This is a genomic window from Negadavirga shengliensis, assembly GCF_042652345.1.
Lineage (GTDB): Bacteria > Bacteroidota > Bacteroidia > Cytophagales > Cyclobacteriaceae > Negadavirga > Negadavirga shengliensis.
The window spans coordinates 1-57671 of the sequence record NZ_JBHSJJ010000011.1 but is presented as its reverse complement, the minus strand read 5'-3'; the positions used below and the strand labels follow the sequence as shown (position 1 = coordinate 57671).

52 protein-coding genes and 1 pseudogene (1 of these 53 running past the window's edge) are annotated in these 57671 nt (G+C 45.1%); 21 read left to right on the top strand and 32 right to left on the bottom strand.

Going from position 1 to position 57671, the window contains the following annotated elements; genetic code table 11:
- Positions 1-655, top strand: the 3' portion of a protein-coding gene (locus ACFPFU_RS17670; protein WP_377066492.1) for a hypothetical protein. Its footprint begins 203 nt before the window's first position; only the last 655 of its 858 coding nucleotides appear in the window; its start codon lies off the left edge, out of view; its stop codon occupies positions 653-655.
- Positions 649-1863, top strand: a complete 1215-nt coding sequence (locus ACFPFU_RS17665; RefSeq protein ID WP_377066490.1) for a T9SS type A sorting domain-containing protein — start codon at positions 649-651, stop codon at positions 1861-1863. Before ACFPFU_RS17670 ends, ACFPFU_RS17665 begins: the two co-directional genes overlap by 7 nt.
- Positions 1864-2305: 442 nt before the next feature.
- On the opposite strand, the gene glgP is transcribed toward ACFPFU_RS17665, so the two are convergent.
- Entirely contained in the window at positions 2306-4849 is a 2544-nt protein-coding gene (gene glgP, locus ACFPFU_RS17660) for an alpha-glucan family phosphorylase (protein ID WP_377066488.1), read from the bottom strand.
- A gap of 821 nt (positions 4850-5670) precedes the next feature.
- Here glgP and ACFPFU_RS17655 point away from each other — a divergent pair.
- Together ACFPFU_RS17655 and ACFPFU_RS17650 are read left to right on the top strand one after the other, a co-directional pair.
- Complete coding sequence (locus tag ACFPFU_RS17655) at positions 5671-5859, top strand: hypothetical protein (RefSeq protein ID WP_377066486.1); 189 nt, start codon at positions 5671-5673, stop codon at positions 5857-5859.
- 432 nt (positions 5860-6291) lie between these two features.
- On the top strand, positions 6292-7026 hold the full coding sequence (locus ACFPFU_RS17650; RefSeq protein WP_377066484.1) for a VIT1/CCC1 transporter family protein: 735 nt from the start codon (positions 6292-6294) through the stop codon (positions 7024-7026).
- Between the two features lie 1121 nt (positions 7027-8147).
- On the opposite strand, the gene ACFPFU_RS17645 is transcribed toward ACFPFU_RS17650, so the two are convergent.
- Positions 8148-8549 (bottom strand): hypothetical protein, encoded by a 402-nt coding sequence (locus tag ACFPFU_RS17645; RefSeq protein WP_377066482.1) that lies wholly within the window; start codon positions 8547-8549, stop codon positions 8148-8150.
- A 77-nt stretch (positions 8550-8626) separates the two neighbouring features.
- Here ACFPFU_RS17645 and ACFPFU_RS17640 point away from each other — a divergent pair, with 77 nt between their 5' ends.
- Positions 8627-9469, top strand: coding sequence for a ZIP family metal transporter (locus ACFPFU_RS17640; RefSeq protein WP_377066480.1), 843 nt, complete (start codon positions 8627-8629; stop codon positions 9467-9469).
- Here the strand turns inward: ACFPFU_RS17640 and ACFPFU_RS17635 are convergent.
- Positions 9436-10983, bottom strand: coding sequence for a glycoside hydrolase family 28 protein (locus ACFPFU_RS17635; protein ID WP_377066478.1), 1548 nt, complete (start codon positions 10981-10983; stop codon positions 9436-9438). The genes ACFPFU_RS17640 and ACFPFU_RS17635 overlap by 34 nt on opposite strands.
- Positions 10984-12025: 1042 nt before the next feature.
- On the opposite strand from ACFPFU_RS17635, the gene ACFPFU_RS17630 reads away from it, so the two are divergent.
- From ACFPFU_RS17630 to ACFPFU_RS17605, 6 genes are all read left to right on the top strand, one after another.
- Positions 12026-12400 carry a BlaI/MecI/CopY family transcriptional regulator gene (locus ACFPFU_RS17630; RefSeq protein WP_377066476.1) on the top strand — a complete coding sequence of 125 codons (375 nt, stop codon included), beginning with the start codon at positions 12026-12028 and terminating at the stop codon, positions 12398-12400.
- Positions 12397-13620, top strand: coding sequence for a M56 family metallopeptidase (locus ACFPFU_RS17625; RefSeq protein ID WP_377066474.1), 1224 nt, complete (start codon positions 12397-12399; stop codon positions 13618-13620). The genes ACFPFU_RS17630 and ACFPFU_RS17625 overlap by 4 nt, the downstream gene beginning before the upstream one ends.
- Before the next feature lie 419 nt (positions 13621-14039).
- Entirely contained in the window at positions 14040-14510 is a 471-nt protein-coding gene (locus tag ACFPFU_RS17620; RefSeq protein ID WP_377066472.1) for a (2Fe-2S)-binding protein, read from the top strand.
- Positions 14511-14530: 20 nt separating this feature from the next.
- Complete coding sequence (locus ACFPFU_RS17615) at positions 14531-16792, top strand: xanthine dehydrogenase family protein molybdopterin-binding subunit (protein ID WP_377066470.1); 2262 nt, start codon at positions 14531-14533, stop codon at positions 16790-16792.
- 279 nt (positions 16793-17071) lie between these two features.
- Positions 17072-17440 carry a hypothetical protein gene (locus tag ACFPFU_RS17610; protein WP_377066468.1) on the top strand — a complete coding sequence of 123 codons (369 nt, stop codon included), beginning with the start codon at positions 17072-17074 and terminating at the stop codon, positions 17438-17440.
- 84 nt (positions 17441-17524) lie between these two features.
- Positions 17525-17683, top strand: a complete 159-nt coding sequence (locus ACFPFU_RS17605) for a hypothetical protein (RefSeq protein ID WP_377066466.1) — start codon at positions 17525-17527, stop codon at positions 17681-17683.
- 177 nt (positions 17684-17860) lie between these two features.
- Here ACFPFU_RS17605 and ACFPFU_RS17600 read toward each other — a convergent pair whose 3' ends face one another.
- The 12 genes and pseudogenes from ACFPFU_RS17600 to ACFPFU_RS17545 all read right to left on the bottom strand — a co-directional run bounded on the left by ACFPFU_RS17600 (position 17861) and on the right by ACFPFU_RS17545 (position 30278).
- Positions 17861-18361, bottom strand: coding sequence for a hypothetical protein (locus ACFPFU_RS17600; RefSeq protein WP_377066464.1), 501 nt, complete (start codon positions 18359-18361; stop codon positions 17861-17863).
- A gap of 46 nt (positions 18362-18407) precedes the next feature.
- Positions 18408-20285, bottom strand: coding sequence for a hypothetical protein (locus ACFPFU_RS17595; RefSeq protein ID WP_377066462.1), 1878 nt, complete (start codon positions 20283-20285; stop codon positions 18408-18410).
- Between the two features lie 122 nt (positions 20286-20407).
- A complete protein-coding gene (locus ACFPFU_RS17590; protein WP_377066460.1) occupies positions 20408-21256 on the bottom strand; it encodes a S1 family peptidase in 849 nt (282 codons plus the stop codon).
- Between the two features lie 167 nt (positions 21257-21423).
- Complete coding sequence (locus ACFPFU_RS17585) at positions 21424-22095, bottom strand: hypothetical protein (protein ID WP_377066458.1); 672 nt, start codon at positions 22093-22095, stop codon at positions 21424-21426.
- A gap of 360 nt (positions 22096-22455) precedes the next feature.
- A complete protein-coding gene (locus tag ACFPFU_RS17580; protein WP_377066456.1) occupies positions 22456-24294 on the bottom strand; it encodes a DEAD/DEAH box helicase in 1839 nt (612 codons plus the stop codon).
- Positions 24295-24296: 2 nt separating this feature from the next.
- Entirely contained in the window at positions 24297-26147 is a 1851-nt protein-coding gene (locus tag ACFPFU_RS17575) for a hypothetical protein (RefSeq protein ID WP_377066454.1), read from the bottom strand.
- Entirely contained in the window at positions 26144-26419 is a 276-nt protein-coding gene (locus ACFPFU_RS17570) for a hypothetical protein (protein ID WP_377066452.1), read from the bottom strand. Before ACFPFU_RS17570 ends, ACFPFU_RS17575 begins: the two co-directional genes overlap by 4 nt.
- A gap of 171 nt (positions 26420-26590) precedes the next feature.
- Positions 26591-27199 (bottom strand): annotated as a pseudogene (locus tag ACFPFU_RS17565) (immunity 53 family protein).
- Positions 27200-27318: 119 nt separating this feature from the next.
- A complete protein-coding gene (locus ACFPFU_RS17560; protein WP_377066450.1) occupies positions 27319-27558 on the bottom strand; it encodes a hypothetical protein in 240 nt (79 codons plus the stop codon).
- Between the two features lie 2 nt (positions 27559-27560).
- Entirely contained in the window at positions 27561-27872 is a 312-nt protein-coding gene (locus tag ACFPFU_RS17555; protein WP_377066448.1) for a hypothetical protein, read from the bottom strand.
- A 42-nt stretch (positions 27873-27914) separates the two neighbouring features.
- Entirely contained in the window at positions 27915-29045 is a 1131-nt protein-coding gene (locus tag ACFPFU_RS17550) for a tyrosine-type recombinase/integrase (protein WP_377066446.1), read from the bottom strand.
- 858 nt (positions 29046-29903) lie between these two features.
- On the bottom strand, positions 29904-30278 hold the full coding sequence (locus ACFPFU_RS17545) for a hypothetical protein (RefSeq protein ID WP_377066444.1): 375 nt from the start codon (positions 30276-30278) through the stop codon (positions 29904-29906).
- A 138-nt stretch (positions 30279-30416) separates the two neighbouring features.
- Between ACFPFU_RS17545 and ACFPFU_RS17540 the strand changes: the two genes are divergently transcribed.
- Positions 30417-30743: a winged helix-turn-helix transcriptional regulator gene (locus ACFPFU_RS17540; RefSeq protein WP_377066442.1), complete on the top strand. Its 327-nt coding sequence runs from the start codon at positions 30417-30419 to the stop codon at positions 30741-30743.
- A gap of 148 nt (positions 30744-30891) precedes the next feature.
- Here the strand turns inward: ACFPFU_RS17540 and ACFPFU_RS17535 are convergent, their stop codons facing one another.
- Positions 30892-31326, bottom strand: coding sequence for a DUF1801 domain-containing protein (locus ACFPFU_RS17535; RefSeq protein ID WP_377066440.1), 435 nt, complete (start codon positions 31324-31326; stop codon positions 30892-30894).
- 14 nt (positions 31327-31340) lie between these two features.
- The gene (locus ACFPFU_RS17530) at positions 31341-31973 is read right to left on the bottom strand and encodes a dihydrofolate reductase family protein (RefSeq protein WP_377066438.1); all 633 of its coding nucleotides are present in this window, start codon (positions 31971-31973) and stop codon (positions 31341-31343) included.
- 589 nt (positions 31974-32562) lie between these two features.
- Between ACFPFU_RS17530 and ACFPFU_RS17525 the strand changes: the two genes are divergently transcribed.
- The 3 genes from ACFPFU_RS17525 (at position 32563) to ACFPFU_RS17515 (ending at position 34242) form a co-directional block, all read left to right on the top strand.
- Positions 32563-33153 (top strand): dihydrofolate reductase family protein, encoded by a 591-nt coding sequence (locus tag ACFPFU_RS17525; protein ID WP_377066436.1) that lies wholly within the window; start codon positions 32563-32565, stop codon positions 33151-33153.
- Between the two features lie 61 nt (positions 33154-33214).
- Positions 33215-33640 (top strand): SRPBCC family protein, encoded by a 426-nt coding sequence (locus ACFPFU_RS17520; RefSeq protein WP_377066434.1) that lies wholly within the window; start codon positions 33215-33217, stop codon positions 33638-33640.
- Between the two features lie 407 nt (positions 33641-34047).
- Positions 34048-34242: a hypothetical protein gene (locus ACFPFU_RS17515; RefSeq protein ID WP_377066432.1), complete on the top strand. Its 195-nt coding sequence runs from the start codon at positions 34048-34050 to the stop codon at positions 34240-34242.
- Positions 34243-34691: 449 nt separating this feature from the next.
- On the opposite strand, the gene ACFPFU_RS17510 is transcribed toward ACFPFU_RS17515, so the two are convergent.
- Positions 34692-35132 (bottom strand): nucleoside deaminase, encoded by a 441-nt coding sequence (locus ACFPFU_RS17510; protein ID WP_377066430.1) that lies wholly within the window; start codon positions 35130-35132, stop codon positions 34692-34694.
- Between the two features lie 344 nt (positions 35133-35476).
- Between ACFPFU_RS17510 and ACFPFU_RS17505 the strand changes: the two genes are divergently transcribed.
- Positions 35477-35887, top strand: a complete 411-nt coding sequence (locus tag ACFPFU_RS17505) for a hypothetical protein (RefSeq protein WP_377066428.1) — start codon at positions 35477-35479, stop codon at positions 35885-35887.
- A gap of 352 nt (positions 35888-36239) precedes the next feature.
- Here the strand turns inward: ACFPFU_RS17505 and ACFPFU_RS17500 are convergent, their stop codons facing one another.
- The 4 genes from ACFPFU_RS17500 to ACFPFU_RS17485 form a co-directional block, all read right to left on the bottom strand.
- Positions 36240-37055 (bottom strand): alpha/beta fold hydrolase, encoded by an 816-nt coding sequence (locus tag ACFPFU_RS17500; RefSeq protein ID WP_377066426.1) that lies wholly within the window; start codon positions 37053-37055, stop codon positions 36240-36242.
- A 795-nt stretch (positions 37056-37850) separates the two neighbouring features.
- On the bottom strand, positions 37851-38042 hold the full coding sequence (locus ACFPFU_RS17495) for a hypothetical protein (protein WP_377066424.1): 192 nt from the start codon (positions 38040-38042) through the stop codon (positions 37851-37853).
- Positions 38043-38092: 50 nt separating this feature from the next.
- Positions 38093-38344, bottom strand: a complete 252-nt coding sequence (locus ACFPFU_RS17490; RefSeq protein ID WP_377066689.1) for a hypothetical protein — start codon at positions 38342-38344, stop codon at positions 38093-38095.
- A 266-nt stretch (positions 38345-38610) separates the two neighbouring features.
- Positions 38611-38772 (bottom strand): hypothetical protein, encoded by a 162-nt coding sequence (locus tag ACFPFU_RS17485; protein WP_377066422.1) that lies wholly within the window; start codon positions 38770-38772, stop codon positions 38611-38613.
- Between the two features lie 29 nt (positions 38773-38801).
- On the opposite strand from ACFPFU_RS17485, the gene ACFPFU_RS17480 reads away from it, so the two are divergent.
- Positions 38802-39368 carry a DJ-1/PfpI family protein gene (locus ACFPFU_RS17480; protein ID WP_377066420.1) on the top strand — a complete coding sequence of 189 codons (567 nt, stop codon included), beginning with the start codon at positions 38802-38804 and terminating at the stop codon, positions 39366-39368.
- Between the two features lie 1070 nt (positions 39369-40438).
- Here the strand turns inward: ACFPFU_RS17480 and ACFPFU_RS17475 are convergent.
- From ACFPFU_RS17475 to ACFPFU_RS17440, 8 genes are all read right to left on the bottom strand, one after another.
- Positions 40439-42202, bottom strand: coding sequence for a D-apionate lactonase family protein (locus tag ACFPFU_RS17475; RefSeq protein ID WP_377066418.1), 1764 nt, complete (start codon positions 42200-42202; stop codon positions 40439-40441).
- Complete coding sequence (locus ACFPFU_RS17470; RefSeq protein WP_377066416.1) at positions 42202-43866, bottom strand: glycoside hydrolase family 140 protein; 1665 nt, start codon at positions 43864-43866, stop codon at positions 42202-42204. Before ACFPFU_RS17470 ends, ACFPFU_RS17475 begins: the two co-directional genes overlap by 1 nt.
- Positions 43863-44705, bottom strand: coding sequence for a phosphogluconate dehydrogenase C-terminal domain-containing protein (locus ACFPFU_RS17465; protein ID WP_377066414.1), 843 nt, complete (start codon positions 44703-44705; stop codon positions 43863-43865). The genes ACFPFU_RS17470 and ACFPFU_RS17465 overlap by 4 nt, the downstream gene beginning before the upstream one ends.
- Positions 44706-44776: 71 nt before the next feature.
- Complete coding sequence (locus ACFPFU_RS17460; protein ID WP_377066412.1) at positions 44777-46156, bottom strand: four-carbon acid sugar kinase family protein; 1380 nt, start codon at positions 46154-46156, stop codon at positions 44777-44779.
- Positions 46153-47394 carry a ribulose-bisphosphate carboxylase large subunit family protein gene (locus ACFPFU_RS17455; protein ID WP_377066410.1) on the bottom strand — a complete coding sequence of 414 codons (1242 nt, stop codon included), beginning with the start codon at positions 47392-47394 and terminating at the stop codon, positions 46153-46155. The genes ACFPFU_RS17460 and ACFPFU_RS17455 overlap by 4 nt, the downstream gene beginning before the upstream one ends.
- Positions 47391-48422 carry a Gfo/Idh/MocA family protein gene (locus ACFPFU_RS17450; RefSeq protein ID WP_377066408.1) on the bottom strand — a complete coding sequence of 344 codons (1032 nt, stop codon included), beginning with the start codon at positions 48420-48422 and terminating at the stop codon, positions 47391-47393. Before ACFPFU_RS17450 ends, ACFPFU_RS17455 begins: the two co-directional genes overlap by 4 nt.
- A 40-nt stretch (positions 48423-48462) precedes the next feature.
- On the bottom strand, positions 48463-49281 hold the full coding sequence (locus ACFPFU_RS17445; RefSeq protein ID WP_377066406.1) for a sugar phosphate isomerase/epimerase family protein: 819 nt from the start codon (positions 49279-49281) through the stop codon (positions 48463-48465).
- Positions 49282-49283: 2 nt separating this feature from the next.
- Entirely contained in the window at positions 49284-50300 is a 1017-nt protein-coding gene (locus ACFPFU_RS17440) for a GRP family sugar transporter (RefSeq protein WP_377066404.1), read from the bottom strand.
- Positions 50301-50648: 348 nt separating this feature from the next.
- Between ACFPFU_RS17440 and ACFPFU_RS17435 the strand changes: the two genes are divergently transcribed.
- Positions 50649-51647, top strand: a complete 999-nt coding sequence (locus ACFPFU_RS17435; protein ID WP_377066402.1) for a DUF4097 family beta strand repeat-containing protein — start codon at positions 50649-50651, stop codon at positions 51645-51647.
- A 111-nt stretch (positions 51648-51758) separates the two neighbouring features.
- Here ACFPFU_RS17435 and ACFPFU_RS17430 read toward each other — a convergent pair whose 3' ends face one another.
- Positions 51759-53087: a S41 family peptidase gene (locus tag ACFPFU_RS17430; RefSeq protein ID WP_377066400.1), complete on the bottom strand. Its 1329-nt coding sequence runs from the start codon at positions 53085-53087 to the stop codon at positions 51759-51761.
- Positions 53088-53277: 190 nt separating this feature from the next.
- Between ACFPFU_RS17430 and ACFPFU_RS17425 the strand changes: the two genes are divergently transcribed.
- The 3 genes from ACFPFU_RS17425 to ACFPFU_RS17415 all read left to right on the top strand — a co-directional run bounded on the left by ACFPFU_RS17425 (position 53278) and on the right by ACFPFU_RS17415 (position 55776).
- The gene (locus ACFPFU_RS17425) at positions 53278-53943 is read left to right on the top strand and encodes a TetR/AcrR family transcriptional regulator (RefSeq protein WP_377066398.1); all 666 of its coding nucleotides are present in this window, start codon (positions 53278-53280) and stop codon (positions 53941-53943) included.
- Positions 53944-53946: 3 nt separating this feature from the next.
- Positions 53947-55272 carry an ABC1 kinase family protein gene (locus ACFPFU_RS17420; RefSeq protein WP_377066396.1) on the top strand — a complete coding sequence of 442 codons (1326 nt, stop codon included), beginning with the start codon at positions 53947-53949 and terminating at the stop codon, positions 55270-55272.
- A 180-nt stretch (positions 55273-55452) separates the two neighbouring features.
- On the top strand, positions 55453-55776 hold the full coding sequence (locus tag ACFPFU_RS17415) for a rhodanese-like domain-containing protein (RefSeq protein WP_377066394.1): 324 nt from the start codon (positions 55453-55455) through the stop codon (positions 55774-55776).
- A gap of 73 nt (positions 55777-55849) precedes the next feature.
- Here ACFPFU_RS17415 and ACFPFU_RS17410 read toward each other — a convergent pair whose 3' ends face one another.
- Positions 55850-57217 (bottom strand): amidohydrolase family protein, encoded by a 1368-nt coding sequence (locus ACFPFU_RS17410; protein WP_377066392.1) that lies wholly within the window; start codon positions 57215-57217, stop codon positions 55850-55852.
- Between the last annotated feature and the right edge of the window lie 454 nt (positions 57218-57671).

Sequence of the window (57671 nt, the reverse complement as noted above, 5' to 3'; positions counted from 1 at the left end):
CTGTTACAAAGAACTGATAATCCAATCGGAAAACAGTAAATCGATGGGGATTGTGTTTGACAGTTTTTACCTTTCTGAAAATGCGGAATTTTATATAGTCAATGAAGAAGCACATTATCTCCAGGGTCCTATAAGGGCAGAATACGTATCCTCTCCCGATAAATTTATATCTGCTCTAATGCCGGGTGATAAGCTGAAGCTATTGCTTGTAGAACCTGTTGATGAGCGTGGAAAAAGTAGTATAAAGGGGTCCAAAGTTTCCCATGGTATTGTGGATTTTCATGGTGCGGGAATTGCCAGGGAAGATTGTAATTTTGGATTCAATTGTTCGGCTGAATGTAACAACAATGTAAACTGTTTTTCTGATTATCAAACCGAAGCCAATGCTGTATGTTTAATTGTGGACATGGAAAGTGGTCCTAACATTATGTATTACGGTTCAGGAAGTTTGATTAACAATGGGAAACAGGATTTTGAACCAATAATTTTAACTTCAGGTCATACGGCTCCTAATCTTTATTTAGATCATCTACAGTTTGTATTCCATTATCGAAGTCCGCAATGTAGTCCAAATACCGAAGGACCTTTATCGATTTGGGTACAGGGAGCGCAGACTTTGGGAAACACGGTCGCTGAAACAGATTTGAATTGTTAAAATTAACCACAAACCCTCATAATAACCCAGTATTTTCAAACAACCCCGTCTCTTTTTTGGGATGGAGTATCAAAGAAGAACTTGTAGAGGATGTAGCCGCAATTCACCATCCTTTAGGGGACGTACAAAAGATTTCTTTCGGAGAAGATTTGGGGACCTATATTGATATTGATGATAGGGAATATTGGTCTTATCATTGGCATAACGGCATTACCCAACCAAACAGTTCTGGAAGTCCATTTTTTAATGAAAATAAAAAAGTCATAGGTGCAGTTACTGGGCGGGAACCTCCCCACTCCAATATTATGGATTGTAATTATGGAACTAATACCAGACCATTAAGCGGGAAACTACATCTAACATGGGAGGAGTTCGGACAATTTTTGGACCCCGATGATGAGAATATAGTAGAAACAAGTACCATTGTAAACCAGTCCGGTGCAATTATAAAGTCTCAAATTACAGGTCCTGATGTTTTATGTACGACGGAAACCTATACCTTACAGAACCCTGCCATAGGAGGTGTTTCTTGGGAAGCCAGCCCAACCCATTTTTTCACCAATAGCTCAGGTACAGGAACAACAGCAAATCTAAGTCTTTCAAGTTCAACGGCTGCGGGAACGGCAACCTTGACTTATACGTTTCCGGGTCTGGGAACTTCCAACAATCAAATTACTAAACAGATTCAGGTTGGTCCAGAGTATCCCGATTTTGATTTTTATTATTTCCCAACCTGTACAAGCCCTAACCAAGTCATTACTGTTGTAGCAAATATAACTCAAGTGGACTATGATTGGACTGTAAACGGTGGGAGCATAATGAGCGGACAAGGTACACAATCCATAGATATCATGGTTGGCGGCAGTGGTTTTATATCTGTCCATTGTTTTGTGTCAAACGGGCCGCTGGCATGTGGAGGCCCAAGAGGCACAGTATCTCTTTATCCTATGTCCTGCTTTAACTTGGGAGAAAGCAATGTGACAATCTATCCTAACCCCGTAAAGGACATCCTCCATCTTAAGAGCGAGACAGAAGAAAATTTCACGGGTGAAATTCTGCTGATCGATGCCCAAAATAATTTGAGGAAAAGTGTTGCGGCGGATGGTTGTGAAGTTGCCATAGATGTTGTCGGTCTGCAGCCGGGGGTTTATCATGTCACTTATACTGTAGGTGGAAAATACCAAGTGAAAAGAATCCGTATCGAATGAATTATTATCCTCGTACCGGTGGATAGGAATATCTATGGTTAGATCCTGTAAAAGAAAGTCGAAAATCTGCTTCGACTTTCTTTTCATTTGCTTGTAAATATAAGGGTTCGTCTACTTTTTGCTCGGAAAAATTATAAAAGTAGTCTGTTTTGATATTTGTATAAAAAGTTATAGTTCTTGTATAACCCATTGGATTGTGTTGCGCATTATTTACAGGGATTATGTATTGATCAAACAATAAAGTAGGTAGTATAGATTCCAAGCTGAACAAATATGTGACTGCTCAGAGAAACATTGCGAGTAGTTGAAATTGGCCTAGGGATTTGGCCGATGCCTCCTACATCTATTAATCCACGGCCTGATAGGTTTGTCGCTTAATAAATCACGCAGGAAAAATTGGACAATTGGCCTAAGTTTTTATATTGGAGCATAATGAGGGAATTCACCTTGCCCAAATAATCCATTCATGCTCAAGGGGCAGCACATCCGGAAAGTTACCCCTTACCCTTGGGGTAAAATCCCCTTCCTGCCGGCCGGTTTTTATTTCGGCGGTGAAAACCGTGCTTCCGTTGCCGTTTTCCGATACCGCTTTCATCGCATGTTGTTCAGGCAGACTGCCGTTCAGCCCTTCTGCAAAGACTTCAACAGAAAGATCCTTAGCTGGTATGCCCCGGTGGGTGACATAAGCGGTAAACAGCAGTTTATGATCTGACCTTTCCACATGGACCTCATTAAAATGAATGCCTTGTCCATAAGTATTGAGCGCGGAAATCTTTTTTAAAATCTCCCTTCCCGACTCACCATCTTTCCCGGTTCTTTTCAGAAACTGTTCGGCTGCGGGAAGGTAGTATTGCTCGGTATACTCCCGTACTGTCCTGTTGGCAGAAAACCGGGGCGTCAGTTCGGATATGCTCGATCTTATCTTCTCCAGCCATTTTTCGGGCAAATTGTCCTGGTTACGGTCGTAGAACTCCGGTATCACCTGGAATTCCAGCAGGTCGTACAATGCCTCCGCATCCCTGGCATCCCAGGCCGGATCCTCCCCATGCTCCTGCCCATCTCCCAGTGCCCAGCCCACCTCGGGGGAATACGCCTCCGCCCACCAGCCATCCAGGACCGATAGATTCAATCCACCGTTCACCAAAACCTTCATGCCGCTGGTCCCGCTGGCTTCCCAAGGTCTTCTGGGCGTATTCAGCCAAACATCCACTCCCTGCACCATTTTTTCGGCTACAGACATGTCGTAATCACTCAGGAAAACCAACTGTCGCTGCAAGTTGTAATCCTCGATGAATTGTAACCATTGCCTTATCAGTTTGTTGCCGGTATCATCATAGGGATGGGCTTTTCCCGAGATGACCAACTGTAAAGGTTTGTCCGCATCAGTAAGCAGTTTAGCCAGTCTTTGGGGCTGATGCAAAAGGAGATTTGTCCTTTTATAGGGAACAAAGCGTCTGGCAAATCCCAAAGTCAGCGTATCCGGATTAAAGATTTCTGCTGCCGTTTCCGGATAATGAGGAAAAGGGTTGCCCAGTCGTTTTTCCCTTTCAAGCCGGCTTCTTATAAAAGTTACCAGCTGGCTTCTCGCTTTCCTCCGCATGTTCCATAGCGTTTCGTGGGGTACGCCTTTCATGAAAGCATGCAGGTTTTCCTGCTGCCCTCTCCAGCGGTCCTTTCCACAGGCCTGGGTCCAGACCTTGTCCGCCCGTTTGGAATCCCAACTGGGCATATGCACCCCATTGGTCACATGGCCTATCGGGATCTCGTGAAAGGGAAACCTCGGGAACAGTTTGCTGAACAGCCGCCTGCTTACCTCACCGTGAAGCCTGCTCACGCCGTTAACCGCTCCGCTGCCCCGGATGGCGAGATAAGCCATGTTGAAATGACCGGAAGCGTTTTCGGTATTCAGTTTTCCCAATGCCAAAAAGCGGCTAAAGTCTATCTGGAGGTGGTTGCTGACATACTCACCCAAATATTGACGCAACAATTCAGGGCTGAAGTGATCGAAGCCCGCCGGAACGGCTGTATGGGTCGTGAACAGGTTTCCCGCCCGGCCGGTGGCAAGGGCCTCCTCAAAAGTCAATTGGTAGGCATTCATCAAGTCGCGGGCTCTCTCCAAAACCAGAAAGGCAGCATGGCCTTCATTCAGATGACATACTTCAGGATGATGGCCAATGGCCCTAAGCAGCCTCCATCCGCCGATACCCAATATGATTTCCTGCCGGATACGGTTTTCCGGCCCCCCGCCATACAGTTCGTTGGTAATGCAGCGGTGCATGGGGAAATTCGCCGGATCATTGCTGTCCATGAGGTAAAGCCTCACCCTTCCCACCTGCACCTGCCAGGTCCTGAGCCAGATGGTATTTCCGTCCATTTCGATCTTCAACCTTAACCATTCGCCGTTTTCCTTTCGGAGAGGGATGATGGGAACCTGTCCGGGGTCAGTGTGGGGAAAATATGCCTGTTGTTTTCCATTTTCGTCAATGGATTGCCTGAAGTAGCCCTGCTGGTAAAAAAGGCCAACTGCTACCAAAGGAATTCCCAGATCGCTGGCTGCCTTGAGCTGGTCTCCTGCTACATTACCCAGACCTCCCGCATAAATGGGCAAAGCCTCATCCAGCATATATTCCATACTGAAATAAGCCACACAGGACAGGGGGGAGTCGCTATGGTATTTTTGAAACCATGCTTCTTCCTTGTGAAAGCGGACTTTTGACTCCCACAGCGTTTGCACTTCCTCCAAAAAGCCAGGCTCCTTCAGGGTTTTTTCCAGCTTTTCCTTGGAGACGGACTGCAGGACAATCCAGGGATTGTGCGTGAGTTCCCATATTTCGGGATCTATCTGCTGCCAAATGCTGTCTGCCGCATGGTTCCATGACCATCTCATGTCCAAAGCAAGCTGGGCTAAAAGATCCACACCTTTGGTGTCCGAAGGCAGGAATCCGTACATTTGTCGGGAATCGTATCCGGATAGGGTTGTTTCCATGGGGAAAAATGGATTTTTCTTAAATATAATCAACAAACCCCGTAAAATGAGCGGGTTTTACGATTTGGAGGATTTCTTCTTCAGAGAATAGGGCAGAATGGGAATAATTTGATAATTTAAGTGAGTTTCTCAGTGAAGTTTTTGTAAAATAAAATTTGGGTTCAAAAGTTGACATTTAACACAATTCATCCCGAGAAGCGGCAACCCGTCGGTGTAATTGACAGCCACGCTGCCCGCGCCGAAGCGATCCCTTGACGAGTGCATAAATTATGAGACTGCTTCGTCGCGAACTCCTACCGGTGACGTGTTGTACAATACACTGGTATTCAACTGGTTGAACAACACTGATTTTGGCGGTTTTGAACAGCCATATCAGCTACGCACACGGAGGAAACGTCATCCCGATTTGTGCATTTTCTAAATGTTAAGCCTCACAGTGACGGTACGGTTATTCCCGGCTGGAAAAAACGCTCTTTCCGCCTTGCAGATTTAGCGCGTTAAGAAATTTAAGAAGCGGGGGCAAGGGCACAGGCATCCCCGATAGTTATCGGGAGACGAGGTTTTTTGGTAGAAAGGTGCCAAACTGAAGCGTGTTCCTTATCCAAAAAACCGAGGAGTTTGCCTGTGTGTGGGTGGCCTTAAATTTTAGCGCAAAAGATGCACACGTGTGCGCCGCGGCGTAGCGGCGGGGTTTTTTGGTTACTTTTTTGACCTGCAGCAAAAAAGTAACAAACGTAATAACAGGATCCTAGAAGTCAATCCCTTGACGGGCGTACAAGAAGAGACTGCTTTCCCGATTTGGCCGGGATAAACTCCTACCGATGACGAAAGCCGTCCAGTTATTCGATAACACAGAAGGTTTTAACCAATTCAACTCGGTTCATGCGGGTACAGCTGACGGGAGCGAGGGTGTGCGGGCCTTGCGGGGAGAAGCTTATTTTTGCCTTGTTCCGATAGCTATCGGAATGGGTACTCGTTTGGATCAAGCCAAAAGTACAGAAGAGGAGTAGGATAATAGAAAACAACCACCTGCCCTTATGCCACAGACATTCCTGACCCAGCTTTGACGATCATTTCCAGAAAAAGACTGCTTGCCGGTTGGCAGGGACAGGCTGTATCTCCTACCGATGACGTGTTGTACAATACACTGTTATTCAACTGGTTGAAAAACACTGATTTTGACAGTTTTGGACAGCCATATCGGCTGCGCATGGAAGAAACCGTCATCCCGATTTGTGCGTTTTCTAAATGTTAAGTCTCGCAGTGACGATTGAAGGCTTTTTAAACGTTCTTACTCCGAGAAACTCACGTTAATTTAAGGTGAATCTTTTTTATTCACAGGGAAATCGGTAAATAGTCTTCATATTGAAGAAACGGTAGAGAGATTTGTGAGGTGACGGGCTGTATATACATTGATCTTTTTGACAAGGCAGTAAAATACCATGGAAGAAAAAGTAATTCATCAGGAAATAAGGTTTCTGAGAAACATCCAGGATTATCTAAGGGAATTTGTGTACGGAGGTATCGATGGGGCGGTTACCACCTTTGCCGTGGTGGCGGGGGCCGTGGGGGCCAACCTGGACCCGGTGATTATTATCATATTGGGTTTTGCCAATTTGTTTGCAGATGGTTTTTCCATGTCGGTAGGCGCCTACCTTTCTTCCAAATCCGAAAGGGAGAATTATCTCAAGCACCGCAACATCGAAGCCTGGGAGGTCGATAATCTCCCTGAACAGGAAAGGGAGGAAATAGAGGACATTTACCGGGCAAAAGGTTTCCAGGGCCCCCTGTTACAGCAGGTGGTCGAGGTGATTGTGTCTGACCGGGACCGCTGGATAGACGAGATGATGAAGGACGAACTCAATATGATGGAAGAAGCCAAAAGCCCATTTAAGGTCGGGGCGGCCACTTTGGTGTCTTTTATCCTGGTGGGCTTTATCCCGCTGACGGTATATGTCTGGGATTATTTTTATGAAGCGCCTTTCGATACCTTTTTATGGACCAGCATCCTGACCGGCATGGCATTTATCGTCATTGGGGTTCTGAAAAGCTGGGTGAACAGGACAGGACTGTGGAGAAGCGTAGCCGAAACCCTGGCTTTGGGCTTTATCGCGGCACTGGTGGCCTATTATATCGGCGATTTACTGGAAACGCTGTTGTTAAGCAACTACGGCTAAATGTTTTCTCCTGGTTTCGCGTCACGTCTCCTTTGACCCATGCCCAGAGCATTCCTATTACGCCGCGATGGAGCAATCCTGTGCGCTGTCTTCCCCGCCGCGGATAAGATTGCGCGAAGGGAGATACCATTATTGGTTCACTTCCGATTTTAACTATCGAAGATTGTAAACAGCAACAAAATCCGCTTAGGGGGTGGAATTATTTTTATTCCATACATCATTTTCAGTACCCAACCCCTCCTCACCCTCTGTGCCCTCTGTGGTATATACCCGAGGATGGCAGTCCCCGGACCCTACGGAAGGGATTTTACAGGATTTTGGCGTGTGTTTTTGCGGGGAAGAGGTGGCCTGATCAGACCGGCATCCCAACCCCCTGCGTTCAATATTTGTCCACTAATTTCACCAATTTTCACGGATTTTTTCTGGTCCGGATTCTCTACCAGCTATCGGGTATTTTAAACGATAATACAACCCGCCTAGCGGGTGAAGATATTGTACCCGGGGATTTCAATCCCCGGACCCTATGGAAGGGACCTCCCAGGATTTTGGCGTGCGTTTTTGCGGGGAACCAAGCAAAAACCATGACAAAATCCCATTGGAATCGAAAACAGGTCTTCACGAATTACTGCATTACAAACTTCCATTGAAATCCGTGTCCATTCGTGTAATCCGTGGACAAACCTCTCGGGATATCACGGAAACCTGTGGGAGAATGGCTGTTTCGGTCCACTGATTCCACTGATCCCGAAGCAAGTACCCCGAAGCAAGTTCGGGGCAGGCTGGGACAGGTCTTCACGGATTATGGCATTAAAAACTTCCTTTCAAATCCGTGCCCATTCCTGTAATCCGTGGACAAACACCTCATAAACAAAAAAAGGAGCCCTCAAAATGAGACTCCATAAATGGGTTTATTTTAACTGACTTCAGCTATATAATTTGGCGTTTCCGCCGACTGAGTAAGTGTTTTAATTGTTAAAATTTTTTAAACTTAATAAAAACAAATTAAAGCGCAACATAGAAGTAACAAAAACTTTTCACAAATTTTAACATCAATAAAATATTTTAAAAATTTTAATTTATCAAAATTATAATCCGGTAAATTGGAAGATGCTATCCTGCATTTATTCCTTCAGAAGATGGTCTGTTTTTTTTCTTAAAGACCTTATTTCCTCAAGCAGGTGTTTTTGAAGATCGCGGTGTTCCGCATCGGTCAAATCCGGCGCCGGTAGGTGATGATGGTCGTGATCATGGTCATGATCGTGCACATGGCCGTATCCCGGCACTTCCACAAAATTCTCATCCCATTCCTCCAGCTCATCCTTCAGGGATTGGAAATGGGCCGGCAGGGGAGAGTTGGTCTTGCTTTCGTGATCCCGGAGCATTTCTGATATGGATTTCCGCGTTTTCAAAGATTCCTGGTGATACTGGAAGGCTTCTTCCAGTTCAGGCCTGTTTTTGTGTGGGTAACAACCATTGATAGCCAAGACGAATAAGCCGATTAAACAAATGAAGCATGTTTTCATGATGATTTTTTTGATGGTGCGGAAAAATTTATGAATAAAAATTATAAATGCAATAATGTTGCATTTATATTTGTGTCATGGAAATCAGTTTGGCATTGGTATACGCCCTGTTGGCGGCATTTGTAGTGAGCCTTATGGCTTTTGTGGGTCTTCTGTACAAGCTGATGTCTGCGGAAAGACTTAAAACACTGCTCCCATGGGTACTCGCTTTGGCCATCGGCGTGCTGTTGGGCAACGCTTTTTTTCACCTGATTCCCGAGGCCGTACTGGAAGTCCACCGGGTAGGAGGTGTTATGGTGTGGGTAATGGGAGGCATACTGTTTTTTATGGTCCTCGAAAAATCATGTATTTGGTACCAACTGGATACGCACCGGAAAGCGGCCATAAAACCCATCGGCTATCTGAACCTGGTGGGGGATGGGATTCATAATTTTATTGACGGGATGGTCATCGCCGGCAGTTTTATGATCGGACCTGAACTGGGGCTGGCTACCACCATGGCCATTCTGCTGCATGAACTGCCGCAGGAACTGGGGGATACAGGCACGTTGATATTCAGCGGCTACCCGCCCGCAAAAGTGGTAAAAATCAACTTTCTTGTGGGCCTTAGCAGCCTGCTGGGTGTAGGGGTTGTTTTTTTAATGCGTGAAGTGGTGGCCATCAAGCCGGTCTACCTTTTGGCGCTTACGGCGGGAGGCTTTATTTACATGGCGATAGGCAACCTGTTGCCTGCTTTGCTGCAGGAAGGAAAACAGCGCCCGAAAACCCTGATTTACCAGTTTTTGGTGCTGTTGCTCGCAGTCATGATGGTCTTCGGTTTGCAAAATGGGGGGCATCACCATGAAGAAGCCCATATTTCCAATAGCGCCATACCTATGGGCAAAAGTTATTCCGGTTTAAAACTGCTGCCTTCCAAATAAACCGCCTGACTGGTGCTGCTGTTGGGGTTGGCGGGGGAGTCTGTTTTGTCAAGGATAAGGTTGCTGACCGACTTGCACCACACGCCATGGGTAAAAAAATCCGGCAGGTCTTCATCCCAGGAAAGCCTGAAATCATCCAGGGTGAGCCCATGGGTGTATTGGGCATACAGCCCTGGGATATCGTGTTGAAACAGCCTTAAACCCAGATCAGCAACCGGCCGGAAATCAAAATTGCCGCCATAAGCCATGGTTTCTTTTCCTTTTTTGATGTGGAGGACCACATCTTTGAAACTGATGTTCTCCAAAGGACTGGAAGGCAGCCCAAAGGCCACAATGCCATGCTCCCCTTCCATGATGATGTTCCGGAACTGTACGTTTTTGATGGAGCCTGCCGGGATGTCTTCAAACCTGGAGACCGCCGAAAGGTGGACGGGTTCGCCGTTGCCCCACCACTGTCCGTTGTGCAGCCTGGTCTCTATAGTGATGTTACTGAAAATCAGGTCCTCAATATGGCTTTTATCGTGGGCAAATATCCCTATGCCTCTATTGGAACCATAGATCTGAATGTTGGTGAAAATAATCCTCCTGATAGGGTGTTGGCCATAGCCTATCCGGATGGCAGAAGACCGGGACTGAAGCTGGCAATGGGTCACCATGATGTTCTCCGAATAAATGGACTTGTTGCCATGCTCATGCGCCTCCTGCACTTTCGGATCAAAATCAGGAACATCTTCTTCAATGGCAAAGCCGGTGACAATGATGGCATCATCCCCCGCGCGGATATGGCAATTGGCGATGCGCATGTTTCTGGAAGCGGTCATGTGTATGCCATCGCTGTTGGGCACCATCAGGTTGTTGAAGATTTTTATCCCATCGATGTGGCCTTCTTCACAGTAGCCCAGCCGGATCGCCCATGAGGGGGTGTCGAGCAACTGAAAATCCCGCATCAGGATATTGCTGCAATGGAAAAAGGAGATGGTCATTCCCGGTTTCGGTAGCCGTTTGATGGGGCCATCGGTATAGAACTCCCCTTCAGGCATGTATTTTTCCTTTTGCCGTGTGAGTTGACGGTCAAACTCCTCATACGTGTGGTTACCGGTTGGATCATAGAAAGTGGTACCCTGCGCATTGATGGTGCCGGTACCCGTAATGCCGATGTCGGTGGCATCTTCCGCAAAGACCATCCCGTGCAGCCGGAATGTACGGAGGTAATCCGTGATATCATGGCTGGCCTGCAGCACCGCGCCAGGTTCCAAGTGCAGGACCACATGGCTTTTCAAAACAAGGGTGCCGGTGATGAATTTACCCGCCGGGACCAACACCCTGCCACCGCCATGGGCGTGACAGTGATCTATGGCCTTTTGAATGGCGGAGGTAGCCTTCTCCCCGCTTTTTGCCCCAAAATCCAGGATGTTGTAATCCTTGGCTTGGACATTGGATAAGAAAAAGAGCAAGGGGATAACAAGCCGGTAACCGATGGGGTTGAGCAGGTTGGTGCGGATCAATTGGGTCATGGATATGCAGATTAGATTATGGGCCAATAAGTTGAATTGACAGAAGGTCATCAATAAGGCTATAATTTAAGTAAATTCTGCCAGAAACATCCCTTCAGCCATTTATCTTCCAAGGGAATAGCTTTTATCAATCCTAAAGCGGGCAACCCTTAGGGTTAATCTTTTTTGAGGGGTGTATACTTGTTTTGAGGTATTTTGTAGTCAAGCCTATTTAAACCCTCGAAGGGTTTACATCCGGATCCATCTTCCGAACGCCTTTTAATTCAAACCTGAGTTTCTAATTGTAGATAATTATCGACGATTTTAAACGGCATCAGAACCCGTGTAGCGGGTGAAGATATTGTACCCGGGGATTTCAATCCCCGGGTCCTACGGAACGGATCTTCCAGGATTTTGGCATGTGTTTTTGCGGGGAACCAGGCAAACACCATGATAAAACCCTACCGGGAATGGACATTGGGAAAAAACGTATTGGCTGATCTGTAGCAAAGGGGAAAAAGCTAAAAAACTTGAGTCCGGTGTTGTTTAAAGAGGATTGTAAACGGTAGCAAAACCCGCGTAGCGGGTGAAGATATCGTACCCGGGGATTTCAATCCCGGGTCCTACGGAACGGATCTTCCATGATTTTGGCGTGTGTTTTTGCGGGGAACCAGGCAAACACCATGATAAAACCCTACCGGGAATGGACATTGGGAAAAAACGTATTGGCTGATCTGTAGCAAAGGGGAAAAAGCAAAAAACTTGAGTCCGGTGTTGTTTAAAGAGGATTGTAAACGGTAGCAAAACCCGCGTAGCGGGTGAAGATATTGTAACCGGGGATGGTAATCCCCGGATTCTACAGAACGGATCTTCCAGGATTTTGGCATGTGTTTTTGCGGGGAACCAAGCAAAAACCATGACAAAATCCCCATCGGAATCGAACATACATACAATAAGGTGGACCGAACTCTGGGTTGAAAGATTTCTGCAAAAACCTACGAAAATTTAGTAATTATACTAAATTTTCGTAGGTTTTAAGGTATTAATGCTGTACATTAGACGCATGGAAGAACTATCACAACAAGAGGAACACATTATGCGCATTTTTTGGCGCCTTGGAAGAGCTCTGGTGAGAGATGTTCTGGACAATATTCCCGAACCAAAACCTCCTTATACCACCCTGGCTTCTTCCATTAAATTATTGGAAAAAAAGGGTTATCTATTGCATAAGACCTATGGTAAAACTCATGAGTATTATCCGAAAATCACCCACAGCGCATACCGAAAGAAAAAGTTTAACCATTTGGTGAATCATTTTTTCGAGGGTTCTGTGGAAAATGTATTTTCTTTCTTGGTTAAAGAGAAAAAGATTTCTGAAAAAGAAATTCACGACCTCCAAAAATTGATTGATCAATATGAAAAATCTAAAGAGCAATGAATTCCTTTGTCAATTATTTAATAGAGGGTAGCCTATGCTTGGCTTTAGGGTTTGTTTTCTACAAATCCTTTCTAGAAGGGTTAACTTTTTTTGAATGGAACAGGTATATGCTGTTGTTTCTGATATCCTGTTCTGTTGTGGTGCCATTGATTTCAGTTGAATTGAGGAATGGTGAAACATTCACTGGCAAACCATTCATTGATTCCTTCCAATGGTATGAAATGGAGGGGGCCGGTACGCCGTTGAACGAGGAAAGGTTTTCCTTTCCCTGGCACCCTTTCATCTGGATGGTATATTTTTTGGGATCAGGATATTTTTTTATCCGGTTCATTATGGGCATATGTAAGGCTTTTCTCTTGATCAGCGCATCAAGGAAATACAAGCATGAACATTATACTTTGGCGGTCAATGACAGCTTTTCCCCTTCATCGTTTTTCCATTATATCCTTCTTCCCGACTATCATCCAAAAGACTTCGATCAGCGGAGAATGATCCTCCATGAATCTACCCACGTGAATCGGAAACATACGTGGGACTTGGTTTTGATACAACTTATTAAAATTATTTTCTGGTTCAATCCTTTGATCTTTCTATATGAAAAGTTAATAAAAGAAGTTCATGAATTTAAGGCGGACCAAGCCGTCACACGTCTATATTCCCCATTTGAATATGCTAGACTTTTGGTGAAGCAAATCAACATTGACCCTGATGGGTTGCTTATTAATAAATTCAATCAATTTCAAACCAAAAAACGTATTATTATGATGAACAAAAGAGAATCCGGTCAACTGCAAAAGTGCAGATTTCTGTGCGCCATACCTTTGGTGGCCCTAATGCTCACCCTATTTTCCTTTGAAACGGGCAATGAAAAAAAGCTCATAGGTGAATGGAAAGGGGTAGAATTTAACTTTGAACAAGCCGAAGGCCCTGAAATTCCCGAAATGATTGCAGGTGGAAAAAGCCTTCATCTTTCCGGTAAATTGATCATTATGGAGGATGGAAAATACCAAATTCACAACACCAACCCGGAAATGAATGAAGAAGGAAGCTGGAAAATTGACAATAAGACAGCGCTTACTTTAACCGCACAAGACGGAAGACAGACCATGTATACGATTATTTCTGTCAAGGAAAATGAAATGATTATTTCTCATGATGTAAGTACCGAGACCCCCGAAGGAAGAGTTTCCGGTAAAATCACATTGACCTATTCTAAATAAAAATTTTCCGTTTTATTACGAAAAATTCGTAATAAAACGGAAAATTTATTTTTAAAATACCGGGTGATGCTGGTGGAGAAAATGAGATTTACCGGCGTCATAAATCACAGCCAAGGGACAAGGGGACTGATCAATTCGTTGTTGTGAAGATGGGTGCAGTACTTTAAGTTGGGGAAGTCACGAAAAGGATTCAGATACGTAAAAGATTGGCGTGCTAGTGCGCGATCTTACCTGCGAAATCTTGGGCAAAGTTTCCCTTGCCTACTCAATTTAAAAAGGCTTCGGAATAAAGATTTCAGCAGGTGAGGTGAAGTTCCGTAGCCGCCCGGAGCACTCAATTGAAAGCGTGAGATTTGACTATTGCCCGATTCTTGCTTACCTTAAAACATCATTGACCACCTGTATAAACCTACCACCCCATGAAAAATGAAATCCAGTTGACCGTAAACGGGCAGCGTCAGCGGGTAGCCGTTGCTCCGGATACCCCCTTGCTCTATGTCCTGAGAAACAACCTGGAGCTGAACGGCCCCAAGTACGGCTGCGGTTTGGAGCAGTGCGGCAGCTGCATGGTGCTTATCGATGGGGAGGCCAGGCCCTCCTGCCTTGTTCCGGTCTCCAGCCTGCAAGATGCAGTGATCACCACGCTGGATGGGCTGGGAAATGCGCAGACCCTCCATCCGGTACAGGAGGCTTTTGTGGAAGAGCAGGCCGCCCAATGCGGGTATTGCCTCAACGGCATGGTGATGGCGACGGCAGGATTGTTGGAAAAAAATACCGACCCGCGGGAGGAAGACATCCGCCAGGCCCTCCAGGGGGTGGTCTGCCGCTGCGGGACGCATAGCCGGGTGTTGAAAGCCGCCCGCAAAGCGGTTCAATTGGCCAAAAAATAACCCTTCAAACCATTTGCCCCATGAAAAATAATGCGCGCAAGCATATTGTTCCCCAAGACCGCCGGGAATTTCTGAAACAATCCGGTTGCCTGTTGTTGGGCTTCCAACTGATGCCCGTGGTTTCCTGTGAGGTCAAAGGAAACGGAGACAAAGCGGGACCGGATGTTTTTCCCCAAGCGCCTGACCGGGACAGCGTGGATGCCTGGATCCGGCTGGGTGAGGAGGGGAAACTGACCGTTCTGACGGGAAAAATGGAACTGGGGCAGGGCATACAGACCGCCCTGATGCAGATTGCCGCGGATGAACTTGACCTGGATATGGACAGGGTAAGCATCATCATCGCCGATACTGCCCAGACCGCCGATGAGCGGTACACCGCGGGAAGCGGCTCCATCGAAGGGAGCGGCAGTTCCATCCGCAGGGCCGCTGCGGAAGCCAGGCATATACTTTTGGAAATGGCAGCCAAAAGATGGGAAGTGCCGGTTGCCCAACTTACGGTAAGGGACGGTACCGTCGAAGGTCCGGCACCGGGACAGGAGACCACTTACTGGCAACTGCTGGCGGGCCAGCAGATCAATAAAAAAGTATCAGGCCATGTGTCCGGGAAGGATCCAAAAGACTATAAGTGGGTAGGACAGCCCGTTCCCCGGAAGGATATTGTAAAAATGGTCACCGCGCAGCCTGTTTACATCCATGACCTGAGATTGCCCGGCATGGTGCATGCGCGGGTGGTAAGGCCCCCGGTTTACAAAGCCAGACTGACCGGTCTTCCGGAAGAGGAAGTGGAGCAACTGGAAGGTGTCCTGAAAATCGTCCGGGATGGCAGCTTTTTGGCGGTCATCGCTGAAGAAGAATACCAAGCCATACGTGCCTGGAGGCTGATGCAGGCCAAGTGTAAGTGGGAAACCGAAAACCTGGAGCCTGCCGAGGAGGACCTTTTTGATCATATGCGGGAACATGCGGAGCCGCCGGAAACCGTAGAGGAGGCTCAGGGCATGGACAAGGCATGGGAAAGCGCGGCCATCATCTACGAGGCTACCTATAAAAGGCCCTACCATATCCACGGATCCACCGGCCCCTCTTGTGCCGTGGCCAAGTGGGCCAATGAGAGATTGGAAGTATGGTCGCCTACCCAAGGGGTTTATCCTTTGAGGCGGACGCTGTCGGACCTGTTGTCCATGGACGAAGGCCATATCCATGTGAGGGGAGTGCCGGGATCCGGCTGTTACGGACACAACGGGGCGGATGACGTTTCCGCCGAGGCGGCCTTATTGGCCAGGGCGTTTCCGGAGAGACCCGTGCGCCTGCAGTGGATGCGGGAGGACGAACACAAATGGGAGCCTTTTGGCTCCGCCATGATTCTGAAACTGAAGGGCAGCATGGACCGTTCGGGGAAACTCACCGCATGGGAAACGCAGATATGGTCCGACACCCACAGCACCCGGCCCAATGGCCAGGCGGGGCATTTTGTTTCGGCCAGGTACCTGGAAAAACCTTTTGCGTTCGCTCCCGGGGGATTTTCGGGGGGCAGTTACCGGAATGCCAGCCCCCTGTATGACATCCCCGCCAAACAGATCATCCTGCACAATTACCGGGGCCCGCTCCGCACTTCGGCGCTAAGGAGCCTGGGTGCTTATGCCAATATTTTCGCGCTGGAATCCTTTATGGATGAGATGGCCGAAGAAGCGGGCATGGACCCGGTGGCCTTCCGGCTGAAGCATCTGCGGGACGAAAGGGCCAAGGCGGTGATTGAAAAGCTGGCGGCTCATACCGGTTTTCCGGACCATGAACCCGTCCCGGGATCGGGTAGGGGGATCGCTTTTTCCAAGTACAAGAATACCGCCGCTTATTTTGCCGTGTTGGCGGAAGTGGAGCTGGATACCGCGCAGCGGCAATACCGGATAAAAAAACTCACCGGCTGCCTTGAAGCGGGCCAGACCATCAACCCCGACGGCATCATCAACCAAACGGAGGGCGGGATGATACAGGCGGCCAGCTGGACCCTGATGGAAGCCGTCCGCTACGATCCCCAGGCAGGGGTGACCAGCACCAACTGGAGCAGTTATCCCATCATGCGGTTTGACCAGGTCCCAGAGATCGAGGTACTGCTGATCGACAGGCCCGAGGAAAAGCCTCTGGGAGCCGGCGAAGCGGCCCAGGGTCCCGTGGGAGCAGCCATTGCCAACGCCCTATACCGTGCCTCAGGCCAGCGTTTGCAGGAACTCCCCCTGACCTTTGACAAGATTGACTGGGGAAAAGTTGGGAAGTTGCGGGAGGGGTGACCATTGGGCATATGCCTGGTGCGGGGTGGAAAGTTCAGGTACTTTGGAGGGGCCTTTTTCCTTCGTGCTAATCCGCCGAATCCCGTTGACCGGGTCCGGGGCAATCCCTGACTGCCGGGCACCTACGCTAAAGCTATGGCGACAGCGTGCAGGCAGGCGTGGACATCCAGGCAACCATGGGGAGCGACCCACAATCCGACATTTCATACTTGACTTAACAGTCGTATATTGGGACAAATAACCAGGTTTATCCGTCTTGGTAAAAATTACTGGAAATCCATGAGGTATCTTTTCATATTGCCCGTCCTCTTCTTTCTTTTTTCTTCATGTCATGAAGAAATAGACCCCAATTATGCCTGTTCTGTGGCGGACCCACTCAATAATCTTGACTGGTTGGCAGAAAGGGTTCGGGAGACGGAGGAATCTTCACTTGCTCCCTATTTTTATATTTCCATGGCCAGATACAGGTCAAAAACGGTCTTTGTGTTTCGAAACTGTTGTCCATTCTGTGCCACCGTCACCCCTGTAGTGGACTGTTCAGGGGAAGAAATCGGACACCTAGGTTCCATAGACCCCAGCAAACTCAAAGACGAAGTGATAATTTGGAAAGATGAAGATTTTGCCTGTGTTTTTCCAACTTCCCGCTAGACATCATTTGCAATAACCCATCATGCGGTTTGATCAGATCCCAGAGATCGAGGTACTGCTGATCGACATGGCCGGCCCGAAGAAATGCCTTTTGGCACGGGCGAAGCTGCTCAGGGCCCCGTAGGTGCAGCCATTGCCAACGCCCTGTACCGTGCCTCAGACCAGCGAATGCGGAAACTCCCCCTTACCGTTGACAAGCTCGACTGGGGAAAAGCCGGTGGGTTGCGGGAGGGGCGGGGTTAGAACCTTTTGAGAATGTCTCCAGTGGGACAAGACAGAAAAAGGGTATGAATCCATGCTTTCCTATTACTTCAAATCCAAAACCACAATCCAGTGAACCGTCCCGGTCGACCGGGACGGTGTGAGAGCCTCAACCTGAGCCATTTGGCTCAGGTCGGGCTACTCGATTGTGCTGCGTTTTTATTTCTTTTTCTTAAATGTTCTTCGTCGACCTTCACGTTCAATAATTATCAACTTGTCGTCTGTGAGTTCTACAACTTCGTCAGTAATCACTTCGTAGTAGTCGCCATTTTCATCCTTTTTTGCGTGTCCTTTGTCAATTAGATACTGAGCTGCCATCTTATATGGCTTTTCGTAATAAAGCATTTGAATAATTGCTTTTTTCTTTTTGTCATAATACCATTTTCCTGTGTCGGTGTTCTGCGGAGTAAACTGCTTTGAATAAGTACCGTCAGAGTTGTAAGTCAACAAAGGTCCTTTTGGAATTTCCCAACCTTGCTTGCCGAGCCCTGGAACATTATGAAAAATCGTGTCCACTTTATTGCCTTGAGCGTCTCTTAGCTCCACAAATTCCCAAGTTCCGATAAGTTCAGTTTTTAATTCCATTTTTTTGTCCGACTGTCCGAACGCAAAATTTGAAATGAAAATGGTCAACAAGAAGAGTAGTCTAATTTTTGTCATATGGTCTTATTTTAAATGCAGCCCAACGCATGTTGCCTGCAGTGATTTATTGCTGACTTGGAAAATTGTTAATACTTTCATCTAAATGTTTAATTAAAAAATCCAATGAAGCATTTCTTAAATTCTTAACTTTTCTTTTCTGTGGTGAATTGATTTTGTTTTTCAAATCTATTAGAAAGTCTTTCTCAGGGTAAAGTTTTTCATAAATATTAATTCGGTATCTATCCTGAAAGTAGAAAGCTAATTCAGTCAATTGAATATTGCTTAGTTGATTAATAACCTTGTATACTTTATGAAGTGAGATGTCTAGCCAAAAAGGAGAGAATCTAAAAGAACCGTGTGTATCCCTTGTCGTTATTAGAAAATTCTCAAAATCGTTTTCAAATAATTGTTCTAATTCTAATATATTCTTTTTTACATTAGCTCTCTCGACATTCTTATTTGCGTTAATGCAATACTTCATTATTTCAGACAAATCATCTTTGAATTCCGTATTCTCGTCAAGAACAAGTCTAAAATGTAAATGATTGTCGAATTTATAATTTGACTTGCCTTTATCAATACCTTTTTTAAATCTAATTTTTAACTTATCAATATTGAATCCGAGTAAATTGTTAAATCTCGTTGCAAAATGAAATGCTGTAGGGTACTCTACAAGCTGATATTTACCTTGGTCAACGTAATCTAGCATTTTATTTGTGGTCTTTCTATAATTCTTATCATCAAGTTCTAAACAATTAAAATATCCTAAAGAATTTAGTGTTTTCTGTGTGTCAGGTATATTTCCATTTTCAACCACAAACAGTTTATTCAACTCTCGTTTCAAATTCTCTATCTCAAAGGCGGATTGTCCAATGATATACATGAAAATAGAATCCAAATAGAAATAATTATCCTTAGAGTAGTACTTCTCCTTAAAAATATCTGAATACGATTTTTTATCCTTTTTTTCTGTACCTGTCTTTTTCGACAGGAGCATATCTAATCCGTGTAAACTGAATTCATTTAATCTTTGAATAGTCTCAAAATTAGTAGAATTAAGATTACCTACTTTGTATTCAATAGAAATTGCTAAGGTGAAGCTGAGCACAATTTTCAATTTTTCCTGTTTTGAAACTTTAAAATCAACATCTGTTTCAAACAAGTTAACAAGAGGGTAGAAAATCACCTTAAAATGCTCTAAGAAAAAAATTAGATTCCTTAGGTTATTTTCGTTCTTCTTAATAATATCAATAATTGGTGCTTTATTCTCCTCAAGAAAATTAAAATATATTTTTGAAGCAGAACTATATCGGTCTTTTATTATTAAATCATAAACAGAATCAATATCGGGATTAAACTGTATTGAAACCCCAATGACTTTCTCTCTTAATTCGCTTGTATAATCCTCATCATTTTGGAGAGTTTTCTCATTTGCTATAATAAGAATCTTTGCTCCATGATTCTCGACCAATGTATTTATGAAGCCCAAAATATCTTTAATGTTTAAATTATCACTTTTCCTGTCTAAATCATCAAAGCATAAAACAATCTCATCATAATTAATCCACTCATTAGCATTTACATCAATATCAGCAATATATTTATCAATGTCTCCTAGTCTATTTATTTGAGCAATACCTCTAATTATAGATTTTCCAATCCCTGCTGCTAATTTTAATCCTTTATTTTTTAAAATTGGATACAAAGCAAAGAAAATCTGAGTTTGAACTTCTTCTACCGAATTAATACCGAATAGTGAAATGTGAATAGGAATATATTTTTTTTGTTCATCTCTCGGTATAGAAATTTCAGTTATCGCTGGTGAAAGTGAATTTTTAAAAAAATATGTTTTACCAATACCATAACTACCATTCATTATAACAGCATAATTGGTTTCAATTTTCAGGTATTGCTTAATTATTTCAATCAGGTTTTCATTCATGGTACTTCGTTTCTATTCATTGCAGGCAACGGTCGTGGCTATGGCAAGTGCGGGATTTCAATGCACTTACTTTTCCAATTTGCAGTTAGTTTATTTTGTGTAATTTCTTTCATTTTAGCACTTTAGCCCGCATTTGCTATAGCCGTTGTTGGCGGCTGGCTTTTCATTTTTTCGTCTACTTCTATTGTTTCAATGATATAATCAACTGGCTCTACTAAGGAAAGTCCAGAATTGTCTTCAAAGATTATTCTTGGTCGTCCTGTTTGTTGGCTTATTGCAGTGTCTTGATATGGAATATAACTTTTTACTACTCCAATCAAGGCAGCATTAGAATTAGATTTTGTTCCACCAATACTTATCATTTCAGGCTTTAGTATTACAGGACCACCACTATTTCCAGGAAATACAAACGCGTCAACTACAAAATCTGTACTGCGTTTCTCGAACAAATCTCGAATTCGACCGATTGTACCATTTCTCAGGATTACAAATTGTCTGTCGGAAGCAACTAGCCCCATAGGAAAACCCAACACATAAATAAAATCTCCTTCTGTTGTACCAATTTCTTTTAGCTTGTCTACTGCAAAAGCCATTGTGTCAGATTGGAAAAACCCGAATTTCATTCCTTCGTCTTGAAGTTTTTTGGCGTTAATTCCAATCACTCCAATATCAACATTGTCGTTTCGGTGCCCTGTCCAAAGGTCTTTTCCATCTTTATCCTTTAATTGTGCAGGATAGTCGGTTGCTGGCTGGTCATCTTGAGGATTAAATCTCAAAATGACTGACTGTTGATTTCTTAATACATGCTTATTTGAAACAAGAAATATTTTGTACTCCTTTTCATTTCCTTCTTTTTGTTTGACAAACTTCCCAAATAGAAACCCTGTTCCAATCCAATGCTTATTTCCATCAGGTTTAACAATTCCGATTGCAACAACACAATCAAGAAAGAATGGTGGTATTAATGCCATAGTATTTTTTATTTAGTTTTTTCAGCTTGCCGCCAACGGTTTGCGTATATGACTTGTGGCGGCTTTCGAAGCACTTTCTTGTCGGTAAGCACCAAATTTACTTAAATAGCACTAAACTTGAATTTAACACTTTCCCCGCCATAAGTTATATACGCTGTTGTGTGTAGTTATTTTTTTACTATCAAACTCTTTTCAGATTCCAATTCCATCATACTCATTTCACCACCTAAATAATAAGATGGTACATTTCCTTTGATTCCTAATCTATAAATTCCAATTCCTGAAAGTCTTTTTTCTTCTCGTCCTTCTGGAATTAACCTAAATCTTGAATAGTATGGTTTTTCAAGATTTACATATTCACTCTGAATTCTAAAACATTTATACATTAGTTCGATACCTGAAAATTGACCGTCTTTATTTTCCAATGAAGTTGACTTCTTCTGAGATTGTTGCTGACTCGTTGGAAATATTACGACTTTAGAGCAATTCAGTCCGTCTAGTGTTTCTGCTTTTATTTCAGCTTTTTTTACAAATCCAATGAAGTCAATTTCATTTTCAAAGTTTTTGTTTGTCCAAAATAGTCCAGAAAAGCAATTCAGTCTTAAAGGCAAGTCTGGTCTATGAATTTCAATCTCATTTTCTGTTAATGCTAAATGCTTTATGAATTCAGAATTATTGGCAAAATAATCTCTTGGTGCTCGGTAATAACTTAAGGTTCTATTTTTAGCATAAACGAAACTATCATCTTCATTAACGGTCTGATAAAAAACTTCATTTTCGTCAAACATCACTATTCGAATTCGATGGTTTGTGAATTTATATAAATCTCCAATTTTCATAGGATTCTATTGGTTTCGATTAATTACACACAACGTTTTGGCGCTTGGCGCAGTGGCGGATTTCGGAGCACAAAACTGTCAATACACAACAAAAGTTGATGCGAGGTAGAATGTTCAATTAACCACGTCACCCGCCATTGAGCCAAACGCCTGTTACCACCAGTGCTTCTTTGTCTGCCGTGGTTTGTCGGTCTATTTATCGCTGTCATTTTCATTGTCTTTTGTCGTGCGGTTCGGCATTTTTTTAAATTTCTTTTTCTCTTGGGTTGGCTTTGCAAGCTCTTTGACAAAGCTTTGGTGTGCTTGAGCTTGTGGGGCTTTGGCAATGTGCTTGCAAATTGTTAGGCTCACTTGTAATACTTACCATTCAGCTTCATTTGTTTGATTAATCTCTACTGTCGATGCCATAGACTTATATCGCTTAAAAATTTCCAAACTGTCTTTAATTGCTTCATATTCTTCGTGGTCTCTGAGTTCCTCATCTATTATGTCAAATACCTTATAGTTGGAGATTACAAAGCATTTTTTAATGGCTCTTGTTATAGCCACGTTCAATCGGTTAGGGCTGTAAAAAAAGTCCAACCTTCTCATTGATTCTAGTGGATGAGAATTTGCAAAACTGTAGATGATATACTCTCTTTCTTGTCCTTGCATACCATCAACTGTGTCAACTAAAAATGTGTCAAATGGCTTGGATATAGACCTTGGGAGTACTTTCTTAACTTCCTTTTTTATTTCTCTCACTTGGGCGCGGAAGGGAGACATAATACCAATGTCTTTTATGTTTACACCGTTCTGTAAAAGGTCTGAAACTAATTCTGCAACAAGTTTTGCTTCGTGCGGTGAACGACCATTTGCATCAAAAACATTATGTAATATAAGTTTGTGGGGTTCACTATTTAAGATTTCCGTGTGATGATTTCCTTGATACCTTGAATTGTCTTCCTGTGTTGAAGAAGCAGATTGTAGCAAATTATTATAAAACAAAGTATTCGGTATTTTCATCAACGACTTATTCAGTCGGTATGAGGTATTCAGCAGGTTAATTTCATTTGGATAAATACGTGCTAACCTGCTAAAAATGGATTCAGCAAACATTTCATTGTTAGAGCCTTTTGGAATAATGGGGTCGAGTTGCTTATGGTCACCCACAAAAATGTATTTCCCTGTTCGGCACATTGCAGCAATTGATAACGGAATGCTTAACTGTGCAGCTTCATCAATGATACACACATCGAATTTCCACCCGTCTAATTTTTTACTTCCCGGATAGCACAGTGAATAGGCTGTTGAGCCAATGGCAATTCCTTTCTGACTAAAATTTGCGTTGTTCACATACCCTGAATAAGTTACCCTAGATTTCTTTGCGACAAAAGGGTTCTCTTGGACTTCTTTGTTACTTGCCTTCTCACCAATCTTGATGACTTTTGTGTTGTCCTTTATTTTTGAAGCAACAGCATTTAGACAGTTATTAATTGCGGTATGTGTCGGTGCTGTTACGAAAACTTTTAAACCACAATCAACAAGATGTTTTACAATATTTCCAATGGTTTCTGTTTTTCCCGTACCTGGAGGACCTTGAATGATACAAAAGTCACTTGCATTTATGGCTTTTAAGTAAGCTGTATTTTGAGAATCATTTAAGTAGCCTACTTTTTGCGAATACCCTTGGTAGGTGTTTTTAGTTCTACCATTTAAGAAGTTTTCAATTTTGAGAAGGGTTGTTGGGTTATGTTTTAAAACATCAGCAGCGGTCAAAAGTAGTTTTGTGCTTATATCAGTATTAACTGCATTTATCTCCCAGTTGTTTCTCGGATAATTATCGCTATCAATGTAGCAATGCTTTACATTGAAGTCGTTCGGTTTTAGTATAAAGTTCTCAGTGCTGTCCTCTTCAATGTCCATTTCAAAGCGATAGGAACCATTACTCAACACTACAGAGCTGCCTTCTTTGAATTTCGAAATGTTGTTTTCGCAAAATATCTTTACGGCAAATATGTATTCTTTTGAACCAGATAGCGGACTACACCAAGGATTCGGCAATTCATCAAAAAACTCCATTTCAACACGGAGATTAGTCATAGTTACTCCTTTGGCAACCCTTTCATCTAAAGGCAACTTCTGTTGTTCTTTAAAGTCCTCAAGATTTTTGGCAAATTCAATTTCAATTGCCGCCTGAAATTCTTTTAGTACGTCCATTTTTATATTTTTACTTTTAGTGAGTTCAAAATGATGTTGGTTTCTTTTTTCATTATTGGTACATCCACTACGTGGTAATCTGAGTAGTTTTCGTGTAACACTACTAACTTCATTGAAGATATTTTCATACCATATTCCGTTTCTGCAATATGCTTATAAATGTTCTGTTGCAGGCAGTATCTATTAAAACTTGAATTATCTAAAGAGCTTAATTCTGATAAGGCATAACCATATCCGAAAATTCTCGGTCTGCCATCAATGATTAGTTTTTTACTTCTTTTCCAGTCTAGCATTACATATTCGTCTTTGTTCTCTTTTTTGAATAGACAGTCAATTGTTCCTGCTACATTATACTTGTCAGAGAAAATCATTCTTTCTGCATCAAAAAACAATAAGTTTCTTGGCTTTATTTCTTTATTGTAGAAATCTATAAATAACTCAAACTCCGTAGAGTCAGAATCATATTTGTCTTGCTTAAGGAAACATTCGATTTGATTATGCAGGTATGTGCCCTTTTCAGCTGCTTCATCCCGCATTAAAAGATATTCGTCCAATACATCATCCTCTGTTCTGTTTTCCTCTTCTGCTTTTCTTTCAATGTATCTCTTGAGGTCGAAAGGGAAAAAGCGTTCAATGAGAGTTGTTACAGAAATATATTCAGCATTACCAGTTTCATCTTTGGGGTGTATGTATTTATGTGATTCTTCGTCAAATGCAATGCTGCTGTTCCAACCATCAAATTTGAATTTCTTAGTTCTCCGAATAACATTTTCTATGCTTTCTGTTTCGGCAGTATCTATTTCAATTTCCTTGTAACTGTATTGTTTTTGGAATCTTTCAATTCCAAGATAATTTTCACGGTAGTAAATCTTTTGCCATTGAATACATTGATTGTAGTCCCATTGATTTTCTCTGTTACAAGTTGTATCAGTTACAAAACTTCTATTGTTTAGTGAGTTAAGTACATTTCTTACATAGTCAATACATTCATAGGCCTGGCAATGAACTTGCTTTTCGGTGAACCGTATTACTATCCATCCGCTTTCGGTAAAAAATAAATCTCTGATGTTATCTTGTTTTATTTCATCTTCAGGATTGATGAAATGGGTTGGATATCTGTAATAACCATCATAGGGTTCATCTATTTCAATGTCAATGTATAGGTTTCGTTTTTTATCAAATAAAACAATGTCCGGTTCATATGGCTTATTGAAATTAGGTATTACCATATGAACATTATCGGTCATTTCAATGCCTGTGATATTTTGTTTTAGCTGGTTATAAAAGTCATTCTCCTTGTATCCCTTTTGATTAGAACGTCCATTTCTTGGCAGTTTTAAAATCGAATTGCTTTTAGGCATTTTTACGACTGGGTAGAGGTATTGCTCTTCTTGTGAGAAATGATTGTTAGGGTTAAATAATATTCTTAAGTCATCTGTTTGCTCCTGATTTGGTTCTGACTTGATTATTTGTTTAGTAAACGCTATCGGTCCTTCTTCCTCTTGTCTAGATGCTTTCTTTCCTGTTGGGTGTTTACTCTTATCATTAGGTTGCTTTGGCTTATATTCCTGTCCAGTATGTTGCTTTTTCGAACTGGTTTCTTTGTTTATTTTTTTATATTCTTCATAAACTTCGACAGGTTCTTCAACAATTATTAGTGTCTTTTTCTTGGTCTCTTTTAATTGCTGCTTCTCGAGTTTATGTTTCGCCCAATCTTGCTTTATCTCAATAAAGAACTCACTCTTTTTTTCTTTGGTCAGTTGTGCAGGCGATTTAACGCCATAAAGTTCCATCTTTCCTAAAAAGAAAGCTCTATACTCTTTCTGTAATTCAGACAGTTTTTTTTCGTTCATAAGACTTCTACTTTTAAGGTAAGATTATTTAACTCGAAGTCCTTTGGTGCGTTGTCATAAAACGGCTCTTTGGGTTTTGCGAAGGGTCGGCTTTTGTGTCGGGCAAAACCCAATGTGCCGTTTGTGCGGCTGGCTAAAAGAAATTTTAAAAAATGCGAAGGGAGGGCTTTTTCTTTCTCTTCTGTCACCTGTCCCAATAGCAAAACACGGTCAGCCTGTTTGTCTGTCCGCTTGGTCGATATGGTCTGTATGTCAAGTCCATTTTTAGTCATTGTCTTGCGGTGTCGTCTGTCTTTTTAGCATTGGTGGTAACGAACAAGCATATGGCTTGTGGCGGTTTTAAGGGCAGTTTCCTATCTGGCCGAGATGAAGTTTGATAAAGGCAAAAAGCCAGATTTACTAACTCACCCGCCATAAGCTATATGCAGTGTTGGCACCCGTTTTTATTTTTTCGTTGTTAATATCAAGTCGTTGTCAATGTCTTCAAGTATTACTTTCAATTCGTCCCCGACTTTATAATTCAATTTCAAAGTCTCCAAGACAGATTGGTCAAAGTCTATTTCGCTAATGTCCTTAACTTTAATGTTCTTATACTCAACTTTCGAAATTTCAATTAGTCTTAGCGTTTCTTCATTTACAATTGTCGCCTTTGCTGGTGTCCATATGTCAAAGCTATGACCTTGTAATGGAAGGTAAATATCATAGTAGAAATCCTTGTCAGAATGGATTGGAATTATTTCATCAAGAAAGATTTCAAAAACTTGCTTTAAGTTTTCAGGTCCACAAGCAATGTCTAAAACTGAGTTTTCAGTTTTAATGATAAACCAATCGTGTTCGTATTCAGGATTTTGAAATTCCTTTCTAAAGTCAAGATTGTCGAGACAGGTTTCTGCTAAGTCAATTCTTATTGTTTAACCTGGATTGTCCAAAGTCGCAATTGAATAGCCATAATTGTGTTCCCAATTTCCATTACAATTGAGTTTGTACCAATCTTGTATTCGTTCGATCGTTTCTTTCACTGTCCTTTTTAAAATGGGTGCCAACGTGAGCATATGGCTTGTGGCGGCTTTAAAGGCACATTCCTGTCGACCTATGATGAAGTTTGAAGAATGCAGAGAAGCTTGATTCACTACCTCACCCGCCATAAGCTATATGCAGTGTTGTGGTGCGTTTATTTATTCTCTAATCTGTATTTCAATATTTCAATCAGTTTGTCCGCCAATTCCTTTGGTGTATCCGTTAGAATGTTTGATTTTGTTATTCTATTAAATTCATTCAGAAAATCATACCACCCATCTGTCAAACCATTTACATATCCTTGTGCTTTTCTCAATTCATATTCAACATCATGTTGTCCATTCTTTTTGAGTTCTGAGCATAGCAAATCAAACTTATGCCAATAATCTTGCATACTCATTTTATAATTTCCTGAATTTTATGTTCTATTTTATGTTTTAGCTCTTTCAATTCTGGATACATCATGTTTACATATTCAAGCACTTCTCCTTCTGGAGATTTTCCATTAAAATCACTAAACCAAAAATTACACAGGTCATAAGTTGTCTTTTGCTGCTCAATTTCATTTTCAATTTTATTTACTATAGAATTCATTTTTTCCGGTACAATCTCATAGGTATTCCAAGAAATTGCAGGTTTTAATTCATGAATCCTTTCTACATATTCCCTAAGCAGGAAAACTAAATCTTGCAGTCTGTTTCTATCCATTTTTAAATGCACCACAACACTTGTATATACCCAACTCCCCTTTTACGCTATTGCGTCTATATCTTCTTTGTCCACAGGGGTATCGGGGGGTTCAGGTACCAAATTAAGGATTTCGTCGATCGAATCCAGTGGACTCTCGATATTTTTGTTCGATATGGAAAGAACATGCGTATAGATTTCCGTGGTCTTACTGCTTTCATGACCCAACAGTGTCTGCACATACCGCAGGTTTGTCCCCTGCTGTAGTAAATGCGTCGCAAACGAGTGCCTAAGTGTATGTACCGTTGCCCAGGGGTTGGAATTGCTCTTTTCCACCGCCCTCCGGAATACGGCCTGTATGCTGGTGGCCGAATATTGGCCACCGTCCTGTCCTTCAAACAGCCAGTAGCTGGGTCTGTACGCTTTGTAATACGTTCTCAATATGGCAAGTAGGACAGGCGAGAGCACCGTCTTCCGGTCTTTTTTGTTTTTGGCACCCTTGATGAAGATATACCCTTCATCCGAATGGATGTCCCTGTTTCTGAGGTTGATTGCCTCGCTGATTCTGAGTCCGGCACTGTAGATCAGCATAAGAACCGTTCTGTGCTTTAGGTTTTCGACACTTTTCAGGATGTTCTTTACCTCCTCCTTGCTTAGAATATTGGGTAAGGTAAGGCTCCTTTTGGGGCGCTGAATCTCGTATACGGTCCGTTCTCTGCCCAATACATGCTCAAAATAGGCCTTAATGGCATTGATTAAAGTGTTCTGTGCGCTTTCTGATATGCCGCACTTGGTGATTTGGTGGTATACAAATGCCTCGATTTCTTCCTTGGTGACATCGCGAATGTTCCTGCTTTCAAAGAAAGACAGGAATTGCGTTAAGGCGGAAGTATAATTTTTCACCGTAGAAGGACTGTAGGCTTTCAGAACAAGTTTCTGCTTCAAGTCGGCCAAGGCCTGAATGGACTGTTCATTCAGGCTTTTGGAAGGGATTAAAACCTTTTTATCTGCCTGTTTGGTCTCAGATTTCCCCTTAAAGAGCCGACGGAGTAATTCCCAGTTTTCGGTCGTGTTTACAACGCTCCAGAGCTTTTGGGTGGGATGGTAAAAACCGGTATTGATACGCTTAAGCTGTTCCCGCTCGTCTTTGAACGCATAGGGGATAAAGAGTTTGATTCGGCTTGCCTTGGGCATTGGCTGGTAAATAATTATTGAATTTGTACGTTCCATCGCTTTTTTAATCCAATATGCAAGAGCTGATTATTTACAGCCGTAAGATATTTGTTTATATCCGTTTGTAAACGTTTTTAATCGTTTACAAAAAGATGGAGCGATAAACCGTGCCGGAAATATGATTCTATTAAAAACAGCATTCATAATTTCCACCATGACTCCGCCCCCGCAAGTCCCGATAACCAGACTGCTGACTACAACGAACCGGATAATCATTCACACATCAGACGGGAGCCGGGAGCAGGAAATTCATGGCCTGTTTTCCCACTTATGAAAATCCCTGTAAACAAATGAGTACAGCTTCACCACTCTATCAAAGAATGAACACAGCCCCTTTGACCCATAAAACAGTCTACAACCGGTCTCTCAAAATCCCCAAAACCCACCTTACACCCACTAAAACTAAAAAACATTTTTCAATTTCAAAATCCCCTGTTCACGGTATTTTTTCTGCATAAGCCATTAAAAATCCTCATTATATATTAAAATAATCACACAAAAAAGATAAACCTATCGGTACCGCCCAGCTAAATATCCCCTGATCCCTATTTTTTTTGCTATTGATCAAGGGTGAAATTTTTTATGCATATGAGACCCCATCCCCCAAGCGCGGTAGAAAAAAACCGGTATGGCAAATGCCTCTGTACCGTGTTCAAAAAAGATATGCGGGGTGTAGAGACAATCAACACCCAGTAGCGGTCCCACCCCAATGGTGATAGGCCTGCCGCGCTATCGCGAGAAGCGGAAACCTGTCGGTATTTACCTGAGACGCTGCCCGCGCCGAAACGATCTCAATGTACCAGTTAAAAAAACCGGCATTTATAACCACCGTTTCACCGCTTCAACAGTATCCGTGGGAAGGGAATTGAAAATAATTTTGGACTCAGGGGCACCCGTATGCACCACATTGATTATCCTCTCAAATAAAATAAAATTTGCTTTAAGCCCCCGGATACCATTCCCAATGACAACACCATCCATTTTTTTGTGGCGCAAATGATGGGCAAGGCGGCTCAAATCATCATTCCCCGTTTCAATTAAGAACATTTCCGCCTCATATCCACTATCCTGTAATGCCGCTATGGTGGCTTTGGTCCCCTGTTCAATTTTTTCAGCGGTGAGACCTTGCGGTATCTCCGGGTTGGTAAAGTCAATGGTATGAGGATCCATACCGATAATTAATATTTTTTTCATGTGTTTGTTTCGTGTTTTTAATGTAAACCATGCCACCCCTGTGTATATTTGTTTCGTAAAGATACTGACATTGGTATCAAAAAGATACTTGTTACCTTTTGGTAACAGGCAAAAAGTGGTAACCAAAAAGTACCTGATATGGCGAATTTTAATACAGAAGTTGACTGTCCGATAGCAGCAACCCTGGAGCTGATTGGCGGTAGATGGAAAACGATTATTTTGTTTTACCTGTCTTCCGGCAAGAAGCGGTTCGGTGAGATTTCAGTGAGGATACCCACCATCTCGAGAAAAGTATTGACGCAACAATTAAGAGAATTGGAAAGGGATGGACTGATTAGCCGAAAGCAGTACAAGGAGATCCCGCCCCGTGTAGAGTATTCTCTTACCGAATTGGGAAAAAGCCTTGCCCCGGTGTTTAAGGAAATGTCAATTTGGGGCAAAGAAAACGTATTGAAGAAACGCTGAATTGTGCTGACCTATGCGGGATGTGAAAACTTTCTACGATGACAGCCAGCATTTTATGCTACACACGGTGTGGGGAGAAATATTAAAAAATGTTATAGCCTCCCGTTTGCTGGCATCACTTGTAGTTGTGAAACGTTTTCTTAATAGTTTAAGTAAATGTTGATGTCTGCTCTGCCCCGTCCCGTATTGCCGCATCAAGTATATCAAGGTTAATATCTTTCAGCGCTTTGAACTTAATGCAATAGCCCGTTACACTTGCCTTGCCTATTGATTTCCCGTAGGTTTCGGGTAAATACTTCCTGTCTTCAATGCCCATAACATAAACCGAAATCCCCGTTGTGTTGGCACTGATACCAATTTGGTAAACCTCCTTGGTTTTTCCATCAGCATATTTTATGGTTCGTAGTCCATATCCTATCTGAGGATTGGAAACAATTTTTCCTTTATCGTCTTTGCCGTCTACGAACCATAATTTACATTTCGGCAATACTTGAAGTACGTGCCGGTGCAGCGCTTCCATGTCTGCACGCTTTGGTTCAGGTTGGCTGTTGATATAGGTTTTGATTTGTTCTTCCACATTCATAGGGTAAGTTTTTGTCAGCGGTTCGCTGTTTTTTCATTTGTCGGCTGATAGTAAAGCGTTACCGCACCACTATTAAACGTTTTTGTCTTTATGAGTTTAAAAACAGTTCTGCCGTTTATACTATCAAATAATGACAAACCGCTACCTGCTACAACCGGGTGAACACAAAGTTGGAATTCATCAATTAGATTAAGGTTCATCAGCTGTATGATTAAACTCCGGCTGCCAACCAGAATGTCTTTACCCTGATGCTGTTTGAGTGCTGAAACTTCTTCTGCAAGGTCCCGGTTTGCCAATGCTGCACTTTTCCAGTCTACATTTTTAAGCGTATGGGAAAAAACAATTTTAGGTGTATTATCCATTACAATGGCAAAGTCGTCCATTGATTTTTCGCCCGAAGGGTTTTCTACCAAAGTTCGCCAAAATTCCATAAGCTGATAGGTTACCCGTCCGTATAGAATGGTGCCTGCATCACGCAGTAGGTTGGCGTAATGTTGGTGTAATTCCTCATCGGGAGAAATTGCGGTATGGTCACAAAACCCGTCAAGTGTCATATTGATGGCTGCAGTTAGTTTTCTCACGCTGTTTTTTTTAAGGTTTGAGTTAATACAATGGCTGGCTTTTGAAAACGTATCTTGTCTACGCATGATGGGCAACGCATATGATGGTCTGGTTTCTCCGGGCGCTTTTGCCCTTTTCTGTCTCCAAAACCACCCGTTAAAACTAAAAAATATTTTTCAATTTAAAAATTCCCGGTTCACGGTATTTTTCTTTATAAGCCATTAATAATCATCATTATAGATTTGGTGTCGCTCGTCTAAAATCCCCTGCTCCCAATTTTTTCGCCATAAGATGAAGGGGTAATTTTTTATAGACATCTGCCCCAATAGATCTCTTGACGACCGCGTTCTTACCTCCCCCTCGGATCCCCCTTTCCGATGCCGCAATTGGAACAGGCTTAAAAAGAGGGAGAGGTCCGGTTCCGTCGGATGGCCGGACCTTCCCTTCCGGAGACCACGTACAATAGGGGTTAAAGCAGTGTGTTCTTCAGGAAGAGACATGGTAAGATGTTTCATTAAACAATTCACCCTGTCCAAAATAGCCCGTCAAATTGTCTGGTTTACACCCCTGTTTAATATTATCTGGATAGTAACTTTGGTTCATCATTATACAAATGAGTTTACCTCAGATCGTTTTTGAGAATACTGACAAACATAATCAAACTAAAAAATAGAAATGCGTAAATTAATTTCTGCAATGAAGATATCGTTGGATGGAAAAATTTCCGGTCCTGACGGCAGTGACGCGGATTGGGTTAACGGTTGGTCCGATGACTACGGCCTGACGGAGCAGATTGATGCGTGCGTGATTGGCGGCTTGTATCCAGACTACGAACAATATTGGACCAGGATACAACAGGAACCCGAAAAGATTCTTGCCGAAACGGACAAAAAGCCCACGCCGGGCGAGGTCAAATGGGCACGCTTTGCTGAGCATACGCCACATTATGTTTTATCGAGCACCGTCAGTTCAGCGCTCTGGCCAATGACGAATTTTTTTCGGGGAATTGAAGATGTTGCTGAGCTGAAGAAGCAGGGCGGCCGGGACATCTATCTCATTGGAGGCGCCCGTACTGTTGCAAGCTTAATTGATGCGGGATTGGTCGATGAGCTCCGTCTTATTGTCTATCCACTCATCGCTGGTGATGGAAGGGCGCTCTTTGGAACAACGAAACGTCGTCAGCTGCTTGATCTGCGGGAAACACATCAGCTTTCAGAAGGGCGCGTCATGTTAATTTATGATATAAAGGCCACTATCAATTCTTAGGATCCTATGACATGATGAGCAATCCTCATTTGCATTCATTGTCATTTCAAAAAAAACAACTATGAAAAGTATTTATCACAGACTGCTGATACAGGCACCGGCAGAAAAAGTATATGAAGCATTGACTACGCAGGAAGGTTTGGCCGGGTGGTGGACACCGGATACCATTGCAAAACCTGAAACAGGCAGCATTGCAAGATTTACATTCGACAATTATTTCAAAGAGATGAAAATTGAAGAATTGAAACCATATAGCAACGTGAAATGGCGTTGCTTAAAAGGCTATGCTGATTGGGTTGGGACCACACTTGATTTTGAGTTGCAACCGAATGATAAAGGCACGGTTTTATTTTTCCATCATGACGGATGGAAAGAATATACACCTGAGTTTGCCTCCTGCAGTTACGACTGGGCGCTTTTTTTCAGAAGCCTTAAGTTTCTTTGCGAAACCGGAAAAGGATTCCCATACCCGGATTTTAATAAATAATGATAGAACAACAGATTTAGTTCGTATATGCGACAAGGCCTTTGAAAGTTTGAGATTTAGCACGAGATTCATTAGAAAACAAAAATGATAAGACTTGAAACAAAAACCGGGATCCTGTGCTCTGGTGGAAGACCTATCGGTATGGCCTATCTAAATATCCCTGCCACCGTTTTTTTCGATGGCAGATGAAGGGGGAATTTTTTATACACATCTGCCCTCAATCGATTCCAGCGGGCGGGCCGGCATCCCGTACAGCTGTTGGGAGCGAGGGGGCGCAGGCCTTGCGGGGAGAAGCTTATTTTTGCGTTGACTTTTTTCGTTCTTTTTGTGTCCCCGACCAGCGCAGCGTATCGGGGACAAAAAGAACAGAAGAGGAGGAGGGTAATAAAAAACAAATACCTGCCCTTATGCCACAGACATTCCTAAACTACCACTTGACGATCACGGACAGAAAAAGACCGCTTTCCCAGTTGGCCTGGGATCGCTACCTCACAGTGACGGTCGATGGGTTTCTCCGGCTAAAACAAACGCCATTTCCGCCTTGCAGATTTCCGGCGTCAAGAAATTTAAGAAGCGTGGGCAAGGGCACAGGCATTGTCTGAGGAGGTTTTTTGGCAGCAAGCACGACAAATATGGTTGTGATCCTTTCCAAAAAACCGACGAGTTTGCCTGTGTGCGGGCAGCCTTAAATTTTAGCCGGAAAGATGCACAGCGGCGGGGTTTTTTGGTTACTTTTTTGACCTGCAGCAAAAAAGTAACAAATGCTATAGGGGGGAACCAAACAGGCAACCCCTTGATGGTCGCGTATAAGAAGGGACTGCTTTCCCGATTTGCCCGGGATCGCCTCCCCGCAGTGGAACACGCTTTTCCCCATCTGGAACAACGCCATTTCCACCTTGCAGATTTCCGGCGTTAAGAAATTTAAGAAGCGTGGGCAAGGACACAGGCATCCCGAGCTATCGGGAGAGGGTGTTGTGCAGCAGGCAAAGCAAATCCGGTTGTGATCTCCTGATAATTAGCCGGTTTTCTGTGAAATCCAAGTGGATTGGGCTCAAGGCTGACCGATATCTTCATGCCATAACCGGGGGTTATCCTTTATAAAGTCCCGCATCATTTCAATGCATTCCGAACTGTTTACCACGACTACTTCAACGCCGTTTTGCTGCAACAATTTCTCCGAACCCTTGAACGTATGGTTTTCTCCAATCACCACCCTGGGTATGCCATAAAGAAGGATTGCTCCCGAACACATGGGACAGGGTGACAAGGTGGTGTATATAACCGACTCTCTATAAACAGAGGCGGGCTGTCTGCCTGCATTTTCCAAAGCATCCATTTCTCCGTGCAGCACCACGCTGGATTGTTGAACCCGCTTGTTGTGTCCTTTGCCGATTATCCGTCCATGGTGGACCAAAACCGATCCTATTGGTATGCCACCTTCTTGAAGTCCTTTTTGAGCTTCATTGATTGCTTCTTTCAGGAATATGTCCATAATTGTTCAACGGTTTGGGGCTTTGCGGCCCGGCGGGTTTCAGAGCAATTCCTCTCCTTGCCGGACCGAATAGGGTTAAAAGTACAAAATAAAATCTTTACCGAAACAGCCCCCTGTATCCAAAGTGAGGTTAAGTGCCGGCCTTCTTATTCCCGTTCCCCACTTTGTTCCAAAACTTTTTTCAAGTGACTCTTTGTCAAATCTGGAATCAGTGGATTTTATTTTTTCAAGAATGACAATACAGCCGGTATCTGAAATGACAATCTCAGAACTTTGCCGCATCTTTGGTTATATCCGACGGTGGATGGTGGGCTGAAAAACAACAAGTAGTTCAACTGGGACAAATGATCAGATTTATCCGTCTGGGTAAAAATTACCGGAATATCATGAGATGTCTTTTCCTATTACCCGCCTTCTTCCTCCTTTTCACTTCATGTCATGAGGAAATCGACCCGAATTATGCCTGTTCCGTGGAGGACCCACTCAATAATCTTGACTGGCTGGCAGAACGGATTAGGGAGATGGAGGAATCCACGCTTTCTTCCTATTTTTATGTTTCCATGGCCAGATACAGGTCAAAAACGGTCTTTGTGTTTAAAAACTGCTGTCCATTCTGTGCCACGGTTACCCCTGTGGTGGACTGTTCAGGGGAAGAAATCGGACATCTCGGTTCCATAGACCCCAGCAAACTCAAAGACGAAGTGATAATTTGGGAAGGTGAAGATTTTGCCTGTAATCCACCCGCCTCCAGTTAGACATCATCGATGGTTACCCCATCGTGTCAAAGAAGAGACTGTTTTACCTCCCCCCGGTTTCCCCTTGCCGGTATTGAAATCGGAAAGGGCTCTAAAGGAGGGGGGACCGGTTTCGGTAGGATGGACGGACCTGCCTCTACCCGGGATGGGCGTACAAGAAGAGACTGCTTCGTCAGGAGAACGCCGGAGCATTTAATTGGACTAAAGCCCCGCCTTCCGAAATTGTGTTTCGGCAAATGTTCTTCGTTTAATCCTTGGAAATCGGGATGGGAGTAAGAGCGTCATGGCTCACGGCCGTCTAATCATTATGTGGCGTTTCTTTATTATTGAGACTGCTTATTCAAGTCAAAGCTTACCAATCATTCCTCGTTAGGAAGTCTGTTGAGAGCTTTATAAACAAATCTTTATTTTTATCTTGATGAGACCGATGTCCGGTGTTTGGCACAATCCACAAAAAAGCGTTGGGCATATTCAATTTTGCCTTTACAACACACTCCAGTGGTGTGGCATCATCATTGTCGCCTACCACAATTAGTGTTCGGGTTTTGATACTTTTCAATTCCGCTTCATTTACTTCAACAGAGTAGTTTGGAACTTGGTCAAGAATATTTCTTATCCGCTCTTCATTTACTTGCTGTTCATGCATCCAGGTTAGATTCTCAATATTTGAATAGGATAGATATTTAACGAATTCCGGGAAATCCTGAGCATTCCAGCTTCCACACGAACCGTTAATGACCATTGACTCAATCATTTCCGGATTAATCAATGCAAGTTGAAAAAGGACTTCTCCACCATAACTATGGCCAATCGCTTGTATGTTATCAAGTTCCAAATATTCAATCAGGTGTTTTAGGTTTTGTGCCGCTGACTTTATGGAAACTGTTCCGGTGAAGGGACTTGACTTACCATGGCCCATTAAATCAACCAGATAGATTTCAAATTCCTTACTGTAACCAGGAATAAAAGGAATCCATGATTTTGATGATTGAGTAAACCCGTGTAAAAGAAATAACGGTTTAGTGCCATTGCCATAAACTTCAAAGTAAGTTTGTAAACCGTTTAATTCTACCGTTTCTGTACGCTTGGGGTTTTGCGAAAAGGCGCTTATATTCATAGTTAACATTGTTAGGATTAAAAACCCTTTCACGATTTGAAGTCTTTGCATTATCGTTTCGTTTGGTAAAATGCCACCGGCGGTTTGTATATGCAGCGTTGTCCTAAATTGGCGAGCCGCTGTCCCATGCACAAACCGTTATTTGAAATACAAGTTAACAAACCGGCAGATCACAGGCAATGATGCGCATGCGGTACGTGAGCTATAATGGTGGATACAGGCCAATAAGTTGATCGTTCCACGGATTGAAAAACCGGTTCCGGTTGCTATTGGGGGAGGTTTTTTGGCAGCAGGCCCGGCAAATATGATTGTGATCCCTTCCAAAAAACCGACGAGTTTCTCTGTGTGCGGGAAGCCTTGAATTTTAGCTTGAAAGATGCACACTTGTGCGCTGCGGCGTAACGGCGGGACAGGTCGGTTACTTTTTTGACCTGTAGCAAAAAAGTAACAAATACAAAAAGTAGGATCCAAGCCCCCAATCCCTTGGAGGCACGTACAAGGAGAGACTGCTTCGTTCCCGGTTGGCCGGGAGAGGCTGCACCTCCTCGCGATGACGAACTTTTTCGTCATCGCGAGGAGCGGAAACCTGTCGGTATAATTGACGGAGATGTTGCCCGCGGCGAAGCGATCCCTTGACAGTCACGTCAAAAAAGAGACTGCTTTCCCGGTTCGCGGGGATAAACTCCTACCAATAACGTATTTTCAGAAAGCCCTTCTAAACCAGTTTCTAGGGTAATTTAACACCGCCATTCCTTGTTTGAAAATATTAAACTTTCCTCCGTTGGAGCATTTCTCTCTCCGATTACCACAAAATCCGATAGAAGCAAAAAACTTCATTTTAGCTGGTCAGCCTGCCTTACGCTTGTAAATAGTGGTAGGATGTATTTCGTTTGGGTCTACCGCTACAATTTTCCCTTCCCTAAGTACAATCATCGGACTCTTCTTTTGTTTTTTGAATTCGATAAGCCGCCTATAAGCCTCTTCAAGTCCCTTGACAATTTTGTCACGCTCTTCTTTCAATTGCTCTTTAGTGCCCATAATATTCCGTTTTTAATTCGTTCCATTTTGAAATAGCCAATTCTTCTGATTCAAGCCAAAAAAAGAGGCATATTACCCTGATAATTCAATTGCTTGGCTCTTTCAATAAATTTAACATAGCTTCTCGTTGACAGTGTTGTTTCAAATGCAAAATTTTCACCTGATTCCAACAATTTTTTTATCCTTTTCAACATCATTCTTCCAGCTTCAATCCCGGCCTTTTCTGGCTGAAACGGTGAAAGTCCTCTGGCTATTTCATCCGCGTTCACAAACTCTTTACAGTCAAGTATTTCAGGTAGGATAGTGTAGGAGGCGGTAGTCTTTCCTGCTCCATTACAACCTGCTATGAAATATACAATTTATTTGTTTTTAAGGAGTGCTGTATAAGCGGGTATCCCGGTCATCGCGGGGAGCGGAAACCTAGCGGTGTAATTGAAGGAAACGTTGACCGCGACAAAGTGACCCCTTGACGATCGCGTACAGCAAAAGACTGCTTTACCGGTGTCCGGGATAAACTCCTACCAATAAGGTGTTTACACCATCATCCCGATTGGTGCATTTTCTACCATCAGAAAAGAGACCCACTCGCAAGTAAAAAGGCCGCAGCCGGCTCCTGTCCTCCAATGGGGGAGGTGCCGTTCCCATAGCCGCCCTTAAGCATACAGTTGGCTTGATCCCTCGTGCCATTTTCCATGTTTTTTCTTTCCTGAAATTTTAAATAATTTGCCACATGGTCAACGAATTATTTTCCCCGCTCCTATGAAAATCGCCTACATCATCTTTGAAGGGATTACCTGGCTCGACTTGATAGGGGTCTATGACCCGGTGGCCAGGCTAAAATCCTTAAACTATTTGCCCAACTTGACCTGGGACCTCTGCGCTTTTACACCGTCCGTATCCGACGATTTCGGGCTGGAGGTCAAGCCGCACAAGTTAAAGCCTTCATTGGAACATTATGACGCGGTGATTGTTCCCGGAGGAAGCGGCACGAGAACCCTGCAAAACCATAAAGGATTCCTCGACTGGATCCGGACTGCAAAAAACGCCGAATATAAAATCTCCATCTGTACAGGAAGCCTTATTTTGGGCGCCGCGGGTTTTCTCCGGGATAAAAAGGCAACGACAAATTACCGGGAATATGAAGCGTTAAGACCCTACTGCAAGGAAGTCCTCACAGACCGGGTGGTGGATGACCACAACACCATCACCGCAGGGGCCGTGTCGGCTTCAATCGACCTTGGCCTCTATCTGTGTGAAAAATGGGCCGGGAAAGAAGCCAGGACCATCATCAGAGAACGGATCGATTATCATGGGGGATCTAAATAAACAGGTGACTTGCCTGCTCCTTAACCGGTGGTTTTCAGTCGCATCATGGTTACACCGGACGCCGGAGCCGTCGGGCAATGGACCATGCAGAGCGGGCAGTGCTGCGTCCCGCACTGATAATCTATGTATTTATTCAAGCAGTCCATTAAAAGCAAGTTAAAGCCAAGTCAAAAGCAGGATTAAAGCAGGTTACAAGCAAGGATACGCTATACCCAACCCCTATTAAAGCCGATGTCCACCCGTCTCCCATGCCAGTCTTATTCCAAGCCGGGCCTTACCCCCTAAGGGATGCATTCCGCACCATGCTTGCCTAAAGTCTGCATCAACCGGTAAGATTCCGGTCATGAACCATAAGTAACTGCTTCGTTATGCTACCTACCAATGACCGACTACCCTTCATACGCGAAAAGCGGCAACCTTTCGGTTTAATTGACGGAGACTTTACCCGCGACGAAACGACCTCTTTACAGTTGCGTAGAGGAAGAGACTGTTTTCTCCGGCTGGGAAAAACGCCCTTTCCGCCTTGCAGATTTGGCGCGTTAAGAAATTTAAGAAGCGGGGGCAAGGGCACAGGCTTCCCCGATAGTTATCGGGAGACGAGGTTTTTTGGTAGAAAGGTGCCAAACTGAAGCGTGTTCCCTGTCCAAAAAACCGAGGAGTTTGCCTGTGTGCGGGTGGCCTTAAATTTTAGCGCAAAAGATGCACACGTGTGCGCCGCGGCGTAGCGGCGGGGTTTTCCCCGTGCTGGCGGGGCAGGTCGGTTACTTTTTTGACCTGCAGCAAAAAAGTAACAAACGTAATAACAGGATCCGAGAAGTCAATCCCTTGACGGTTGCGTATAGGAAGGAACTGTTTCGTTTCAGATGAACCGGGACAGGCTGTTCCTCCTACCAAGGAAGGATTTCAGAAAACCTTTCAAAATCAGTTTCCGCGCACTTTTAATTCATGGCTGCCAATTGCACTATAGGGATAACGGCTACGCTGTCCAGGGTAAATAACAAGCAAAAAAACAATCCGTGTAATTCCGTCAATTGACCCATCCTCCTGACACCCTTCTCTCCAAAAACAAATCAACCCTTTTCAAACCAACATATGCTCTTCGGGGGCAGGGTGGAGGATGAAACCAATGCTCTCCATTCCAGGGAGGCAGGACGCTCCTGGATTTCCTGGCAGTATTTAGAAGGGCCATAACCCTGCGGTAGATCCACTTCCTGCTGCGCTTTGGTCCAGTTGACCAAAAGCAGCACACTTTTACCCTCCTGTTCCAAACAAATCCCATCTACCTCCAGTGGCCGGCTACACCGGCAATGTATGATGGTCTTGTAGGGAGACAATTCCCTGCGCAAAAGGTACATGGGACTTTGGCCGTTTCCGTCTTTATGCCAGCCGTTTTCCCCCTCCAGCTCAAAATAGGCAACTTCATCCAGACCGGATTGGGCGAGGTATTTCAGACTGGTCAGCAACCATCCCGCACCAAAGAATTGGTGTATCCGTGGATCGGACCAGCCTGTGGGATGCCTCAGGCTTTTGGACGGATCGGTGGCATTGGGATTCCAGCGCATGTGATAGCTGACCGGGCTGATGTTTATTTTTTTATCGGGATAGAGGTTTTTGGCAGCTTCTACCGTGTAAGCCTGTGCCTCCAGGGTTTCCACTAGGGAAGCATTATCAAAGGCGTGTACCTGGGGATTCAGCGAATAAGTCACGCCTTCCAGCAGTTCAGCATCCACCCGTTCCCGGTTAAGTTCCGTAAAGAAAGCATCCGTGCCGGCATAGATAGCGGCCTCAGGCATCAGTTTTTTCCAACCCGAAACCTCAGCAATCAGCTGTGAAGGGGTGGTTTTGGTGCTGCTTCCAAACAAAAGCAGCTTTTTGACCCCTGAAAAATACTCACCGTGCGGCCGGAGCTGCTCATAGGTTTTTTCCCCATCGGTAAAAAGCGCCAATTCCACCGGAATGTTCCATTCCGCGGCTTTTTCGAGCAGATGCAGGGGCTTTTCAAAGGGAGCATCCATATCAAAATCCACCCTTAGGTACTCCAGCCCGAGGTCTTTGATGATTTGCGGCCCGTGGGATGGAGAGCTGTTCATGACCGTTCCGATGGTGGGCAAAGTATCCGCTGCTCCCGTGAGAAGGACCGTTACCGCATCTTTTCCCGTCTTTGTTTGGTTGTTTGATTTTCCGGGAATCACCTGTAATTGGATATACTGCCTGATTTCCTCTCCCTTTTTTACGGTGACGGGAAACGGCAAACCCAAAGGCGTACAATAGGTTTTGTAGGAAGCGTCTGTCCAGTTTCTTTGGTCTTCGGTTTCAAAAACCTCCCCTTCAAAAAACAGCGAAGCCCGGGTGTGGTCCTCCAATTGCCAATGCATGGCCTTGATGTCCATAAAAGGCTGGTGGGGGCTGATCCATTTGGGGAAAACGGATTCCGTTTCATTGCCATCCGGATGTACAATGGTCACTTTTTCACCGGCACATTCCGTAATGGGATGCAGGACGGTAAACCCTATCCTGTTTCTTTTGAAAGTGCTTTTGGATTCGCCATGGTAATGGAAATGGATGCTCCCGTCAGCCTTTCCCGCTATCGTGCAATGCAGGTCAAATGAAATGTCGGCTTGCCGGAATCTGGCCTGATAGTCAATCTGGAAGCTTTCCTCTTCCTGCCGGAGATTTTCGTGAATGATTTCCATAGGAACCGTGCCCCAGTCATGATCCCGCAGGGCATGATTGATCATGCGGACGATCTCTTTCTCGCCTAAGCGGATGTAACGGATAAAACCATCTTGGTAAAGCAGATCAAGCTGACCTGCCCGGAGATTCAATGCAGCCATCAGTTGTCCCTTTTATTTCCTATTAACAATACCCAGGGATTCCCGTCAGGAGCCTCAAAGCTTTGGGTTGGGGAAGTTACCTTTCCATTTTCTACCCTTTCGCCAGTTCTGGGATTAAAAAAAACGACGGGTAATCCTTCCTTTAATTCACGGACCTGGATAGTGCCGCCCTCGGGAAGGTAGCTGGCATAAAAACTTCCTTCCTTAACCAACAGTTTCTTTCCATTGGTAAGATGGTGCCCCAATTCCATATCCGTGATGTTGTAACCTTTTAGGGCTTTTCCCAACAAACCCGGATAAGCGCTGCCTTCAAACCGTATGGCTTCTTCCCAAGAGGCCTCGGTGGTGGACCAATCATCAAACCCCGGTTCTTCCGTCCTTATCTTCCAGTTCCACAACCCAGCCGCTCCGTAGACCACACCCATGGTCCCTCCCGACATCAATTGGGACCAGGCCTCATGGCCCTGCCACCAGCCGGTGGCTTTGTCGGGGGACCCTATCCGCTCATAAGTAGGCTCGCCATTGGCGGAAGCTTTAGTGGGCTCCGTGTGGTACATTTTTTCCACCTTATGGAGTAGGTGCTTGCCGTCGTGTCCGGTCTGGCACCACTGGAAATCCAGCCAGCTATCTTCCTGATAGGAGCGGTTATGATGCATGTAAAAATCATCGGGCTCCCCACTGTACCAACCGGGTACATAGTCATCCGCGGGGGAGTAGTGGATGCCCCGGGGCTGATGGTAACCGTCCCATTCTTCCAGCATCCTTCCCGTTTCCCTGATCCCTGGTTCTTTGCCATTGCCATCGGCGGATACCAGGTACATCACTGGCATGGCCCCGTATCTTGCCAGAAGATACTTCGTGTATCTCTCATATTCCTCCGGTACGGCATTTCTTCCCAAAGCGTTCAGGCCCTTCCAGCCAAATCCCTGAAAGACAGGCTGAAGCACGGGTACGATTTCATGCTCGTGCAGGATATGGAGGAGTTCGTCCAGTTGCTGGAAGTATTCTGGGTTAAGCTGGTTGAGGTGACCGTCTTTCAGGTCCAGAAATCCCCTCCCAAACCCTCCGTCTTCATCCCTGTTGTCCGGCCCCTCCGCATTTTGATCCGGTTGTACCGTCATGAGCAGGACAGCGTTATAGCCTTTTTCCTGCCGGTCAGCGGCGTAGGTTTTTACAGCTTCCGCGGTGCCTCTGAACGGCAGTGCCCAAGGCGTGTCGCCGACCAACAGAAAAGGGGAGCCGTCGTGGTGGACCACATTTCTTTTGCCCGGCGACATGGTCAGGAGCCCTTTTTTCAACAGGGCATTGTCTCCTCTATAAGGCCTGGAAAAAACTTTCCCTGTTATTCCATTCAATCCGGCGTCATCTGCCGGAGCGGTGGTTTCCCAGGAATAGGTATGATCGGGTTCCGGCGGGGCAAAGCGGATCTTCCAGGTGTTGCCGCCATCCCAAAAGCCCGGCCTCCTGATTTCCGCCCCCTTTTCGTCTGTAAATACGGCATAGAGATCCACCTCCGTATAGGGGTTGTCATAAGAATGATCGGATTGAAGGGTTATTTCATAAACTGTCCATTGTCCCACCGTTTCAATGAGGTTTCCACCCTCGCAGGAAGCGAGTGTGGTCACGATGATGGCCGATAATGCCAGGTTGTTGCACGGGATCATGTGATGGCTTTGATTTGGGCTTTTACGGATTCGGGCTCAAAAATTTCCCGCCAGTTGTCTTTAAAGATTTTTTCTTTGCCGATCTCGATGGCTTTGATGGCGGCATCCGAAAACCTCCCCCCGGGAAGCTGGTCAAACAGCAGGGCCAGTTCGATGTTGACATGGCCCATCAAAAATTCAAACACGGCTTCTTTGGGAACACCCTGGGCAATGGCCGCATCGGCACCTTCTTTCAATACGGTGATCAGGGCGCCGCAGAAGGTTTCGGAGAGGGCGGGTTCCAGGATGCCCATCTGTTCTATGGTCACTTCGATGGACTTGGTGACCGGCCCGTAAATGACCTTGGCAATAGCCTCACCGATGCTGTAGTGCTCCCTGGGGCCTTGGATCAGGGCGCAAACAATGCTTTGTCTGGCAGCGATGCCCCCAAAATAATCGTAATGGGATTTCTCATCCGGTTCCCAGTTGAAAACGGAAGGATGGCAGGGGTGGGAGGCAAAATAACTGATGTCCTCCCGCTGGGCAAGGTGGCCTGCCAATGGCGCCGCCGGGTCCAAAAACATGCCTATAGCCCCTGCTTTCATGTCGGGGACGTACTGCGCGGTGATTTTTCCAATGGCCACATCCGGCACGGCATAAATCACCACATCGGCATGTGGAATGCTTGCTTTGGGATCAGTGGGTTTTACACCTATTTCTTCCATTCTTTTGAGACCTGCTTCACTGATTTCCAGGTAGCTGGTTTCATAGTCCGGATGATCTTTGAGGTTGTTGCTCAGTCTATAACCCATTTTTCCTCCGGCACCTACCAGTGCGATTTTGATTTTGTTACTCATCATATTGTGTTTTTGTATCTTCATTAATATTGTTTGCTCCAATCGATTGGTAAAAGAATGCAAGGCGGAAAATCTCATGCCCCCTGACTCTCTCCGTTCTGCGCAAACTCCATATATCGGACCGTGCCGTTTTGCCCTCCTTTGATGGCTATTTCCAGTCCATCGACCTCCGGAAGGTGGCCATGGGCGATGCAAAGGGGGGCACCGGGCGCGAGTACGTTGCAGAATTCCAAGGCTTTGATGCCAAGCGCTTTTAAAATGTACCCGGAGGTATCTCCCCCTGCCGTCACCAGCCTTTTTAAAGGAAATGCGCTGATTATTTCTTTGGTGATGGCTGCCTGTACCGCCGCGATTTGCTGGGGATGCTCCCGGGCTGCAGGATTGGCCAAAGTGGCTTTCACTTGAGGGTCCTCAGGGCCGAGTGCAGAGTATACTACCGTGTTTTTCCCCTTTCTAAGCAAATCCAGCGTCAAGCTGACGACTCTGAAGATTTCCTCCCTTCGGCTTTCCGGTTGATAGAGCTTTTCCACCTGGATGCGAAGCAATTGAAAGCCTAATCTTTCTACGTGGAGAATTTGATCGGCGGTGGTCTGTGCACAGCTGCCCGAAACCACCAGCGTGGGTGTAACGGCCCTTGCTTCAGGCTTAAACTCCCCCTGAGAACCATATACTGTCCCAAGGGCATACTCCACGGCCGAGGATCCCAGCAGCAGCTGCCCGTTTTCTTTGGCATGGGCCTGTATCCAATGCCCGATTGGCCCAAGGTGTTTGTTTTCGAGGGTGTCGAAAAGGACCAGGGGCGCAGCCCCTTCCCGAGGTGCTTTCGAAAGAATTTCATCCGGCGCCTTTCTTTCCAACTTATCCAACTGGAGCACATCCACCAAAGCCATCGGCCTGTCTGTTTGTTTTTTCAGGTGGAGACGGACATCGCTTTCATCCATAGGCGTGATGGGATGTTTGGCCATCACCGGATGCCGGTCCAGCCGGTAAGTGGTTTCACCTATCCTTGCAAACAAATGACCAAAAACCACAAACCGGTTGAGCGGGGGAAAGCCGAGCAGCAGGGGAACAAACTTGCTGGAGAAGTATTTTTCTGCGGTAGCCAACGCCACACCTATGTTGCCCACTTTTGGAGAACTGTCCAGTGTAGAGCATATTTTGTAATGGAAGTACTTGATGGGGATGGTGCTGATTTGTTTAAATAGGGGGTCCAGTTCCTTCTCCATTTTACCCGGCGGCAGGCTGCGGGCAATTCCCGCTACGCCAAAGGCCACATATTTCGATCCCTTTACCTTATTTCGTTTGAAAGTGAATTCCGTAATATCCTTTGTTTCGGGCGCATCCAAAAATAAAATGGCAGGAATGCCCATCAAACTCAGTACTTCCAGTACATCCGAAGAACCGGTAAAGTCGTCCCCGTAGTATCCCAATATAATTTCTTTTTTTTCTGTCATCCGAAGAAAGCAAATGCTTCGTTTACGGAGTTGTATTTTTTTCTGGCCTGGGCGATGTCCATCCCTTCCATAGCTGCCTTCCAGGCATCTTTGATACTTTCCACGCCGGCTTGGATCCCTGAAGGATGCCCCATGATCCCCCCTCCGCAGAGGTACATGAGTTCCGTATTTCCTACGGCCTGATAGGTATCAAAAGCCTGTCCCGCCCATTGTCCGGAGGAAAGTACCGGCATGGCCCTGTCTCCGGGGCTCCATAGGGGCTGCTGACAGGACTTAATGGAAGTGATGACCGATTCGTCGGGTTCGCAGAATTTGTTCCTTAACCCATTGGTATGGAGCTGGTCCACCCCCGCCAACCGCCAGACTTTGGACATGGCTGAGTATTCAATGCCCAGATAGGGGTGCCGGCTGAAGATGCCCCAACCGTTTCTGTGCCCGTGTATGGGCAGCTGACTGTGACTGGCAATGTGCTGGATACTGCTTACACCTACCCAAAGCAGGTTCAGCATGATGCAGGTGCCGCCCTTCTCCAAAACAAAGTCATGCCTTCTCAGCATTTCGTCGATGGTTCCGCTGATATTAAAAGCATACATGGGTTTTCTGCCGGTCCTGTCAGCATGGTCATTGATGACCGCCATACAGGCTTCCACCCGGTCTTCAAAACGATTATAGCTGGGAGAACCCATCAATTCATCATCCTTGATGAAATCCAGGCCCGCTTGTACAAGTTGCTTTACCTGTTGGGCCGTAGCCCGGGCATCCAGTCCCACGCTTGGTTTGATGATGGTACCGATGACCGGCCGGTTGTCGAAGCCTAGTTTTTCATAAGTACCCCTAATGCCGAATTTTGGGCAGGGGAAATTTCCCTGATAAGCGTCCGGTACGTCGATGTCCAGAAGTTTTAATCCTGAAAAGGGTGACAGTTCAAAGAGATTGCCGGCTACCGTGGCCATCAGGTTAGGAAGGTTAAGGCCGATATTTTCCACAGGCCAGCTAAGGGTCACCCTGACACGGTGGATTTTTCCTTCGCTCTTTTTGGCAAAGGGCAGGGAAGGATAGGGGGAGGAGCCCAGGATTTCCATGCTTTCGGTTTTGGCAGCATATTTTTCCATGAGCTCACCGGTTTCTCCGGGAATTTTCACAAAAGTACCGGTGGACTGTTCCCCTGCCATGGTGGCCACCGCTTTTTCCGGGTCTATGCCCGTTTCAATAAGGTAGTGAGCCTGCAGTCTCTTCATAGGGAAGTGCTTAATGCCTGGTTTTTTTCAGCCGATTCATAGGCCAAAAACACCAGTTCCATGGTTTTAAGATTATCGTCCGCGGTGGTTTCTCCCGAATGCTTGCCGGTAAGTGCCCCGAAAATATTTCTGTTGCAGTCCACCACCGAGGAATGGATCAGCGCATAATCCGGATCCGCCCAAGGGTATTGCGGGGGATCGGCCTGTATCTTTTTACTGCCTTGCCCCGACCGGGTGAGGGTAATGGTATGGTTAAAATCGAGGCGAATGGACCCTTCGGTACCTTCTATCAGCATCAGTGTCTGTGGAAAAGTCTCCTGTTCCAGCTTGGAAGCATAGGAAACCTCAATAAAGCAGTTGACGCCGTTCTTCATGGTCAGCAGCATATTGGCCACATCTTCGCCCTTGATGGATGGGTTTATCTTCTGGGTTTGGCAGTAGATTGCAGCAGCGTCACCGAAGAGAAAACGGCTCATATCCAGGATGTGGACGCCGAGGTCGGAAATGATAAAACGGTCCAACTCGGCCAAGGCGGGTTGGTTATCGAAGACGGGAAATCCCGAACAAAAGGTCAGCCTCGCTTTGAATGGTTTTCCTATTTTGCCATCATCAATAAGTTGTTTGCAGGTTCTGACAGGAGTTTGCCAGCGGAAGTTCTCATGGATAAAAAAACTGACTCCTGCCTTTTTACAGGCAGCCACCATTTCCTTGCAGGTGTCAAAATCCTCTGCCATGGGTTTCTGGCAGATGACGTCCACTCCCGCCGCCGCAGCCTGATGCACCAAGGGGGCGTGGGAGGGGATGCTGCTGATGATGTCCACAAAATCCGGTGTTTCATTGGCAAAAAGTTTGGCGGGATCAGCATAATGGTTTTTCACACCATGGCGGCTGGCTGTTTTTTCCGCTTTGATATGGTCGGAATCACAGACAGCCACAATTTCCACCCCATGCAGTTCTTTCCAGGCACTGATTTGGTACTGGGCCCAAAATCCACACCCTATCACTGCAAGCTTGGTTTGTTTATCCATAGGTCAATTCGGGTTAAGTGAAAGCTTTAAAATCGCTATTTTAATTGATGATGCCAACTGTTTTCAGGTATTTCAGACTTTTTTCCGCCCATTCGCGTTCTTTCGCGATGGTGTCTTCGAGGGTTTTCTCCGGACTGGTCCACAGCTCCAAAGTACAGGAAATGCACTTTCGAAAATCATCGAGCACCTGCATGATTTCAGGAATATCCAACATGCCGGAGCCCGCAGGCTGGCCCACCACTTCGAAACCCATCTGGTGGCTTTTGCGCTGTATGCTGAAATCCTTGATATGAAAGTTCAACGTATAAGGAGCCAATTGCTGCAATACTTCTTGCAGCCCTTCTCCGGCTCCCAGAGAATTCACGGTGTCCAGGCAAATGCCGACGAGATGGGGGTCTGTGTGTTGAATGATCCTGATGAGGTCCCTGCCTTTAAGCCGGTCATGGTTTTCGATGGCGAGTGGAATGCCTGCCCGTTCAAATTTTGGAAGGTTTTGCTGGATGAGCTGGATGATTTCATCCAGTGGGGGACGGTAAGTTCCTTCGTCAATGACAAAGCGGAGGAAGGGAGAACCAAAGTACGCCGCCAGTTCAAGGTATTTGTCGATTTTCTCTTGATAAAGTCCTCTGGCCCCCACTTCAATTTGAATACGGCGGCTGTCAGAAAAATGCTTTAGTCTTTCGAGTTCTGTTTCCGATAACTGATTTAAGGGGATATTATCGGCAATCTGTACCCGGTTGATATGGTATTTCGTGGCCAATTCCAATAAACCAAATGCATCCATAGGTTGCTGGGGCATATTACCCGGCACCCCTATGGCCCAGGTATAGGTATAGGTGCTCAAACCCAATCCGACCATGTTTATAGCAGCTTTGACAATACGATGAGGACCAGCCCGATGAGGTAAAAAAGAAACATCCCTCCCAGAAGCTTGCCGGTTGTTTCCCTGGCCTTGGCAAACTCTTTCCAGATGAACACCCCCCAAATGGCGGCCACCACAGGAGCGGCGTTGCTGAGGGCATAGGATATGGCGGGGCTTCCGGCACCCACGGCCATAAAACTCAATACCATGCCGCTCATCCAGATAACGCCCCCGGCCCACCCCGCCGCATGTTCCTTCATGCTGGCACCCGCATAGCCCTTCATACTTACGGGCGGGCCCTCTACAGGATATCTCATGAAAAAGGGGTTGGCTATCAGCGTGCAAACAAGAGTACCTATGGAAAAGAAGAATACTGCCGTAAAAGGCGTGAGGCTGCCGCTGCCACCTGCGACAAAGTCATTGTCCATGGATTGTACCACAAATCCATAAAAAAAGGCGATTAAAACACCGGCAATGACGGAAACCACAATTCCCTTATAGGAAGGGTTGGTTTTGCCTGCTTCCAGCTTGCGATAGGATTTTGCGGAGAAAACAATGGCAATGATGATGAATATGACCCCAACCAGCAATATCAGGGGGGAGCCTTCAGTAGTGCCCTTGTCCAGGTATTCCAGCAGAAAGTTGTAGGCTATTCCCAGGATCCAGGCTATGCCACCGCCTATCGGAAAGGCCACCGCCAGTCCCGTCAGGGCGATGCCCGCCACCAACAGGAGGTTGCCCAGGTTCCAGACGATTCCCCCTAAAAGGGCCATAATGATGCTGAGCTGGGTGGCCTGTTCTAGATCTTCCCAAAAAGTTCTTCCTTCTGTACCCAGTGAACCCAATGTGACCGCTGCCAACAAAGCGGTGATCACTAAGCCCAGGATCAGATCCCAATAGTACAATTCGAAGCGGTAGTTTTTGGCCATTTTCTGTGTGTTGGCCCAGGAACCCCAGCAGACCATACATATAACAAAAGCGAAAATGGCAATAGGATAGCTGTTGATTAGCGTCATCGATCAAAAGGTTATTTTGGTTTTAAGTACAATCCCATAAATATAATGATTTAGATGGACGATCATCATATTTGAGCGGAAAGCTGTCTTTTAAAATGCCTCCGCCCGACTCCCGCATGGGCCCGGCGGCAGGTCGCTTTGTTTTAACAGTTTCTTCCGGAAAAATGCCGGCGTATTTTGAACGCTCGTGTCCGAAATAAGCCGGATACATGTCCGTTTTTGGACATTTTTTAAGTTTGTAAGGGTTAAAATCTGCGTTTATCGCGTAAAAAAAGAGGTTTATTCATTTGGCATTGGATTGGAGAAGAAAATTCTGATTCACAACCGGAATTTTAATATAACCGATCAATGAAAACAGATACAAAAAGCAAGGAAAATAAAATATGGGATTTTTATTTTCCCAACAAAATCATAATTCCCTCAGGCAAAGCGGCCTTGACCTTGGTGGCTGCCACGTTGTTTTTAACTTCCTGCCTGGATGGGCCGATGGAGGTGGTGTCGGATATACAGGAAGAGTTTACAGGGATTGATGTGGTAGAAGTGGATGCCGCTTTTTTGGAAGCCACTTATGCGGGTGATCCGGATCTGGAGGAAATACAGTTGGATGCTTTTCTAAAATCCACCTCCAGCAGTGCTTATGAGATTGTCTATCAAACCGTGGGTAACCGGTTGATTGTCAAGATTAAATCCAGAGGCACCTTGGGCAGGGTCAGGTCAGAAGGATATATACATCTTACCGGTCCCGAGTCAATTAAACTGAGTATGGTGGCGGGTTCCGGCAAGGTACTGGCGGAAAATGTGGTCAATGATGTCACCGAATTGCAGGTAGGCTCCGGAAAGGTGGAGGCCAGAAATATTACAGCGGATGAAATCCACCTAACTGCTGGATCCGGAGAAATCTATGCAGAATACCTGGAAGGGGATACGGAAGCGACGGTTTCTTCGGGAAAGCTTGGCATTCGTCATCTCGAAGGCAATCTCCACGCTGAAGCATCCAGTGGCAGAATGGATTTTTACAATATCCACGGATTCTTGGAGGCAAAACTCAGTTCCGGTAAAATTGAAATGGACCGGGTGGAGGCTTTGGGGAGCGTTGTTTTATCGTCGGGACAGGTAGGAGCCAAACATACCGGATTGAGTGAATATACGTTTCTGAAGACTTCATCAGGCAAGATTTCCATCCAGACCGATACCGACCTCAGCCTTTTTAATTATGATATCAGCACAGGCAGCGGAAAAGCCAGGGTGGGCGAAAGCCAATCCTCCGGATCCCTTAAAATTGTAAACGGGTCTGCCCACACCATAAAAGGCGAAGTGAGCTCCGGCACGATTGAAATTTATAATTGATAAATTAGGCTGCAAAAGCCCTTTAAGGGTTTTGAACCCTTGAAGGGTTCTTTTATCCGATATGATACAGCCTCCTCCGTATTTCCACCATGGAACAGAGCTCAATAAAAATCAATAGACGGGGAACTCTTTTTCCAGGCCTTTAAAGTTGTCAATCATGGCCCAGCCATGGTCTTTGTAGAGTTGCCTGGCACTGGGTCCCACGCTGCCATACATCAGGTAATCCAAGGCGGCTTTGAACCTTACCTCTTCCGGGTCTCCCCAGTCTCTGGTGGGATCGTCCGCGGCAACAAAATCTACAGGGAAGCCATCATAATATTCCGCTTGGCCATTGGCATTGGCAATGGCAAAGGTGACAGGCACCAATTCCACGTCATTGTCTGCCAGGGTGCGGTTAAACTGGGACAAAGGGAAAGAGCCCACAGGCTTGCCATAAGTTTGCTCACCGATTAAGACCACCTCTATATAGGGTACCAGGCAGTTGATGATCAGTTCACTGGCAGAAGCAGAACCTCTGGAAGTAATGAAAACGATCCTTTCGAGCTCCAGCTGGCCTTTTTTCTCAAAATTGTATTCTTCATTGAAGTTGGCTTTGTCGTCATTGAGGGCATTGGTATACATCAATTTGCCGGAATTCCCCTGTGGTATCAGTTGATTCATGATCTGTTCAGCCACATTCACGGATCCGCCGCCATTGTATCTCAGATCCATGATCAGTTCATGGATACCCGCTTCTTCAAAAAAAGCAAGGGCATCGTCCACTTCAAGGCTTTTAGCGGGGCTGATGCCGGATGTGGCTTTAAAGCTGTTGTACACCCAATAACCGATCTTCTTTTGTCCCGTATCAATTACTTCCTTGTGAAGGACCGAATTGGATTGGTATTCGGCTTTTGTGTTGGTGCGGGTAGTGGTGGTGCCATCCGGCAATCTAAAAGTGAAGCTGTTGGAAATTCCCGGTTCATTGGGTCCCAACTGGAAATTATAACCGTTGCCGACTTTATAGCTGGAGATGGGTTTTCCATTGACTTCAATGATTTCCCAGCCCCTTTTCCAGTTGTCTTTGCCGGCGGGAGAGTTTTCGTACACAAAGGAAACGTAAAGACCCTCATCGGGGCCGATGCCAAAACCAAATCCATGTCCTGCGTTTTGTCCGGTAAAGGATTTATTGAATGCTTCCCGGGTGGTGAGGTAGGACCACCGGTCAAGTTGGCGGTACATCAGCGTAAACAGCAACTCATCATTACTGTTGAACTGGTTGACATCAATGGTGGCGGGAAGCGCATCATTCCAATAATACCATTCCTGCATGCTTTCAAAAATGGCCTCCTTGACCTTTTTATTGATTTGAAGGGGGTTTTCTTCCTCTGGATTACAGGAAAAAAGAGGTACTACCAGTGCCAATGTAAGGAGTAAGAAGTTAATTTTTCTCAACTGACCCATACGCTTCGTTATTTGATCCTTCTTATTTACGTAAAATCATTACAAGAGGATGATTAATTTTTTTAACCACTTATGGCGGTCAAATAATTCCAGTATCTGCCTGTTCGTCCTGAAATTATTTATCCTAAAACCTAAACCTCTTTAGGCTTGGTATTGTTGAAAGGGTAATAATAAATCATTTGCATCAAAAATGACAGAAAAAAATCAAAGCAAATCCAGAAATACAGACCAGCGGTCCAAAATCATAGAGGGCTATGTGGAACATGTGCTTGAAAACGGCGAAGAACCGGTATCCGTTTTCAAGTTTGCCAAGGGGCTTAAAATGAAAGAAGAGGTCTTCTATGAATATTTCACTTCATTTGAGGGGATTAAGAATGCTGTCTGGGAAATGATATTTGACCACACCAAGGCTGACCTGGAATCCCAGGAGGTGTACCCCTCTTATACTGCCAGGGAAAAACTGCTGGGTTTTTTCTTTACCTGGGTGGAAGAATTGAAAAAGAAGCGGAGTTATCTTTTGGCTGTTTATGGGGATAAACCGGTTGTCCCGATCCCCACGTCTTCAGAATGGAAAGGTTTCAAGGAAAAGTTCAGGGACTTTGTCAAAGAAGTCATTCTTGAAGGAAAGGAGACAGAAGAAATTGCGGACAGACCCTATATCTCTGACAAATATGACGAAGCCCTTTGGCTACAGTTGATATTTGTCTTCCGGTTTTGGATCAAAGACACGTCCCCGGGATTTGAGAAAACCGATGCCGCCATTGAAAAATCCGTCAACCTGGCTTTTGACCTGATGGGCAAGAGTGCCGTGGATTCTTTCGTGGATTTTGCCAAATTTTTGTTTCAATCCCGATAATCCATGACCGGCAAGATGAAAGAGCAGGACAGGATTCCTGTGTCCAAAGTGCAGCGGGCGGCGAAGTTTATCCGCACCGGTGCGAGGGTAGGGGGAAATTATATGAAGCATTATGCCAAAAAGGTGATGGACCCTTCCCTCAGCAAAGAAGATCTGCACCGGAACAATGCCACCGATATTTATAATTCGTTAAGTGAATTGAAAGGCAGTGCCCTGAAAGTGGCCCAGATGATGGCCATGGATAAAAACATGTTGCCCAGGGCCTATCAGGACAAGTTTGTCATGGCCCAGTACAGTGCACCTCCGCTTTCATACCCTCTGGTGGTGAAGACCTTTAAGAAATATTTTGATGCCGCCCCGGAATCACTTTTTGATACGTTTACCCCTTCGGCGGTAAACGCGGCTTCTATGGGACAGGTGCACAGAGCCACTAAGGATGGGCGGACCTTCGCGGTGAAAATACAGTATCCTGGTGTGGCCGGCAGCGTCAGTTCCGATTTGAAGCTGGTCAGGCCTTTTGCCTTGCGGTTATTGAATATGAGTGAAAGGGAGTTGGATCACTATATGGAGGAAGTGGAGGATAGACTGCTGGAAGAAACCGATTATGAATTGGAAGTGAGGCGAAGCAAAGAAATTTCAGAAGCCTGCAGTCACATTCCCGATCTTAGTTTCCCCAAATACTATGAGCATCTGAGCAGCCCTGGAATCATTACCATGGACTGGATGCAGGGGCAGCATATCAGGGAGTGGCTGGGCACATCCCCTACCCAAGAAGAAAGGAACAGGATAGGACAGGCCATGTGGGATTTTTACCACCATCAGGTGCATGTACTGAGGCAGGTACATGCGGATCCCCATCCGGGCAATTTCATCATCCAGGAAAGCACAAGGCTGGCCGTTATTGATTTCGGATGTGTAAAGGTGATTCCGGAGGATTTTTACCAGGGATACTTTTCCCTGATCAAAAAGGATCTGTTGATCAGGGATGACGAACTGAACCGCATATTTTATGATCTTGAATTTGTATCTGAAAAGGACAGCGACACCGAGAAAACCTATTTTATCAATGTCTTCAAGGAGATGATTTCCCTTTTGGGCAAGCCTTTCCATGCAGACAGGTTTGATTTTGCGGACGACGGCTATTTTCAACAGATATTCAGTCTGGGGGAAAGGATTTCCAATGACAGCATGTTTAAAAAATCCAAACAGGCCCGCGGGTCCAGGCATGGACTGTACATCAACAGGACTTATTTTGGACTCTATACGTTATTGAACCAGCTGCAGGCCCATGTTAGTACCACTAAACCGGCCTGGCTGAGAGAAGCTTAGAAAAAAATGCCCCCCGGAAAAATAACGGGGGAGTTGCCGGGATATTAGGGGGACATACAAACCGGTTCTGTTTTAAGGGCAGCATGGAAGACAAAACCAACGTCATCCCCTGTGTAACAAATATTACAGTCTGTCTCTTTTCTTCAAACTAGCTTTGTATAAAAATTAAAAATCGAAGCGATGTTTGAAATATTCGGAAATCTTTTCGCCCGCACGGAAAACAGCAAGCTGGGCGAAGCTATACAACAGGGGGCATTTCTGGTGGACGTACGGATGCCCTACGAATTTGAGGCGGACAAGGTAAAAGGGTCCGTAAATATTCCCTTGAACAGACTCCAAGGTGAGTTGGAGAAATTCAAAGACAAGAAAAGTATCGTGGTCTTCTGCAGAAGCGGTAACCGGAGCGGCCAGGCAAAAGCCATTTTGGAACAGAATGGTTTTAGAAATGTAATCAACGGTGGGACCTCCCAAAACCTCCATGCGTATGTGAACCAGGAAAAATAAACCTGGGGAGTGAACTGAAAAACTGACATAAAAAAGAGGCTGTCATCACTCGGAACAGCCTCTTTTTGAATTTTTACTCTTTGTATTTTTGCTCAATATCGCTGAGTTTTTGCTGGATCGTTTCCCGGTCAATCCATTGTCCCCGGGCCATTACGCCGGCAGGGTTTCGTAGATTTTCAATGTTTTCCAGGGGATTATCGTCCACAAGAATCAGGTCTGCTTCCATGCCCTCTTTTACCTGCCCGAAATTACCTTCAAAAAACCTGGCTGGATTGATAGATCCTATCTGGATGGCCTCAAGCGGGCTTAAACCGGCATCCAGCATACCTTGAAGTTCATGGTGGATGGAGAATCCCGGGACGTTGAATACCTGGGGGGCATCCGATCCCAACAGCAGGCCCTGCCCGTTTTCATGGAGGGCGCGGATCAACCTATACCGGATTTGATTGAACCTTTCCCATTTTTCGGGGTCATAACTGTCATTTTCTGTAAGGTTGTTTTTGCTTTCCAGCCAATTTTTTCTCGTCTCCGGGGACATGTATTTCATTTCTTCCTCTTTCGCAAGTTCATCCGCCGGTGTGGGTGAAAACCACCTGTCGAACAATGCTTGTGTGGGCACTATCCACACACCGTTTTCCCTGCTCAGGGCAACCAGTTCCCCGATATTGGACGTATCGGCGAGGTCCGTGAAATTATAACCAAAAAAGCCGTTTTCTATCGGATTAACCCCTGTTTCTTCGGGAACAAGCCCTTCCAAAAACCCGTCCACATGGTCCACTGTCTGGTATCGGTTTTGCAGCGCATGCCGGATCCTCACCAGGTTGGAAACATGACCGGCAAAGGGAATCCCTGTTTCCCGGGAAGTCTTCACGATTTCATCAAATACATGGAGTCTGATGCCGGGGTGCAGTTTCAGAAAATCATAACCTGCTTCGGCATAGGCTTTTACTTGGCTTCTGGCTTCCTCGGGAGTTCTCACGGTGTTCCCGTTTAGGGAGGGGCTGGAAGTATAAATCCGCGGGCTGAGGATTTCTTTTTGGTTGGCTTTCTCCCTTAATTCAAGGTGGACGGGGTTGCCCAGCATACCCCGGATGGTGGTAACCCCGTTGGAAAGATATAGAAACAACGTTTCTGCTATCAAGGGGTCATTCCATTCAAGGGAAGGTATATGGGCATGCATTTCAGCCAGACCGGGAAGCAGGTATTTTCCTTCGGATGGGATTACCTGGGCGCTGCCCCAATCGGTGATGTCTTCGTCCAAGTAGATGGCAGAGATGTGCGAGTCTTCTACAACTACATGTCCCTTCTGAATATTGCCGTCCGTGACGTCAATGATGTTGACGTTTTCGAATACCGTACTGTGTTCTGACAGATCAGCCTTACGGCCACCGGGGCCACATGCCCAAGCCACCATCAGTAATGCAATTGTCAATGATTTCATATGTTTATAATTGTTCCTTAATTGTCATATGGAATCTCGCATGATAGATAATCATCCCTCCGTGTGACGATTCCGTCATGCTCGATTTCATATGATTATAATTTTTTCTCAATGGTCATAACTTGTTCGGCACTTGATTCGGGATCCGTGGACAAATATTTGGTTCTCAAACTGCTGGCTTCCGCAAACACCTAAGAAGCAACCAAATTCCACTTCCCAACCACGACAACCACGACAACCAATAAAAAACCTCCCCTTCCTCATGTCCTCCAATGTCATCTGTTTATAATTGTTTTTCAATGGTTATAACTTGTCCCGCATTTGCTTCCACCTCCGTTAACTTAAGGACTAACCTGCTGACAAACAGGTTTTTGAGGACGGCGTAATTCCTCCTTGGAGGAATTGCGTAGTTTTTTCCCCATATTTGTTTAGTTATTTATTTGTAAATAAAAGG

Coding starts and splice junctions, on each gene's coding strand:
- ACFPFU_RS17655 (WP_377066486.1), top strand. CDS start 5,671: ATGACGAAAGCCGTCCAGTTATTCGATAACACAGAAGGTTTTAACCAA.
- ACFPFU_RS17620 (WP_377066472.1), top strand. CDS start 14,040: ATGAAAAATGAAATCCAGTTGACCGTAAACGGGCAGCGTCAGCGGGTA.
- ACFPFU_RS17435 (WP_377066402.1), top strand. CDS start 50,649: ATGAAAACAGATACAAAAAGCAAGGAAAATAAAATATGGGATTTTTAT.
- ACFPFU_RS17595 (WP_377066462.1), bottom strand. CDS start 20,285: ATGAATGAAAACCTGATTGAAATAATTAAGCAATACCTGAAAATTGAA.
- ACFPFU_RS17425 (WP_377066398.1), top strand. CDS start 53,278: ATGACAGAAAAAAATCAAAGCAAATCCAGAAATACAGACCAGCGGTCC.
- ACFPFU_RS17420 (WP_377066396.1), top strand. CDS start 53,947: ATGACCGGCAAGATGAAAGAGCAGGACAGGATTCCTGTGTCCAAAGTG.
- ACFPFU_RS17630 (WP_377066476.1), top strand. CDS start 12,026: ATGGAAGAACTATCACAACAAGAGGAACACATTATGCGCATTTTTTGG.
- ACFPFU_RS17475 (WP_377066418.1), bottom strand. CDS start 42,202: ATGGCTGCATTGAATCTCCGGGCAGGTCAGCTTGATCTGCTTTACCAA.
- ACFPFU_RS17535 (WP_377066440.1), bottom strand. CDS start 31,326: ATGAATGTGGAAGAACAAATCAAAACCTATATCAACAGCCAACCTGAA.
- ACFPFU_RS17570 (WP_377066452.1), bottom strand. CDS start 26,419: ATGACTAAAAATGGACTTGACATACAGACCATATCGACCAAGCGGACA.
- ACFPFU_RS17505 (WP_377066428.1), top strand. CDS start 35,477: ATGATCAGATTTATCCGTCTGGGTAAAAATTACCGGAATATCATGAGA.
- ACFPFU_RS17585 (WP_377066458.1), bottom strand. CDS start 22,095: ATGAAAATTGGAGATTTATATAAATTCACAAACCATCGAATTCGAATA.
- ACFPFU_RS17410 (WP_377066392.1), bottom strand. CDS start 57,217: ATGAAATCATTGACAATTGCATTACTGATGGTGGCTTGGGCATGTGGC.
- ACFPFU_RS17560 (WP_377066450.1), bottom strand. CDS start 27,558: ATGCAAGATTATTGGCATAAGTTTGATTTGCTATGCTCAGAACTCAAA.
- ACFPFU_RS17615 (WP_377066470.1), top strand. CDS start 14,531: ATGAAAAATAATGCGCGCAAGCATATTGTTCCCCAAGACCGCCGGGAA.
- ACFPFU_RS17515 (WP_377066432.1), top strand. CDS start 34,048: ATGCCACAGACATTCCTAAACTACCACTTGACGATCACGGACAGAAAA.
- ACFPFU_RS17635 (WP_377066478.1), bottom strand. CDS start 10,983: ATGACCCAATTGATCCGCACCAACCTGCTCAACCCCATCGGTTACCGG.
- ACFPFU_RS17500 (WP_377066426.1), bottom strand. CDS start 37,055: ATGCAAAGACTTCAAATCGTGAAAGGGTTTTTAATCCTAACAATGTTA.
- ACFPFU_RS17480 (WP_377066420.1), top strand. CDS start 38,802: ATGAAAATCGCCTACATCATCTTTGAAGGGATTACCTGGCTCGACTTG.
- ACFPFU_RS17540 (WP_377066442.1), top strand. CDS start 30,417: ATGGCGAATTTTAATACAGAAGTTGACTGTCCGATAGCAGCAACCCTG.
- ACFPFU_RS17625 (WP_377066474.1), top strand. CDS start 12,397: ATGAATTCCTTTGTCAATTATTTAATAGAGGGTAGCCTATGCTTGGCT.
- ACFPFU_RS17580 (WP_377066456.1), bottom strand. CDS start 24,294: ATGGACGTACTAAAAGAATTTCAGGCGGCAATTGAAATTGAATTTGCC.
- ACFPFU_RS17495 (WP_377066424.1), bottom strand. CDS start 38,042: ATGGGCACTAAAGAGCAATTGAAAGAAGAGCGTGACAAAATTGTCAAG.
- ACFPFU_RS17640 (WP_377066480.1), top strand. CDS start 8,627: ATGGAAATCAGTTTGGCATTGGTATACGCCCTGTTGGCGGCATTTGTA.
- ACFPFU_RS17445 (WP_377066406.1), bottom strand. CDS start 49,281: ATGGTCGGATTGGGTTTGAGCACCTATACCTATACCTGGGCCATAGGG.
- ACFPFU_RS17455 (WP_377066410.1), bottom strand. CDS start 47,394: ATGAAGAGACTGCAGGCTCACTACCTTATTGAAACGGGCATAGACCCG.
- ACFPFU_RS17525 (WP_377066436.1), top strand. CDS start 32,563: ATGCGTAAATTAATTTCTGCAATGAAGATATCGTTGGATGGAAAAATT.
- ACFPFU_RS17530 (WP_377066438.1), bottom strand. CDS start 31,973: ATGCGTAGACAAGATACGTTTTCAAAAGCCAGCCATTGTATTAACTCA.
- ACFPFU_RS17605 (WP_377066466.1), top strand. CDS start 17,525: ATGCCTTTTGGCACGGGCGAAGCTGCTCAGGGCCCCGTAGGTGCAGCC.
- ACFPFU_RS17465 (WP_377066414.1), bottom strand. CDS start 44,705: ATGATGAGTAACAAAATCAAAATCGCACTGGTAGGTGCCGGAGGAAAA.
- ACFPFU_RS17450 (WP_377066408.1), bottom strand. CDS start 48,422: ATGGATAAACAAACCAAGCTTGCAGTGATAGGGTGTGGATTTTGGGCC.
- ACFPFU_RS17555 (WP_377066448.1), bottom strand. CDS start 27,872: ATGGATAGAAACAGACTGCAAGATTTAGTTTTCCTGCTTAGGGAATAT.
- ACFPFU_RS17510 (WP_377066430.1), bottom strand. CDS start 35,132: ATGGACATATTCCTGAAAGAAGCAATCAATGAAGCTCAAAAAGGACTT.
- ACFPFU_RS17650 (WP_377066484.1), top strand. CDS start 6,292: ATGGAAGAAAAAGTAATTCATCAGGAAATAAGGTTTCTGAGAAACATC.
- ACFPFU_RS17460 (WP_377066412.1), bottom strand. CDS start 46,156: ATGACAGAAAAAAAAGAAATTATATTGGGATACTACGGGGACGACTTT.
- ACFPFU_RS17520 (WP_377066434.1), top strand. CDS start 33,215: ATGAAAAGTATTTATCACAGACTGCTGATACAGGCACCGGCAGAAAAA.
- ACFPFU_RS17470 (WP_377066416.1), bottom strand. CDS start 43,866: ATGATCCCGTGCAACAACCTGGCATTATCGGCCATCATCGTGACCACA.
- ACFPFU_RS17415 (WP_377066394.1), top strand. CDS start 55,453: ATGTTTGAAATATTCGGAAATCTTTTCGCCCGCACGGAAAACAGCAAG.
- ACFPFU_RS17610 (WP_377066468.1), top strand. CDS start 17,072: ATGAGGTATCTTTTCATATTGCCCGTCCTCTTCTTTCTTTTTTCTTCA.
- ACFPFU_RS17590 (WP_377066460.1), bottom strand. CDS start 21,256: ATGGCATTAATACCACCATTCTTTCTTGATTGTGTTGTTGCAATCGGA.
- ACFPFU_RS17440 (WP_377066404.1), bottom strand. CDS start 50,300: ATGACGCTAATCAACAGCTATCCTATTGCCATTTTCGCTTTTGTTATA.
- ACFPFU_RS17430 (WP_377066400.1), bottom strand. CDS start 53,087: ATGGGTCAGTTGAGAAAAATTAACTTCTTACTCCTTACATTGGCACTG.
- ACFPFU_RS17575 (WP_377066454.1), bottom strand. CDS start 26,147: ATGAACGAAAAAAAACTGTCTGAATTACAGAAAGAGTATAGAGCTTTC.
- ACFPFU_RS17645 (WP_377066482.1), bottom strand. CDS start 8,549: ATGAAAACATGCTTCATTTGTTTAATCGGCTTATTCGTCTTGGCTATC.
- ACFPFU_RS17600 (WP_377066464.1), bottom strand. CDS start 18,361: ATGACAAAAATTAGACTACTCTTCTTGTTGACCATTTTCATTTCAAAT.
- ACFPFU_RS17550 (WP_377066446.1), bottom strand. CDS start 29,045: ATGCCCAAGGCAAGCCGAATCAAACTCTTTATCCCCTATGCGTTCAAA.
- ACFPFU_RS17545 (WP_377066444.1), bottom strand. CDS start 30,278: ATGAAAAAAATATTAATTATCGGTATGGATCCTCATACCATTGACTTT.
- glgP (WP_377066488.1), bottom strand. CDS start 4,849: ATGGAAACAACCCTATCCGGATACGATTCCCGACAAATGTACGGATTC.